General features: G+C 33.1%; 43 protein-coding genes, 3 tRNA genes, 1 pseudogene and 1 riboswitch (1 of these 48 running past the window's edge). Of the genes and pseudogenes, 38 read left to right on the forward strand and 9 right to left on the reverse strand.

The window, feature by feature from the left end; translation table 11 throughout:
* Together ACTHPI_RS03710 and ACTHPI_RS03715 are read right to left on the reverse strand one after the other, a co-directional pair.
* Positions 1-1,109 carry the 5' portion of an ABC transporter ATP-binding protein gene (locus tag ACTHPI_RS03710; RefSeq protein WP_445352835.1) on the reverse strand. It extends 637 nt beyond the left edge of the window, so 1,109 of the gene's 1,746 nt are visible here — the first part of the coding sequence; the start codon lies at positions 1,107-1,109; its stop codon lies beyond the left edge, outside the window.
* Positions 1,110-1,206: 97 nt separating this feature from the next.
* Positions 1,207-1,776, reverse strand: coding sequence for a histidine phosphatase family protein (locus tag ACTHPI_RS03715; protein ID WP_445352836.1), 570 nt, complete (start codon positions 1,774-1,776; stop codon positions 1,207-1,209).
* A 132-nt stretch (positions 1,777-1,908) separates the two neighbouring features.
* Here ACTHPI_RS03715 and ACTHPI_RS03720 point away from each other — a divergent pair, with 132 nt between their 5' ends.
* From ACTHPI_RS03720 to ACTHPI_RS03745, 6 genes are all read left to right on the forward strand, one after another.
* Complete coding sequence (locus ACTHPI_RS03720; RefSeq protein ID WP_445352837.1) at positions 1,909-2,694, forward strand: DUF4097 family beta strand repeat-containing protein; 786 nt, start codon at positions 1,909-1,911, stop codon at positions 2,692-2,694.
* Between the two features lie 53 nt (positions 2,695-2,747).
* On the forward strand, positions 2,748-3,320 hold the full coding sequence (locus tag ACTHPI_RS03725; protein WP_445352838.1) for a hypothetical protein: 573 nt from the start codon (positions 2,748-2,750) through the stop codon (positions 3,318-3,320).
* A 114-nt stretch (positions 3,321-3,434) separates the two neighbouring features.
* Positions 3,435-3,878 carry a MarR family winged helix-turn-helix transcriptional regulator gene (locus ACTHPI_RS03730; protein ID WP_445352839.1) on the forward strand — a complete coding sequence of 148 codons (444 nt, stop codon included), beginning with the start codon at positions 3,435-3,437 and terminating at the stop codon, positions 3,876-3,878.
* Positions 3,875-5,608, forward strand: a complete 1,734-nt coding sequence (locus ACTHPI_RS03735; RefSeq protein WP_445352840.1) for an ABC transporter ATP-binding protein — start codon at positions 3,875-3,877, stop codon at positions 5,606-5,608. Before ACTHPI_RS03730 ends, ACTHPI_RS03735 begins: the two co-directional genes overlap by 4 nt.
* On the forward strand, positions 5,601-7,388 hold the full coding sequence (locus ACTHPI_RS03740) for an ABC transporter ATP-binding protein (RefSeq protein WP_445352841.1): 1,788 nt from the start codon (positions 5,601-5,603) through the stop codon (positions 7,386-7,388). The genes ACTHPI_RS03735 and ACTHPI_RS03740 overlap by 8 nt, the downstream gene beginning before the upstream one ends.
* A gap of 31 nt (positions 7,389-7,419) precedes the next feature.
* Positions 7,420-7,510, forward strand: a riboswitch (TPP riboswitch).
* A 52-nt stretch (positions 7,511-7,562) separates the two neighbouring features.
* On the forward strand, positions 7,563-8,147 hold the full coding sequence (locus tag ACTHPI_RS03745; protein ID WP_445352842.1) for an ECF transporter S component: 585 nt from the start codon (positions 7,563-7,565) through the stop codon (positions 8,145-8,147).
* Positions 8,148-8,199: 52 nt separating this feature from the next.
* Here ACTHPI_RS03745 and udk read toward each other — a convergent pair whose 3' ends face one another.
* A complete protein-coding gene (gene udk / locus ACTHPI_RS03750) occupies positions 8,200-8,829 on the reverse strand; it encodes a uridine kinase (RefSeq protein ID WP_445352843.1) in 630 nt (209 codons plus the stop codon).
* Between the two features lie 310 nt (positions 8,830-9,139).
* Between udk and ACTHPI_RS03755 the strand changes: the two genes are divergently transcribed.
* The 5 genes from ACTHPI_RS03755 (at position 9,140) to ACTHPI_RS03775 (ending at position 13,030) form a co-directional block, all read left to right on the forward strand.
* Positions 9,140-9,877 carry an amino acid ABC transporter ATP-binding protein gene (locus ACTHPI_RS03755; RefSeq protein ID WP_445352844.1) on the forward strand — a complete coding sequence of 246 codons (738 nt, stop codon included), beginning with the start codon at positions 9,140-9,142 and terminating at the stop codon, positions 9,875-9,877.
* A 13-nt stretch (positions 9,878-9,890) separates the two neighbouring features.
* Positions 9,891-10,739, forward strand: a complete 849-nt coding sequence (locus ACTHPI_RS03760; protein ID WP_445352845.1) for a transporter substrate-binding domain-containing protein — start codon at positions 9,891-9,893, stop codon at positions 10,737-10,739.
* The gene (locus ACTHPI_RS03765; protein WP_445352846.1) at positions 10,740-11,372 is read left to right on the forward strand and encodes an amino acid ABC transporter permease; all 633 of its coding nucleotides are present in this window, start codon (positions 10,740-10,742) and stop codon (positions 11,370-11,372) included. It begins immediately after the preceding gene.
* A gap of 13 nt (positions 11,373-11,385) precedes the next feature.
* The gene (locus ACTHPI_RS03770) at positions 11,386-12,042 is read left to right on the forward strand and encodes an amino acid ABC transporter permease (RefSeq protein WP_144355638.1); all 657 of its coding nucleotides are present in this window, start codon (positions 11,386-11,388) and stop codon (positions 12,040-12,042) included.
* A 67-nt stretch (positions 12,043-12,109) separates the two neighbouring features.
* Complete coding sequence (locus ACTHPI_RS03775; protein WP_445352847.1) at positions 12,110-13,030, forward strand: hypothetical protein; 921 nt, start codon at positions 12,110-12,112, stop codon at positions 13,028-13,030.
* 251 nt (positions 13,031-13,281) lie between these two features.
* Here the strand turns inward: ACTHPI_RS03775 and ACTHPI_RS03780 are convergent, their stop codons facing one another.
* Positions 13,282-13,815: a streptococcin A-M57 gene (locus tag ACTHPI_RS03780; RefSeq protein WP_144355636.1), complete on the reverse strand. Its 534-nt coding sequence runs from the start codon at positions 13,813-13,815 to the stop codon at positions 13,282-13,284.
* Positions 13,816-14,074: 259 nt separating this feature from the next.
* Complete coding sequence (locus ACTHPI_RS03785) at positions 14,075-15,370, reverse strand: ABC transporter substrate-binding protein (RefSeq protein WP_445352848.1); 1,296 nt, start codon at positions 15,368-15,370, stop codon at positions 14,075-14,077.
* Positions 15,371-15,541: 171 nt separating this feature from the next.
* On the opposite strand from ACTHPI_RS03785, the gene ACTHPI_RS03790 reads away from it, so the two are divergent.
* The 5 genes from ACTHPI_RS03790 to ACTHPI_RS03810 all read left to right on the forward strand — a co-directional run bounded on the left by ACTHPI_RS03790 (position 15,542) and on the right by ACTHPI_RS03810 (position 19,819).
* Positions 15,542-16,348, forward strand: a complete 807-nt coding sequence (locus ACTHPI_RS03790) for a DUF4931 domain-containing protein (protein ID WP_445352849.1) — start codon at positions 15,542-15,544, stop codon at positions 16,346-16,348.
* A gap of 99 nt (positions 16,349-16,447) precedes the next feature.
* A complete protein-coding gene (rbsK, locus tag ACTHPI_RS03795) occupies positions 16,448-17,368 on the forward strand; it encodes a ribokinase (RefSeq protein WP_445352850.1) in 921 nt (306 codons plus the stop codon).
* 3 nt (positions 17,369-17,371) lie between these two features.
* Entirely contained in the window at positions 17,372-18,067 is a 696-nt protein-coding gene (gene rpiA, locus ACTHPI_RS03800) for a ribose-5-phosphate isomerase RpiA (protein ID WP_445352851.1), read from the forward strand.
* 103 nt (positions 18,068-18,170) lie between these two features.
* Positions 18,171-19,094, forward strand: coding sequence for a nucleoside hydrolase (locus tag ACTHPI_RS03805; protein WP_445352852.1), 924 nt, complete (start codon positions 18,171-18,173; stop codon positions 19,092-19,094).
* Positions 19,094-19,819 (forward strand): GntR family transcriptional regulator, encoded by a 726-nt coding sequence (locus ACTHPI_RS03810; protein WP_445352853.1) that lies wholly within the window; start codon positions 19,094-19,096, stop codon positions 19,817-19,819. The genes ACTHPI_RS03805 and ACTHPI_RS03810 overlap by 1 nt, the downstream gene beginning before the upstream one ends.
* Before the next feature lie 63 nt (positions 19,820-19,882).
* On the opposite strand, the gene ACTHPI_RS03815 is transcribed toward ACTHPI_RS03810, so the two are convergent.
* Both ACTHPI_RS03815 and ACTHPI_RS03820 read right to left on the reverse strand, forming a co-directional pair.
* Positions 19,883-20,245, reverse strand: a complete 363-nt coding sequence (locus tag ACTHPI_RS03815; protein WP_445352854.1) for a bacteriocin immunity protein — start codon at positions 20,243-20,245, stop codon at positions 19,883-19,885.
* Positions 20,242-21,015, reverse strand: a complete 774-nt coding sequence (locus ACTHPI_RS03820; RefSeq protein ID WP_445352855.1) for a DeoR/GlpR family DNA-binding transcription regulator — start codon at positions 21,013-21,015, stop codon at positions 20,242-20,244. Before ACTHPI_RS03820 ends, ACTHPI_RS03815 begins: the two co-directional genes overlap by 4 nt.
* A gap of 303 nt (positions 21,016-21,318) precedes the next feature.
* Here ACTHPI_RS03820 and ACTHPI_RS03825 point away from each other — a divergent pair, with 303 nt between their 5' ends.
* The 13 genes and pseudogenes from ACTHPI_RS03825 (at position 21,319) to ACTHPI_RS03885 (ending at position 32,555) form a co-directional block, all read left to right on the forward strand.
* Positions 21,319-23,718, forward strand: coding sequence for a phosphoketolase family protein (locus tag ACTHPI_RS03825; RefSeq protein ID WP_445352856.1), 2,400 nt, complete (start codon positions 21,319-21,321; stop codon positions 23,716-23,718).
* Between the two features lie 152 nt (positions 23,719-23,870).
* On the forward strand, positions 23,871-24,059 hold the full coding sequence (locus ACTHPI_RS03830) for a hypothetical protein (protein ID WP_445352857.1): 189 nt from the start codon (positions 23,871-23,873) through the stop codon (positions 24,057-24,059).
* Positions 24,060-24,067: 8 nt separating this feature from the next.
* Positions 24,068-25,048 carry a hypothetical protein gene (locus ACTHPI_RS03835; protein ID WP_445352858.1) on the forward strand — a complete coding sequence of 327 codons (981 nt, stop codon included), beginning with the start codon at positions 24,068-24,070 and terminating at the stop codon, positions 25,046-25,048.
* 234 nt (positions 25,049-25,282) lie between these two features.
* A pseudogene (locus ACTHPI_RS03840) lies at positions 25,283-25,693 on the forward strand (ATP-binding protein); the annotation flags it as partial.
* A complete protein-coding gene (locus ACTHPI_RS03845) occupies positions 25,673-26,455 on the forward strand; it encodes an ATP-binding protein (protein ID WP_445352878.1) in 783 nt (260 codons plus the stop codon). The pseudogene ACTHPI_RS03840 and the gene ACTHPI_RS03845, both read left to right, overlap by 21 nt.
* A 343-nt stretch (positions 26,456-26,798) precedes the next feature.
* A complete protein-coding gene (locus ACTHPI_RS03850; protein ID WP_445352859.1) occupies positions 26,799-28,139 on the forward strand; it encodes a family 4 glycosyl hydrolase in 1,341 nt (446 codons plus the stop codon).
* Positions 28,140-28,167: 28 nt separating this feature from the next.
* A complete protein-coding gene (locus tag ACTHPI_RS03855; protein WP_445352860.1) occupies positions 28,168-30,033 on the forward strand; it encodes an alpha-glucoside-specific PTS transporter subunit IIBC in 1,866 nt (621 codons plus the stop codon).
* 55 nt (positions 30,034-30,088) lie between these two features.
* Positions 30,089-30,880: a MurR/RpiR family transcriptional regulator gene (locus tag ACTHPI_RS03860; protein WP_445352861.1), complete on the forward strand. Its 792-nt coding sequence runs from the start codon at positions 30,089-30,091 to the stop codon at positions 30,878-30,880.
* A 1-nt stretch (position 30,881) separates the two neighbouring features.
* Entirely contained in the window at positions 30,882-31,385 is a 504-nt protein-coding gene (locus tag ACTHPI_RS03865; RefSeq protein WP_445352862.1) for a hypothetical protein, read from the forward strand.
* Between the two features lie 8 nt (positions 31,386-31,393).
* Positions 31,394-31,879 (forward strand): PTS sugar transporter subunit IIA, encoded by a 486-nt coding sequence (locus tag ACTHPI_RS03870; protein WP_445352863.1) that lies wholly within the window; start codon positions 31,394-31,396, stop codon positions 31,877-31,879.
* A gap of 155 nt (positions 31,880-32,034) precedes the next feature.
* Positions 32,035-32,106 (forward strand) — tRNA-Glu (locus ACTHPI_RS03875).
* Between the two features lie 5 nt (positions 32,107-32,111).
* Positions 32,112-32,184, forward strand: a tRNA-Val gene (locus ACTHPI_RS03880).
* Between the two features lie 110 nt (positions 32,185-32,294).
* On the forward strand, positions 32,295-32,555 hold the full coding sequence (locus ACTHPI_RS03885) for a hypothetical protein (protein ID WP_445352864.1): 261 nt from the start codon (positions 32,295-32,297) through the stop codon (positions 32,553-32,555).
* A gap of 5 nt (positions 32,556-32,560) precedes the next feature.
* Here the strand turns inward: ACTHPI_RS03885 and ACTHPI_RS03890 are convergent, their stop codons facing one another.
* Together ACTHPI_RS03890 and ACTHPI_RS03895 are read right to left on the reverse strand one after the other, a co-directional pair.
* A complete protein-coding gene (locus ACTHPI_RS03890; protein WP_445352865.1) occupies positions 32,561-33,154 on the reverse strand; it encodes a DUF4811 domain-containing protein in 594 nt (197 codons plus the stop codon).
* Positions 33,154-34,626: an MDR family MFS transporter gene (locus ACTHPI_RS03895; protein ID WP_445352866.1), complete on the reverse strand. Its 1,473-nt coding sequence runs from the start codon at positions 34,624-34,626 to the stop codon at positions 33,154-33,156. Before ACTHPI_RS03895 ends, ACTHPI_RS03890 begins: the two co-directional genes overlap by 1 nt.
* Before the next feature lie 141 nt (positions 34,627-34,767).
* Here ACTHPI_RS03895 and ACTHPI_RS03900 point away from each other — a divergent pair, with 141 nt between their 5' ends.
* From ACTHPI_RS03900 to ACTHPI_RS03940, 9 genes are all read left to right on the forward strand, one after another.
* Positions 34,768-35,208, forward strand: coding sequence for a MerR family transcriptional regulator (locus tag ACTHPI_RS03900; protein WP_445352867.1), 441 nt, complete (start codon positions 34,768-34,770; stop codon positions 35,206-35,208).
* Between the two features lie 87 nt (positions 35,209-35,295).
* On the forward strand, positions 35,296-35,952 hold the full coding sequence (locus ACTHPI_RS03905) for a nitroreductase (protein ID WP_445352868.1): 657 nt from the start codon (positions 35,296-35,298) through the stop codon (positions 35,950-35,952).
* Between the two features lie 87 nt (positions 35,953-36,039).
* Complete coding sequence (locus ACTHPI_RS03910) at positions 36,040-37,386, forward strand: hemolysin family protein (RefSeq protein WP_445352869.1); 1,347 nt, start codon at positions 36,040-36,042, stop codon at positions 37,384-37,386.
* 101 nt (positions 37,387-37,487) lie between these two features.
* On the forward strand, positions 37,488-38,054 hold the full coding sequence (hpt, locus tag ACTHPI_RS03915; protein WP_445352870.1) for a hypoxanthine phosphoribosyltransferase: 567 nt from the start codon (positions 37,488-37,490) through the stop codon (positions 38,052-38,054).
* A gap of 60 nt (positions 38,055-38,114) precedes the next feature.
* Complete coding sequence (locus ACTHPI_RS03920; RefSeq protein WP_445352871.1) at positions 38,115-38,822, forward strand: GH25 family lysozyme; 708 nt, start codon at positions 38,115-38,117, stop codon at positions 38,820-38,822.
* Positions 38,822-40,057: a DEAD/DEAH box helicase gene (locus ACTHPI_RS03925; protein ID WP_445352872.1), complete on the forward strand. Its 1,236-nt coding sequence runs from the start codon at positions 38,822-38,824 to the stop codon at positions 40,055-40,057. Before ACTHPI_RS03920 ends, ACTHPI_RS03925 begins: the two co-directional genes overlap by 1 nt.
* Positions 40,054-41,382 (forward strand): PTS sugar transporter subunit IIC, encoded by a 1,329-nt coding sequence (locus ACTHPI_RS03930; RefSeq protein WP_445352873.1) that lies wholly within the window; start codon positions 40,054-40,056, stop codon positions 41,380-41,382. The genes ACTHPI_RS03925 and ACTHPI_RS03930 overlap by 4 nt, the downstream gene beginning before the upstream one ends.
* 57 nt (positions 41,383-41,439) lie before the next feature.
* Positions 41,440-41,513, forward strand: a tRNA-Arg gene (locus ACTHPI_RS03935).
* 312 nt (positions 41,514-41,825) lie between these two features.
* The coding region (locus ACTHPI_RS03940) for a YSIRK-type signal peptide-containing protein (RefSeq protein ID WP_445352874.1) at positions 41,826-44,934 on the forward strand (3,109 nt) is incomplete at its 3' end.

Genomic DNA, 44,934 nt, shown 5'->3' on the forward strand with positions numbered 1-44,934 from the left:
ACAGTATTTGGTTTTGCTTCTAAATTAATGTCATGCAAAATTTGTTTTCCATCTTCATAAGAGAAGTTAACCTTATGAAATGCTAGGGTTTTATTTGATATTTCATCAATTTTATTATCTTGGGCTACTTCCTCTTTTTCATCTAGCATTTGTTTAATACGCTGAGTTGAGCCGCTAGTTTTTGAAAGTTCATTGAAAAATTGACTGATGATTAAAACAGGAGACATAATTTGAAAAATATACATTAAAAATGAAATTAATGCACCCATTGTAAGAGATCCACTCATTACTCGAATTGCACCATAACCAAGAATTCCTAAAAAAAGAACCGTCATTAACATGTTGGTTAAAGGTTGAGTAATAGCATTGATCCAAGCTTCTTTTTTACCAATATTAAACAAGGATTCAATTCTACTGTTTCCAGTATTTAATTCTTTATTTTCTGCGTTAGAAGATTTAACTAAACGGATTTCACTTAATATACTAGTAGAATCACTTGAAAAATTAGCTAATTCATCTTGACGAACTTTACCAATTTTTCGAGATTGTTTCATTACTGGAAGCATAGCAAGCATTACAATTGGAATTGCGATAAACATAATTAGTGTCATTTGCCAATCCATTGCTAACATAATAACTAAAGCACCAAAAAATTGCAAAATACTAGTCATTGCATTAGGTAATGTGTTAGCTAGTAAGTTTTTGACTTGAGAGGTATCATTGACAAGACGTGAGGAAATTTCTCCAGTTTTAGTATTATCGAAATAACTTACAGGTAAATGAAGAAGTTTATTCCATAAGAGCTTACGTAAATTCGCAACTACATTTTCGCCAAAAATTCCCAGTATTAATCCTGATAATGCACTGATTAAAATCCCACCAATAAAAATAATAATTGTTAATGTAATAATACCAGAGTTTAAATGTTTAAAACCATTAATAAGTTTTTGTGCAAGTTGTGGCACTAAAAGATTAGCTCCAGTTGCAATTAATCCTAATAAAACACCAACAAATAATTGCCAATAGCGAGGATGTGCATGATTAATTAATTTAAAAAAGTCACGAAATTTAAATTTTTCAGTTGTCTTTTCAACTTTTGTATTAGTCATTCTATTTATAAAAATCTCCTTTTTCTATAGTTAGATACCTAATTATAGACTAAAGAAAATTTTGCACAAAATAAAAACGCGATTTTTTCGCGCTTTTTTAGCTAGGATTAATAATTTGTTTTAATTTTAGTTTTTGACTATCAAATTCAAATTCCAAAACAGAACAGTTACTAAATCCTTGATCCTTAACTACTTGTGGATTCATATTAACACTGAGAAGAAAATTAAGAATCGCTCCTGTATGTGAAATAATTAAGATGTTATCTTCCTCATCGCTAGATAATAATATTGAAAGAATAGTTGAATTCATACGCGTTTGAACATCTTTTTCACTTTCGCCACCATATTTTTTAAAGAAGTCACCATATGGATAAGGAGGATTTAGCCGCTCACTACTTCCTTCAAATTTTCCAAAGTTGCATTCCTTTAAACTTTTTAATCTTAAGTATGGTGCATTTTCGCAAATAATATCCATTGTGTCACACGCTCTTTCAGAAGTTGAACTATAGCGTTTATCAAAATGAATATTATTTTTAGAAAAATATTGCTTGATTTCTTTTGCTTGTTTAACTCCAGCAGGAGTTAATGCAGAATCGCACCAGCCTTGAATTCGATGCCATTTATTAAAATAAGTTTCGCCATGACGCATTAAAAATAATTTTGTCATAAATATCACCTCTGTTACTGTCTCTGCCTTCATTATAGTACAGAAGTCGTTAAGATGGGTGTTTGACGCAAAGTGAACTATAATAAAAGTGTTACAGGTGAAATCGATTTCAGAAAAGGAGAGGTTAAAATCATGGTACATGCAAAGACAAGAAGAATTACAGACGAAGATATCATTAAGAAAAGCTTAACGACTGAAAGCTTTGATTCATTAAATATTAGATTGCTTTCAAGTGATATTCGTATCGAAAATGGTGATCGCTTTGAAGTTATTTATAAGGGTATTAAAGAAGAAATGCCAAAAGTCGAACTTGTTGGCGATATTATGAATATTGAACAAAACAATCGTGAGGAAATTAATGTAACTTACGACTTAAATCATCGTTATGATTTAGGAGTTAAAGTTACTATTCCAAGAGAAGCACAAATTGATAAGTTAAACTTTTCATCAATTGAGGGCGACTTTAAGTTAAGAAAGTTAATTGTTGCAAATATGTATATTAAGAGTAGCAGCGGTGATGTTGACTTAGAGGACAGCAATATTAAATCTGGTGAGATCTATGTTCTTGATGGTGACTTCAAAGCTGATAATACTGATCTTGACAATGTAGCAATTCAATTAGATGATGGGGATGCTTATATGAAGCGGATGAACTTAACAGGTGGCTCCATTAACTTGATTGATGGTGATTGCAGAATTTGGGACAGCAAGTTCAATGGCAAATACTTCATTAGAAATAGTGATGGTGATAATAAAGTAGAAGGTGTTATGGGCGATGGCTATGGCTATAGTTTGGATACACTTGATGGAACTAACAAGTTGTTTAAAGAAACTCGTCAAGGACACCTTGAATTAAATACTCAATTTGATAACTTTATTACAATGAAGACAATGAAGGGTGATAATATTGTAAAATAATCAACTTCTTCTTATAATTGTGTAAGACAATTCGCAATTATAAGGACAAAGCTATGAAAAAATTCATTGTATTATTTATTACGTTACTTTCTTTAACTGCTTGTTCTAAACCTAGTTTAAAACAAGATAATACTTCAACAAGAAGCTCTAGTACTAGTACCGTTCATAAAAAATCAATTCAATCCAAGAAAATAGATACTTCTAAAAAATATCCCGGTCTTAGTTTGATGACAATTCCCAGTGAGTTTCGCGGTAGTTGGTATCGAAGTGATGAGTTTTCAAAAAGTGCTCGTAAGTTAGTAATTACAAAGCATTTAGTTAATGATTCTGTAGTATATCAAAAAACTGGAAACATTAAGTTGGATCATAATTCTGAAAAGCAAAATAAGCAATATGCTGGCAATATTTCAATTGGTAAAGTTGATACGATAAATGGTCGCAGTTCTCTTAGAATCCGTGATGTACTAGGTAGTGTAGATATTATTTATATGTTAGGAGAATTTAAAGGACAGCAATGCTTATTTTTAGCGTATGATTTTGGTGATCGTGAAATCCATGGAGCTTTATTTAAAAAAGCCGATTTAGCAGTTAAGTATCGTAAGTATGATTTTTCAAAATTAAAATAGTAAAAATAACTCACTAATTATGAGTTATTTTTTTGTCTTGACAATAGTCCCTGCACATACTAAAATCTTCAAAGTATGTGTATGGACTAAATTAAATGAAGAAGGATGTGAAGTATGAAAGTAAATACTACCGAAAAAATAAATCTTGCAATAGTACGTGCGAATAAGGCTTATAGTGAATGGGATAGTCAAAATAATTTACCAGATTATATGAGTATTATTCTATATGAATTATTAATTCATAAAGGGTTAACTCAAAAAGAACTTGTAAATTTAAGTGATTTGCCTAAGCAATCTATAAATAAGGGTATTCGAAGTTTGCAAGACTTAGGATATGTAAAATTAATCAAAGATAATAATGATAAAAGAAAAAAATATTGTTCTTTTACTGAAGAAGGAAAAAAGTATGCTCAAGAAAAAATGACGCCATTGATTGAGTTAGAGACTAAAGTTGCTACTTCAATGGGAAAGGAAAAAATGGCACAATTAGCCAAGCTTTCTTGTGAATGGAGCGATACTTTTTGGAAATTATTGAAGGAAGAAGGGAAAAATAAGTGAAAATATTAAAACCGCATTTAAAAAATTACAAAAAAGAAATCATTGGAGCTGTAATTGCTATATTAGTTTCAGCTTTCTCAACTCTTTGGCAACCGCGTGTTCTCGAAGATATTCAAAAAGCACTTCTTGCTAATAATCAGTCAAGAGTTTTACGTGATGGAATTTGGTTAGTGATTTTGGGAATAATTGCAATTGTTGCTGGGATTTTTAACGTTTATTATGCTGCCAAGATTGCTCAAGGAGTAACTAGTGATTTACGTGAAGAAACTTATAGTAAAATTCAAAGTTTTTCTCTAGCGAATATTGAAAAATTCTCAACCGGTTCATTAACTACGCGTTTAATCAATGATATGAATCAAATTATGAATATGATGATGACGCTATTTATGCAACTTTTGCGAATTCCAATAATTTTAGTTGGTTCATTTGTTTTAGCAATTATTACAATTCCACGCTACTGGTGGGCGCCAGTTTTAATGTTAGCTTTAATTTTAAGTGTTGGAACTTGGGTTATGAAAAATATGACCAGTCTTTTTAATAAGTTTCAAGAAACAATGGATCAGATTTCTACTCGAGTAAAAGAAAATTTACAGGGAATGAGAGTTGTTAAGTCATTTAATCAGGGAAATAATGAGATTAAAAAATTTAATAAAACATCGGATTATTTAAATGACTTAAACATCAAAATCGGATATTGGTTTTCAGCAATTATGCCAGCATTTATGTTGATTGCATACTTGGTGATTTCATTGGTAATTTTATTAGTAGGAACAAGTATTAAATCTTATCCAAGTGATGTAACTGTTGTAAGTCCATATGTTTCTTACATTTTAACTTTATTATTTGCTATTTTAATTGGTGGAATGGTTTTGATGACTTTTTCACGTGGGAATGTTTCTCTTAAAAGAATTGCAGAAGTACTTGAAACAGAAGCTGATGTTAAATTTGACGAAAATGCACCTAAAGAAGAGTTGAATGGCTCTATTGAATTTGACCATGTCTCATTTACTTATCCAGATGGTAATGATGAAACTTTGCATGATATCTCATTTAAGATTGAACCTCATCAAATGATAGGTGTAGTTGGAGCAACTGGATCTGGTAAATCAACTTTAGCTCAGCTTATTGCCAGACTATATGATCCAACTGATGGTGAAATTAAAATTGGCGGAAAAAACTTAAAATTAGTTAGTGAAAAAACTTTACGTGATACAGTTTCGTTAGTTTTACAAAAAGCGATTCTTTTTTCAGGAACAATTGCATCTAATTTGCGCCAAGGTAAAAGAGATGCAACAGATTATGAATTGAAACGAGCTTCAGAAATTGCTCAAGCTCAAGAATTTATTGGACGCTATCCAGATGAATTTGATCATGAAGTAGAAGAAAGATCAGCTAACTTTTCTGGTGGACAAAAACAACGTCTTTCAATTGCACGTGGAGTTGTAAATCAGCCACCAATTTTAATTTTAGATGATTCAACTTCTGCGCTTGATGCTAAAAGTGAAAAATTAGTTCAAGAAGCATTAGAACATGATTTAAAGAATACAACAACAATGATTATTGCTGAAAAAATTATGTCTGTAAAAAATGCTGATAAGATTCTAGTGCTAGATGAGGGTAAGTTAGTGGCTATGGGAACTCACGATGAACTTCTTAAAACTTCTGATGTTTATCGTGAAATCTATAATAGCCAAAAAGCAAAAGAAACAAGAGGTGAAATGAATGAATAAAGCTCCAGAAAAAAGCAATGTTCAAAAAGCTTTAGCCTATTTTGCTCGTTATCTTAAGCCATATTGGAAGGGCATCACGGTTGTGATTGTCTTGGGGTTGATTTCTACAGCAACACAAGTAATTGCACCAATTTTCTTGGGAAATGCTGTATCAAGTTTGACTAAGTTTGTAGCAGGGGCTTTCAAAGGGCAAAGTCATTTAAATGACTTTTATCAGGCATTAGGCTTAATGATAGGTTTTTATGCGTTAGGTATTACTTCTACTTTTATTGCTTGGATGGTTATGTCTAAGTTCAATGCAGATTCTACTAATGATATGCGTGAAAACTTATTTGGAAAATTTCAAAGAATGCTGATTAAGTACTTTGATACTCATCAGGACGGAAAGCTCCTTTCATTATTTACATCAGACCTTGATAATATCTTTAATGCAATGAATAATGCAGTTTTTGAGATTATTTCTCAAGGTACGCTTTTCATTGGGACAATTATTATCATGTATGTTGTAAACCCATTGATGGCAACTATGACAGTAGCTACTACACCTTTTATTTTGATAATTAGTATTATCATTATGAAAAAAGCTCGCAAATATTTAGATAAGCAACAAGATGAAATTAGTGATCTTAATGGCTATATTAATGAACAAATTAATGGTCAAAAAGTAATTATTGCTAATGGTTTGCGTGAAGAATCAATTGAAGGTTTTAGAAGTTATAATAATAAAGTTCGCAATGCAATGTTTAATGGACAATTTTATTCAGGAATGCTTTTCCCATTGTTACAAGGATTGTCTTTGCTTAATTTAGCTATTGTTATTGCAGGTGGAGCATGGATGATTGTTTCAGGACAGGTTAGTCAAGCAGTAGGATTGGGATTAATTGTAACTTTTGTAGAGTATTCTCAGACTTATTTCCAGCCTTTGACTCAGCTTACTTCAATTTATTCTATGATTCAGCTAGCACTTACTGGAGGTCGCAGACTTAATGCTGTAGAAGAACAAGCTGAAGAAAATCCAGAACTTGATGGTGAAGTTTTAACTGAAATTAAGGACGGAGTAAAACTAGATAATGTTTACTTTGGTTATACTCCAGACAAAGAAATTTTACATGGGGTTAATATTTCAGTGGATAAAGGCCAGTCTGTTGCTTTAGTTGGACCAACTGGTTCAGGGAAAACGACAATTATGAATCTTATCAATCGCTTTTATGATGTTAATAAAGGACATGTATTGTTTGATGGAGTAGATGTCAGAGATATTACATTAAAGTCTCTTCGAGATAATGTTGGGATTGTGTTGCAAGATTCAGTTTTATTTACTGGAACGATTGAAGATAATATTAGATATGGAAAGCCTACTGCTAGCCGTGAGGAAGTAATTCGTGCAGCCAAAGAAGCACAGATTCATGATTTTATTATGACTTTGCCCCAAGATTATGACACCCAAGTTTCTGATGAAAATACGATTTTTTCTACTGGGCAAAAACAGCTCCTTTCAATTGCTAGAACTATTTTAACGGATCCAACTTTTCTTATTTTAGATGAAGCTACTTCTAACGTTGATACAGTGACAGAAGCTAAAATTCAAAAGGCTATGGATGCAGTAATTGCAGGAAGAACAAGCTTTGTTATCGCTCATCGTCTTAAGACGATTTTAAATTCTAATAAGATAGTTGTCTTGAAAGATGGAAAGGTAATTGAAGAAGGGAATCACCAAGAACTTCTAAAAGAACATGGCTTTTACTATGATTTATACACAAACCAGATGTCGTTTGACTAAATTGTGTTATAATGAAAGCGTTACATAATAATTAAGTCACTAGGGGTGCTAATTAGCTGAGACGATACCCTTTGAACCTGAACAAGATAATACTTGCGCAAGGGAAGTGAAAAGAAGCGAATATTATTTAATGCTCCTAGCTGGCTTATTTGATAGTTTAGTTAGGAGCTTTTTATGTTTACTAGATCATCAAAATGGGATGTTAAATCAGTCATATTAGTTGCCTTAATCGGAATTTTAATGGGAATCATCTATACTTATGGCTTTAATAATATTTATAATTTAGCTAAGTTTGTTATGCTTCCAACTGGATATGCTCCAGTGATGGATATGATTTTTTCTGGACTTTGGTATATGGCAGCACCGCTTGCAATGTATTTTGTGCCAACTGTTGGTTCTGGGGTTTTGGGAGAAGTAATAGCGTCGATAGTTGAAATGGCAATAGGTGGTCAATGGGGAGTGTTGACTGTTTTAGAAGGTTTAATTCAAGGAGCAAGCAATGAAATTGGTTTTTTCCCTAAAAAATCACACTATGAAAAATTCACTTGGAAGAGTGTTTTGATTGGAGCGTTTTGTGCGAATTTAGGTGGCTATATTCCGCAGTATTTTATTTATGGTTGGTATAAATATAGCACTAATTTACAAGTTATTATGTTTATTGCTGGGATGATTTCCGCCATTATTTTTGATGGGATTTTAGTAAAATTAATTACTAATTCATTTGATCGTGCTTTAAAACCTAAATTAGATATAGATTAATAACACAAAATTATTTCATAAAAAAAGAGTGGTCTTAAAACCACTCTATTTTTTAACTTAAAATTGATTCAACCTTAGTAGTGAGCATATCGATTGCTACATTATTTGCTCCTCCTTCTGGAACAATAATATCAGCGTAGCGCTTAGTAGGCTCAATAAATTGATGATACATTGGCTTAACTGTATCCATATATTGATTGATTACAGAGTCAAGTGAACGACCACGTTCCTTCATATCACGTTCTAATCGACGAATGAAGCGAATATCATCATCTGTATCAACATAAACTTTAATGTCCATTAAATCACGAATCTCTTCATTAAATAAAACTAAGATTCCTTCCAAAATAATGATATCTGCAGGTTCTACATGAACTGTTTCATCACTTCGAGTGTGTGCAGTAAAGTCATATGTTGGCATTTCAATTGCTTGACGCTTCAAAAGCATTCCCAATTGCTTTTCAAGAAGCGGCATATCAAAAGCGTTAGGATGATCGTAATTAATATTCATTCGCTCTTCCATAGGGATGTTAGTATTATCCTTATAGTAAGAGTCTTGAGTGATAATTGTAATTCGATCATTATCATCAAACTCTTCAGCAATTTTATGGGCGATAGTGGTTTTACCGCTACCGGATCCTCCAGTAATTCCAATAATCACAGGTTTATCAAGATTTGTCATTTTTTACTCCTTAAAATATATCCTTACCAATATTACCTGTAAAATCGCGCTATGACAACATTTCTAATTGATTTTTTAATAAAAAAATTGTGTAATATTTAATTTAACGAATATTTAAGATAGAAATCAACAAATAAGTACCAGAAATATCGAACACTTTTAATTATTTATTTGATATAATTCAGCAATTTACTAACCATTTATGGTATATGATATAAAAATGTGTGGAATTTAATTAAAAAGGCACTTTTCACTTTTGTGAAAAAAAGGTAAAATATAAATTAACGCTATGTATGAAAGGATGTAAAACATGACACCAATTATCGAATTCCATCATGTTGACAAATACTATGGTAAATTTCATGCCTTAAAGGATATCAACTTAACTATCAATGAAGGCGAAGTCGTTTCAATTATTGGACCATCTGGATCTGGTAAGAGTACGCTTATTCGTACAATGAATGGATTAGAACCAATTAATAGTGGTAAGCTGATCGTTAATGGTTATGATCTAGCAGATAAGAAGACTAATATTAATAAAATCCGCAAGGATGTCGGAATGGTATTCCAGCACTTTAATTTGTATGAAAATCATACTGTATTGGGCAATATCGAATTAGCACCGCGTGTCGTATTGAATCGTCCTAAAGATGAAAATGAAGAAATTGCAATGGATCTTCTTAAAAAAGTTGGTCTTGAAAACAAAGCTCATATGTTTCCACGTAATTTATCAGGTGGTCAACAGCAACGTGTAGCCATTGCTAGAAGTTTAGCAATGCATCCAAAAGTAATCTTGTTTGATGAACCTACTAGTGCTCTTGACCCTGAAATGATTCAGGATGTTTTAGATGTTATGCAACTTGTTGCTGAACAAGGCATTACAATGGTAGTAGTTACTCATGAAATGGGCTTTGCAAGAGAAGTCGCAAATCGTTTAATTTTCTTTGATCAAGGTCATGTTTTGGAAGATCGCAAGCCGGAAGAATTCTTTGCTCATCCAAATACTGAACGTGCACAAGAATTTTTAGGTAAAATTATTACAAATTAGCCGAGGTATTCTTATGCGAAAAATACGGAAAAAACTTGGACTTACAATCCTTTTTTTATTAGCAGCAATCTCACTAAGTGCTTGTGAAAGTTACGGTAATAGTGAAGCTGAACCAAAAAAAGATCAAGTTTATAGCCAAGTAAAAGCAAGCAAAAAGATTATCTGGGGCGTTAGAAATGATACTCGTTTATTCGGTATCATGGATATTAAAGAAAATAAGTTAGTTGGATTTGATATTGATTTAGCTAAGGCAATCACTAAGCAAATGCTTGGAAAAAACGCTAAAGCTGAGTTATTCCAGACAACTTCTAAAACTAAGATTCCAGTTTTAAAAAATGGTAATGTAGATGCTTTGATGGCTACTGTAACTATTACACCAGAGCGTAAAAAGCAAGTTACTTTTTCAGAACCTTACTTTAATGCTGGACAATCTCTTTTAGTATCAAAAAAGAGCTCAATTAAATCAGTCAAAGACTTAAATAAGTCTGGCACAGTTGTGGTAGCGGTTAAGGGAACAACAGCAGTAGAAAATATTCATAAGTTTGCTCCAAAAGCTCGTGTTCTTGAATATGATGACTATGGGCAATGTTTTACAGCGCTTAAGGCTGGTCAAGGTCAGGCAATGAGTACTGATAATGGTATTTTAGCAGGTATTGCTGCTGAAAATCCGGGCTACAAAGTAGTCGGAGGTGCCTTTACTCATGAGCCATACGGTATTGCTGTTGATAAAGGACAGACTAAAATGGCTAGTGAAATTAATAAGGCTTTTAATGAACTCAAGAAAAATGGTACCTATAATCGCTTAATGCACAAGTGGTTTGATGGTATCCCAGGATTTAGTATAAAGGAGGCTGAAAGATAAATGTGGTCATTATTGGTTAATAATTGGCAAACCTTTTTGATTGGTTTCTGGAATACTATCTTGTGTAGTGTTTTGGCTTTGATTTTTAGCTTGATTATTGGAACCGTCTTTGCCATTTTAGAAACTATGCCAAATAAATTTTGGCGTGGGGTTGCCCGTGTTTATATCGAAATATTCCGTAATATCCCATTATTAGTTATTGCGATGATCTTTTATTTAGTTATTCCACAATTTTGGATTAAAATGAGTGGTTTTGCGGCAGGTACAATTGGGTTAACTTTATATACTTCTGCCTTTATTTCAGAAACTGTTCGTGCTGGTATTCAATCAGTTGGAATGGGTCAAATGGAAGGTGCTAGAAGTAATGGTATGACTTATTGGCAAGCAATGCGTTACGTTATCTTACCGCAAGCTTTTAAAATTGTCATTCCACCATTAGGTAATCAATTTGTTAACTTGATTAAAAATTCAAGTGTTTTAGCCTTTGTTGCAGGTTTTGACTTAATGTATCAAGGGGATGTTATCGCATCAAGTACTTTCCAAACAATTCCAACTTACATTATTGTAGGATTATTCTACTTGATTTTGACATTGCCATTGTCATATTATATGCAACACTTAGAAAACAAATAAAAGGAGGATTTAGATGGATTTTTCACATGCATATTCATGGATTAACTTCCGCTTCCTCCTGGACGGGTTGTGGGTTACAATCTATGTTTCACTTATTTCAATTGCATTAAGTTTTATTATTGGACTTGTTTTAGGAACAATTAGATATTCTAAAGTTCCAATTTTATCAAAGATTGTTGGCTTTATAGTGGATATTATTAGAAACTTGCCGCTTCTTTTAATAATCTTCTTTACTTATTTTGGATTGCCAGCAATGCAGATTAGGGTCAACGCAGTTGTTGCGTCGATTATAGCTTTGGTTGTATTTGAAAGTGCAATGATTGCTGAAATTGTTCGTTCTGGTATCGGAGCAGTTGATCCTGGTCAAATGGAAGGTGCTAGAAGTAATGGTATGACATACTTACAAGCAATGTTTTATGTAGTTATGCCACAAGCTTTAATGAAGATGATTCCAACGCTTTTATCACAATTTGTTTCCTTAGTTAAGGATACTTCTCTTGCAACGATTATTATCTTGCCGGAACTTCTCTATCACGCACAAATCGTTTATAGTCAAGATACTAATTATATGATTCCAATGTACTTGATTATTGCAGTGATGTACTTTGTAGTTTGTTTCTGTTTATCAATGGTTGCATCTTACTTACAAAAGAAGTTTTCAAACGATTAAATATCAAAAAATACTAACTACGTGTTAAAGTTAAAGTAGTTAGTATTTTTTTGTAAGGAAATTAAATATGGATGCAAATTTGCAATTAACAGACCTAGAACGAATAGAATTAACTAAAAAGTCATATCAAAATTTAAACTTAGGTGACCGAATTGAAATTGGTGGTCACTTTATTGGAATTGTTACAGATTCTATTTATGAAAAAGATGGCTTAAGAGCTTTTGTAATTACGAATCAAAATGAAGTTACGATTTTATATAAAGGCTCATATGGCTTTTTAAAAGGTAATCCGACCACTTGGCGGGATGAGTGGCTTAAGACGAATTTACCAATTTTAGTATCATTGCTTGTTAATAATGAAAAGAAAATTCCTAGCCAATTAAATTCTGCAGCTAAACTTTTAAATAAGACGATTAATAAATATCCTAAAGCACATTTTTATATTTATGGACATTCTTTAGGCTCGATTAATGCGCAATATGCTTTGGCTAATTGTCACCATCCAAGTTCTATTTATGGCGCATATTTATATGAAGGAACCAATATTTGGCTTCTTTTAACTCAAAAACAGCGCCGAGTTGCAGCAAAATTAAGAACAAAAATTTATAACTATGTAGATATTTATGATCCAGTAACCCTTGGCATTACTGCTACTCATCATATGGTAGGAAGATTGATGTATGTAGATTCAACGCCGATGTCACCCATTAAGCAGCATATGTGGGGTGGGTATCGTTTTGATAAAGATGGCAACTTGCTTTTGCGCGACGTTGATGATGAATTTTTAAGAGAAAGTTTGAATGAACGTAAATTTTTAACTAAGACTAATGATTTAGCTAAGGCCTTAGAAAAGAAAGGACAGGCTGGTGAAGTAAGAAAACTTGCCGCAGAAAAGTTAACAGATTTGAAGAAACGTTTCCCAGATAACAGCGCTTTTAATAAATTAGCAAGTTTAATTAATAAGGCTGGATTTTTGAAAGATAAATAATTAATAAAAAGGCTTAATTTTGATTAAATTCAAAACTAAGCCTTTTATACATATACTATATAGTTTAAACTCTATTTTTTCTTACAAAAATATGATATAGATTTTCCTATGAAAATTAAAACAAAGCTCATCAACATAGGTCTTATAAATGTTTGAAGGTTGAGGACTCGCATATCTAGTAAGTAGTATAAAAATAAAAGTAGGTAGGTGATAAAAAAATCTATTAAATTTTTACCCATATCTCTTGTGTACTAATTCCACTCCATACCACATGCTACTGCCCAAACGGCTAACTGACCTGCTACAAGAATAGCGTTTGTTTTTACACCAGCTCCTTTTGCAACTCTAATTACTACTTTTGCTAGCTCTTTCCAAGCCTTTTTCTTTGCGTATTTAACAATAACGCCAACATTTACCATTGCAAAAAGTTCATCTTTAATTTTATTGTACATACACTTGCCCATACTATTCCAACTGAACATTGAAATGAATGGAGAATATGTAGTTGAACTAGTATTTGCTAAATAATTAACATCTAATTCGCGACTAGCTGCTTGTAACTCTTGTTTGCTAAAATTTTCTTTAGCATATTTATTAAGATTTTCTTGACTTACGCCATGAGCAAACATTTTTTGTAATTCTGTCGCTACAGTATCAACATCTTGAGATTGTACTGAATCACTCGCATATACATTACTTGAAAGTGTCGCAAATAATTCTAAAATAATAGTAAAAACCATTAATAATTTAATGATTTTGATTGATTGTGATTTTGTTTTATTCATAAACACATTTCTCTTCTTTTAAAATATTAATTTTTTTAAAATTATAACAAATATATTAAAGTGGTGCAATAAGCTTTATTAAAGAAGTGATATGGGTAACTCTAATGAAATATCTTTTAGATGATTTAAAATAATAAAAAACGTTTCCCAGATAACAGCGCTTTTAATAAATTAGCAAGTTTAATTGATAAGGCTGGGTTTTTGAAAGATAAGTAATTAATAAAAAGCTCGCCAAATGGCGAGCTTTTGCTTAATAAGATTATTGTTTCCAAGCAGCATCAAGCTTAGTTTTTCCAGTTGAAATAGCAGTATTCCAGCTTTGCTTTTTACCAGCTTGAGCTAAAATCGTTTGCATATTTGCATTCACTTGATCATATGCAGTTGTAGCATTCTTAGTAACTGGTAAGAAATAAAGATTCTTGGTTGTATCAGCTAAAATTGCAGGAACTTTACTATTTTTATCAGCTTTATAAGTCTTAGAATTTAAGACCTTAGAGTTAACTGGCATGTAACCTGTTTGCTTGGCCCAATATAGTTGAGATTTTTCACTTGAGAGGAACTTAAGATACTTGAAAGCAGCAGCTTTTTGCATAGCAGATGCCTTATTAAACATATAAATGTCTGTACCTTGTTGAGCGTTCAATTTACTTGGACGAGGCGCAATCCCATATTGATATTTTTTACTCAAAGCTTGTTTAACATAAGCTTCATTAGCAGTAGAACCAATAAACATCGCAACTTGAGCATTATCAAAAGGAGTTGACATGTATTTTTCAGTACCAGCTTGCATGAAATAGCCGTTCTTTACGCCATCTGCATAGTAATTAATGACTTTTTTAGAAGTTGAACTAGCAAAATTTAGTTTATTATTAAAACTAACTCCATCTTCCTTCATTGCAAGCATGTAATAGTTATTAAGTGCATCAAAACCGGCTCCTCGAACTTTATGGTTGCTCTTTTTATAGATAGTTTCAGAAGCTGCTTTTAATTCTTGCATGGTAGTAGGTACTTTTACACCATATTTATCAAGTAAGGTCTTATTATAGAAAAGGACCTCAACTGATTTATTAAATGGTACACCATATTGCTTGCCGTTGATTTTTGCTCCATCCCAAAGACCTGATTGAATGTCGCTATTTTTATAAGAACCCCAACCAATGTTTTTGTTATCAACATAAGGAGTTAAATCAGTTAACATATTATTCTTAGCTGCGTTGTAAAGCCAACCAGGATAAGCTTGGGTAATAGTTGGTAAGTCTTTAGGAGATTGAAAACTTGAAGTTAACTTTGATTGTAAGTCAGCATAGTTTCCGCCTTGGCTTTGCAATTTGATAGTAATGTTCGGGTTTTCTTTTTCAAAATCGCTTGTAAGTTTCTTAAGAGTATTTTGAGAAGTACCAGTTAAGGAATACCAGAAAGTTACGGTTGTTTTTTTAGAAATTTTTTCTGGAATTTTATTACTAGAATTATTAGCTGACTTGTTTGAACATGCGCTAAGTGCAATAAGTGCCACTAAGGCACCCGCAATTGTAGCGACTTTATGTTTGAGTTTCATTTTTTAAGTTTAAAAACCTTTCTTAACTCGAATATTTTTAAAATTACACCGTAATTTTATCATAAAAAGCGGATTATTATAAATAGTTTTTCGAAGATTGTTCTTGATTGACAAAAAATAATTAGAAATCTATTATTGGAATTGAAAATATAATAATTTTTAGGAGGAATCATGGATAAAGACCCACTAGTATATCAATATGCAATTGGTAAGCGTAAGCCTTACGATTATGATTATGGTAATCGTCAAGGTAATCAGAATGCAGGTTGTCCGTTTTGTGATGTAGCACATTTGGAAAATATTTTTGAAAAAGACGAAGATCGTATTTGGCTCAAAAATAAATATCCCACTTTGCAAGATACTGACCAAACAATTTTAATTGAATCAAGTGATCATCAAGGAGATATTTCAACTTATACTCGTGAAGAAAATCAAAAGTTAATGAAATTTGCTTTGAAATGTTTTCATAAGATGTTAGATTCTAAGAAATATAAAAGTGTTTTATGGTATAAAAACTTTGGTCCTAAATCAGATGGTTCATTAACGCACCCTCATATGCAGATTGTAGGATTAGATAAAAAAGATGGTTATCAAGATGTAGGCGAAGATAATTTTAAGGGCTTTGAAGTTGGAAAAAGTGGCGATGTTGAAATGAATTTGTCCTCTCGTCCAGTTCAGGGCTACCAGGAAGTTAATATTATTACTTATCATAATCAAGACCTTGATACTTGGGCAGATTTAATTCAAAAAGGAACTCAGTATGTAAGATCAGTTTTATCTCATGGTGTTGATTCTTATAACTTATTTTTCTATCCAATGAATGATGGGCAAGGAACTTGCTGTAAGATTATTCCTAGATTTTATGCTTCACCATATTTTGTTGGTTACAAAATTTCTCAAGTAGATGATTCCGATACTTTAAAATGGGAAGCTGCACGTCTTAAAGGCTTTGTGACGGGTGGAATAAGTCTTAATTAATATACTTATAGATTTTTTCCTTGGTGGCAGACTGGTTTGCCACCTTTTTGTTATAATGAAAGTAATAAAAATGCGCATTATTAAAGAAGGAATTTATCAATGAAAAAAATCGTAGTTATCGGATCTAGTAATGTTGATACAACATTACATGTAAAAGACTTCCCTAAACCAGGTGAAACTATTAATGCTCAAGATGTTACTATAGCAGGTGGTGGTAAAGGTGCAAACCAAGCTATTGCTGCAGCAAAAAGCGGAGCAGAAACTGAGTTTATTAGTCGTGTAGGTGAAGATAGTTTTGGTGAATTTATCATGACTCAACTTAAGAGTTATGGTGTGTCTCTTGATTATGTTCAAACAACACAAGAAGAAAAAACTGGACATGCTTATATCACTTTAAATGAAAATGGTCAAAATGATATTATTATTGACCATGGTGCTAATTATCAATTGAGTGTATCTGATATTGATGCAGCAAGTGACTTGATTGATGAGATAGATTGTGTGATTGCACAATTTGAAACACCAATTGAAGCAACGATAGAAGCTTTTAAGATGGCTAAAAAGAAAAATGCTGTTACAATTTTGAATCCTGCACCTGCAATTAAGCAAATTCCAGTAGAATTATTGAAATACACTGATTTAATCGCACCTAATGAAACAGAAGCAGCTTTAATTACTGGTATAGTAATCAATAATGAAGAAGATTTAAAGAAGAATGCTGAAAAGTTGCATGAATTAGGTGTAAAAAATGTCGTTATTACCTATGGTGATAAAGGTTCATATATTTCAGCAGGCAATGTAGAAAAGCTTGTTCCAGCTTTTAAAGTAAGTGCTACTGATACAACTGGTGCTGGAGATACTTTTATTGGCTTTTTAGCTGGAAACTTAAATAAAGATCTTTCTAATATTGAAGAAGCGGCTATTATTGCTAGTCGTGCATCTTCTATTGCAGTTCAACGTCTTGGAGCCCAACCTTCAATTCCAACTGCAAAAGAAGTAAAAGATTTAATGGAGAATTAACATATGGATAAGCAAAAACAAGATGAATTAAAAAAAGAAGCAGCCATGCAAGCTGCAATGATGGTTGAACCAAACTCAGTCTTAGGAGTTGGTACTGGTTCAACTGTTGCATTTTTTATTGATGCTTTAGGCAAAAGAAAAAATGAAGAAGGTTTAGAATTAAAACATATTGTTACAACTTCTAATAGAAGTAAGAAGCAACTTGAAGACTTAGGCTTTAAAGTTGATAAATTAAGCGATATAGATCAAGTTGATCTTACTGTTGACGGAGCTGATCGTGTAGATGACCAATTAGATGGTATCAAGGGCGGTGGCGGAGCATTAACTCTTGAAAAAAATGTTGCTGTTAACTCTAAGAAAATTATTTGGATTGTTGATGAATCAAAGCTTGTTCATCATTTAGGTGGATTTGCACTTCCAGTTGAAGTATTACCAATTTCATGTGAACAAAACTTCCGCAAGTTCCAAGAAGAAGGCCTTAAGCCTAGATGGCGTATGACTGATGAGGGTAAGCGTTATGTAACCCACTACGGCAATTATATTATTGATTTAGCAGCCGACCCAGTACCTGCTCCACACGGCTTGGCTGATTATTTAGACCATACTGTAGGAGTTGTAGAACATGGATTGTTCCTTGATATGTGTGATGAAGTAATTATTGCTCATAGCGATGGTACGATTGAAGAAAAAACACGCTAAAATAAATTTCCTTAAAAGTTGGATAATTCCAGCTTTTTTGTTTTGTTCAAGATTGGTAAAATTAACTTAACTACTTTATCGATTTTTAGAAAGGAAATTTATTATGACTAAAAAGCCATTAATTATTAGTACTGATCCAGGCATTGACGATGTTGCAGCAATGACAATCAGTCTATTTAGCAAAGAACTTGATGTAAAAATGATTGTACCAACTTGGGGAAATGTACCACTTAAGTATACTTTGCAAAATACACTTAATTTAGAAAAATTTTTAGGTACTCAAGTTCCAGTAGTTGTTGGAGCTAATCAACCATTAGTTGCCCCAGCTATCAGTGCGGCTAGTGTTCATGGAAAAACCGGTATTGCTGGTTTTGAATTGCCAGAAGCTGATAATTCATTAATAAAACCAGGACTTGCTTCAACAATAATGTATGAAGAAATCATGAATAGTCCTGAAAAAGTAACCTTGATGGGAATTGGTCCTTTAACTGATTATGCACTTTTATTAAAGCAATATCCTGATGTTATCGAAAATATCGAAGAGTTTGTTATTATGGGTGGTAATATTGGTCGAGGCAACCATAGTCCTTTAGCAGAATATAATATTGCAGGTGATCCAGAAGCTGCTAGTGTAGTATTTAATAGTGGAGTTTTAGTAAAAGTGGCTCCTCTTGAAATTGGTAACAAAGCTCATGTTACTCAAGCACAAATGACAGAGATTAAGAAACATGGAAAAGTTGGTGACATGCTCTATTCAATGTTTTCTAATATTCATGAGCCAGATGGTGACACAAGAATTAAGATTTTTGACCCAACTGCTGTAGGAATTATGCTTCATCCTGAATTTTTCACTATGAGAAAAGCTCGTGTAGACATTGAACTTACTGGTCGCTTTACTTATGGTGCAACTAGCATGGACTTTATGAAGGAAGATACTAATGCATTAATCGCCACAGATGTTGATGTTGAAAAATTTGCTAGCTGGTTTATTGATAGTGTGGAAGTTGCTGAACAAGGGCAAAAATAATGACAGACTTTGTTTATCGCAATGTAATGCGCGATATTAAGCAAAATATTTTAAAAGGAAGCTACAAAGGGATGCGTCTTCCTGATGAGCGTAGTCTTGCAGAGTATTATCAAGTTAGTCGTTCTTCAATGAAGCGCGCTTTAGGAGTGCTTGCTGAAGAAGGAATTGTCTTTAAAAAACGAGGTAGCGGCACCTTTATTAATCCCTTATATTTAAAAAATCAAGCACTTTTTCGTTATGAAGGTTCTAATTTAGGTTTAACTGATAGTTTTAAATGGCCTGGTAAAAAGCAAACAATTAAGTTACTTAGCTTTCATGTGGTTAAGGCCACTCCTGAAATTGCACAAGATTTGTTTTTGAATGAACAAGATTTTGTTTATGAGTTTAAAAGACTTCGATTATTAGATAATCAGCCGTTTTTAATAGAAACAGGTTATATACCTATCAAAATTATGCCTGAATTAAAACCAGAAATTTTGCAAAGTTCACTTTTTAATTATTTAGAAGATGAACAAAATAAAACAGTAACCAAAGCATCTTTAAATATCACTGTTGAACCTTCAAATAAAGAAGATCAAAAAGAAATGAAATTAACTCCAACTGAACCTGTGGGAGTAATGGATGGAATTTTCTTTTTAGACGATGGAACACCATTTGAAGTATCAAACATGAGAGTGCACTATCACTATATGAGATTCAATACTTTTGTAAATTTGAATAGATAATAAAAAGCAAATCCTAGTGATTTGCTTTTTTCATGGATTCATTTTTTGAGTTAAAACAAGAAATTATATTTCAAATTGTTCGCTGTTATTTATAGGACTAGTATATACAAAGCACAAGTTAGTATGTTTAGTTTCATCGCGCAAAACTTGCATAATTTTTTGTTGCTCATGAGTTAGATGCAGATGTTTTAAAGCAACTTGTGCATCAATATACATAACTAATTTATTAGTATAGGCTAGTGGATGGTCATTTTTTTCGAATTTGCGCATTACCAACCCTGCAGCATCACGTACATTACGATACTTTTTAATATTCATTTCATTAAAAGTATTATTTTGTTCAAAACTATTATAAAAATTACTCAGTAATGTATAAATCCTATTGTTTTTTTGCTTTTGCTGAGTACGACTAAATAAATTAATCATGGTTTTACCTCCTTAATTACAGAGATAATTTGGGTATGGGGACTGAAATTATCTGCAAACTCTTTAGATAAAGGAATATCAGTAATTAAAACATCTACTTTATCTAAAGGAAGTGACATAAATGGAGAGGAATTTGTATTAGTAAACTTATATTGTTCTGCTATCAATACAACTTGTTTAGCTCGTGACGTTGCAATTGAAATCATTTGCGCATCCACTTGTGTTGAGGTGTAAACTCCATCTTTTCGTACTTTTGAAGTACCAATAAAGGCAGTGTCGAAACGTACTTTGTTTAACTCAGAGAGTGAATTCATGGAGTAGATAAGGCGGTCTTTCTTTTGAATAGTTCCTCCAAGAATTGATACAGTGGGAAGCGGTGCAGTCATTAAAGCTAAAGCATTATCAACTGAATTTGTAACTATTTCTAAATTTTTTCCAGTTATTAAAGTACAAAGCTGTCGTAAAGTGGTTGAAGGACCTATGAAGTCAAGCTGTCCTGGATGAACAAAACGAGCAGCTGCTTTTGCCATTTTAATTTTGATTGGCGATTGAATTTGAGTTCTTGCTAAAAAATCAGGCACATCGCTATCATCAATGACCATTAATCCGCCGTGAACTCTAAGAGCTTGTCCAGTTGAAGTTAAGTGGATTACATCGCGGCGTGCAGTATCAAATGATACGCCAAAATGTTTGGCAAGATTTCGAGTTGATAGTTGCTTTTCTTTTTTTAATAACTTTTTGATTTCAATTAAACGCTTTTCTTGAGACATTTTTCCCTCCACCAATAAGTTAACATTTCATAAAGATTTATTCAGTGTTTAGTAAGTGCTTTACAATTGTTTATCAGTATTTTTATGTATTTAATTATAAAAATACTGATTAGTTTTAGCAAGAATGGCTTAAAATTAAGCTTTTAAGCGTCAGCATTTTGCTAGAATACTTGTTTAAAATTGGGTGGTACCAATTTTTTAAGTAGTTGAACTTTTATAAAAAGATGGTATTATTAAGTTGTAAGAAAAAAGCAAATAAACTACTAAAAACTTATTTAGTATTAACCCAAAAGGAGAAATATTATGGCGGTTGATTACGATTCAAAAGACTATTTAAAGAGTGTCGACGCTTATTGGCGTGCAGCTAACTACTTGTCAGTTGGACAATTATTCTTAATGAAGAATCCACTTTTAAGAACTCCGCTTTTAGCAGAAGATGTTAAACCAAAACCAATTGGTCACTGGGGTACAATTGCTCCACAAAACTTTATTTATGCTCACTTAAACCGTGTGCTTAAGAAGTATGATCTTAATATGTTCTATATCGAAGGTTCAGGCCATGGTGGTCAAGTTATGGTTTCTAATTCATATCTTGATGGTTCATATACTGAACGTTATCCAGAAATTACCCAAGATGTAGCTGGTATGACTAAGCTCTTTAAGCGTTTTAGTTTCCCAGGTGGTGTTGCTTCACACGCTGCTCCTGAAACTCCAGGCTCACTTCATGAAGGTGGTGAACTTGGTTATGCATTATCACATGGTACAGGTGCGATTTTAGATAATCCTGATGTTATTGCTGCTGTAGAAATTGGTGATGGTGAAGCAGAAACTGGTCCACTTGCAGCTAGCTGGTTCTCTAACAAGTTCATTAACCCAATTACTGATGGTGCAGTTTTACCAATTTTACAAATCAATGGTTTTAAGATTTCTAATCCAACTATTGTTTCAAGAATGTCAGATGAAGAGTTAACTGAATACTTCCGTGGCATGGGTTGGGATCCACACTTTGTTTCTGTCTTTAAAGGTGGACGTTTCGATGGTGAAAAATCAACTGAAGAAGTTCACGAAGAAATGGCCAAGACTATGGATAAGGTAATTGAAGAAATTAAATCTATCCAAAAGCATGCTCGTGAAAATAATGATGCTACTTTACCACATTGGCCACTTATTATTTTCCAATGTCCTAAAGGTTGGACTGGTCCAAAAGAAGACCTTGATGGCAATCCTATTGAAAACAGTTTCCGTGCTCACCAAATTCCAATTCCTGTTGCTCAAAGTGATATGGAACACAAAGACCTCTTAGTAGATTGGCTTGAAAGCTATAAGCCAGAAGAATTATTTAATGAAGATGGTTCTCCTAAGGATATTGTTACTCAAAATACTGCTAAGGGCGATAAGCGTATGGCAATGAACCCAATTACCAATGGTGGTATTGATCCTAAGCGCCTTAATTTGCCAGATTACCGCAATTACGCTTTAGAAATTAATAAACCAGGTGAAAAGACCGCTCAAGATATGGTTGAATGGGCTAAGTACTTAGATGATGTAGCAACTTTGAATCCTGAAACTTTCCGTGGTTTTGGTCCAGACGAATCAAAATCAAACCGTTTGTTCCAACTTCTTGACAATAAGAAGCGTCAATGGGAACTTGATGTTCATGAACCAAATGACGAAAACTTGGCACCAGAAGGTCGTGTGATTGACTCACAATTATCAGAACACCAAGATGAAGGCTTCCTTGAAGGTTATGTATTAACTGGTCGTCATGGATTCTTTGCAACTTATGAAGCATTTGGTCGTGTAGTTGACTCAATGCTTACTCAACATATGAAGTGGCTTAGAAAAGCTAAGGAACAATACTGGAGACATGATTATCCATCTCTTAACTTTGTGGCAACTTCTACAGTATTCCAACAAGACCACAATGGATATACTCACCAAGATCCAGGTATTTTGACTCACCTTTATGAAAAGAATCGTCCAGATTTAGTTCATGAATACTTACCAAGTGATACTAATACTTTGCTTGCTGTATCAAACAAGGCTTTCCAAGACCGTGAATGTATTAACGTTTTAGTAACTTCTAAGCAAGAACGCCCACAATGGTTCTCAATTGATGAAGCTACTGAATTAGTTGACAAGGGTCTTGGCTACATTGACTGGGCTTCAACTGATAAAGGTACAAAGCCTGATGTTGTCTTTGCTTCAACTGAAACTGAACCAACTCTTGAAACTTTGGCAGCAATCGACATTTTGCACAAGAAATTCCCTGACCTTAAGATTCGTTACATCAATGTTGTTGATGTTATGAAGCTTATGGCTCCAAAGGATAATAAGAATGCAATTAGTCAAGAAGAATTTGACAGATTATTCCCAACTGATGTGCCAATTATCTTTGCATGGCACGGATACAAGTCAATGATGGAAAGTATCTGGTTTGCTCGCAAGCGTTACAATGTTTCAATTCACTGCTATGAAGAAAATGGTGATATTACTACTCCATTTGACATGCGTGTCTTGAACCACTTGGATCGTTATGACTTAGCAAAGGATGCAGTTGAATCAATTCCAGAATTGCGCGGCAAGAATGCTGACTTCATTGCTGAAATGGATAAGATGCTTGCTAAGCACCACCAATACATTCGTGATAATGGTAAGGATATGCCAGAAGTTACTGAATGGGAATGGGAAGGCTTAGATTAAGATAGAATATAGTTATAAGAAAAAACGTCTGATGAAAAATCAGGCGTTTTTTGTGTATTGGAATATATTGTCATTAATAAGCGCTTTCTTTTGATGAGATGGAATATAAAAACTATAATAAAAGTGTAGATACAGAGGGAGAAGATGGATAAATGAAAGATAAAATAATCTGGTGGATACAATTTATTATTAATGAATTGTTTATGTTAAAAATGTATAGTTACATTTCTCAGTTATATGGCTATGATGGGGGCTGGTCTTTACTTGTAGATGCGATTTTGATAGTAATTGCATTAGCGTTAGGCTATGCCCTAACAGTAAAATTTGAAAATAAGGAGTGAGAGTTACCATGAAAAAATGGAAGAAATATTTGACAACAATAATTGTTTTAATAATAACTATCATGGGAATAGGGTTATCAAGTAATTCTAATGATGCTAATGCTCTTAAATTTCCATGGGGTGGATTATGGAAAATAGCGGCTAGATATAGTGATAGATTTTTCCGTATTTCTCCTCATGTGTATAATGGTCCTTATGGACGAGTCTCTACTCCAGGAACTGTTATATTAAATGGATCTAAGTATGGTTCTAGTGCAATGTATAATATTAAAGCGCGTTCTACTAAAAATTCTTTAGCTTTGTATGCTAAAGGTTCGCCTAGAACACTATTTAACAAATACTCACTGATTGTCATTAATCCTCATGGACATTATACAATAAATGCAGCAATTACGACGGGAGTTTATAGGGGGTTTAAATTTGGATTAAGAGGTACATATAAAGTTATATTTGCTTCAAATACTTATTATGAATTAGCCCCATATGTTTCATATCGCAAAGACTCTGCTAACAGAATTTTTGGAACTAGTGCGGTTGCAATACCAAATACTATTAATAACAGTAATAATCAAAATGATAAATTTGAAAATGTTGGTTATGGAAGCATGTTATATCCATCTTGGGGAACTGGAACTCAAGGTACTCCAGCTAAAACGCTTACCGTTGCTCAATTATATAATCAACTAGATGATAATGGCACGGGAGTATATTCAACGAAGTCATATTTACCGGGCAGTACTATAACAGTTTCAGATACTGTTACAGGTGTTGAATATGAACCTTCTACAAATTCAACTGAACTATTTTTTGGAAGCCCTAATATTTATTTAGAATATCAAGGTAATCTAACAAATGTGATAAAGCCAGGAACACATTTTGAAAAGGCAATGAAAGTTGAACAATTAGGTAATAATGCTGCGTATAGATTACCAGACTACTTCAAATACTTATTAGATAACAATGAATCAAGTTATCCATCATACTATTAAATAGTGTTTAATAACAAAAAACGTCTGATGAAAAATCAGGCGTTTTTTTGCTTCATCAAAATTATAAAATACGTTTTATAATTTTTACTAAAATAGAAAAATACAAAACATATTTTTCAATAATATTAAAAATGCAAAATTATAAAATATGTTTTATAATTTTAATAAAAATTGCAAATTATAAAATATGTTTTTAAAAAAGGAGCGGTTATGATAATTCAAAGACCAAGATACATGGAATTTTTAGAGAAGTTCAAAGACAATGAACAAATAAAAATAATTACAGGAATTCGTCGGTCAGGTAAGACCTACATCATGAAAATGTTTATTGATAAATTAAAGAAAGATGATGGAGTTGATTCGTCAAACATTATTCAAATGAATTTTGAATAATTTGCTTTCCGCAAAATTAAAGATGCAGATTCTCTCTATCAATATGTTATGGATCATAAAGGAAGTGGCAAGCAATATTTGTTCTTTGATGAAATTCAGCATGTCAACGCTTGGCAAGAAGCTATAAATGCCTTTAGAGTTGATTTAGATTGTGATATTTATGTGACTGGATCAAATAGTTCACTTCTTTCGGGTGATTTGGCTACACTTTTAGCGGGTCGATATGTAGAAATGCATGTTTTTCCGTTATCATTTTCTGAATATTATAATTATCATCAAGGAAAATCTGATACAGCTTACCAGTTATTTTTAAATTATGTTCAAGATGGTGGTTTTCCATTAGTTTCAATTGCAACCGATGCTGAAGTTAAAGCTTCTATTAAAGAAGGGATTATCGATTCAGTAATTTTAAATGATGTTTTGTTGAGATCGAGATTGCGTGATGAAACAGCACTTCTTAGATTAGTAGGCTATTTGATGGGTGAAGTTGGTAACAGTATTTCTGTGTCAAAAATAGTTTCTACATTAAAATCTAATCAAATAAATGTTTCTAATCCAACAATTAATACCTATTTGGATCTTCTTAAGAGAGCGTTTGTTTTTTATTCAGCAAAGAATTATGACTTACGTGGAAGAAAATATTTGAGTGCAAACGAAAAATACTATGTAGTAGATACTGGATTACGTAATACCTTCATTAATAAAAGTGGACGTGATAGTTTAGGACATCAATTAGAAGATATTGTTTACATAGAGCTTCTTAGACGTGGTTATCAGGTTGATGTCGGTAAATATGGTAGTAAAGAAATTGATTTTGTTGCAAGAAAAGGAGATGAAACTGTTTATTATCAGGTTACTCAACAATTACCAGAAAATAGTAAACGTGAAACCGATAATTTACGCTATATACCTGATGGTTATAAAAAGAAGGTTCTAACTTTAAATTTGTTAGATCAAGGAACAGTGGATGGAATTGAAGTTGAATATGTAATAGATTGGTTACTAAAAAATTAAATATACTTGACGACGTTTGGCCTAGTGTCAAGCGTTTTTTTGTGAAATAACTTAGCTATTTGTTTCTTATTTGGAAAACATAGCTTTCATCTATAAAATCTATCCTTTGTTATTTATCAATATGTAAAGCCTTAATATAAACATATTCTTTTGTGTAAACGGTTGCGCAAACTTCTTATTTAATTATTTACTAAAAATGAAATATATTTCACAAGTTGAAATATTACATGAAAAAGTAGAAACAATCTTTCATCATTTATGAAAGCGGATACATTTAATTGAAATAATGATATAAATATAACTGTAAGAACTAAAGAAAATCTTGATTGAGGAGGAAGAAACAATGACAGATAATCGTAAGTTTTCAGTTGTAATTGCTGGTGGTGGAAGTACATTTACACCAGGATTTGTACTTGATTTAATTAAAAGTCAGGATATGTTCCCATTAAGACAACTCAAGTTTTATGACAATGATGCAGAGCGTCAAAAGAAAATTGCGGACGCTGTAAAAATTATTATTAAAGAAAGAGCTCCACAAATTAAATTTGAAGCAACAACAGATCCAAAAGAAGCCTTTAGTGATGTTGACTTTGTAATGGGTTCAATTCGTGTTGGTAAGTATCACATGAGAAGCCTTGATGAAAAAATCCCACTAAAATATGGTGTTAACGGTCAAGAAACAACAGGTCCCGGCGGAATGGCATACGGTCTTCGTTCAATTCCTGCAGTTTTACAAATTATTGACTGGATGGAAAAGTATTCTCCAAATGCTTGGATGATTAACTATTCAAACACAATTGCAATTGTTGCTGAAGCTTGTCGTAGACTTCGTCCACACGCAAAAGTTATTAATATTTGTGATATGCCAATTGATATTATGAACAGAATGGCAAAAATTTGTGGTCTTGATAGTTTCCATGACTTAGATTTCACTTATTATGGTTTGAATCACTTTGGTTGGTGGAAGTCAGTTACTAACAAGAAGACTGGCGAAAACTTAATGCCAAAACTTAAAGGTTATGTAAATGAAAATGGTTACTGGGTTGGTGGCGACTATGATAAAGACACTGAGCCAAGCTGGGAAGCAACTTTCAAAAAAGCTGCAGATTGCTACAAGCTTGAACCAGAAACATTGCCAAATACTTATATGCAATATTACTACTATCCAAAGTATGAGGTAGAAAATGCAAATCCAAAGCATACTCGTACTGATGAAATTTTGGAACATCGACAAAAGATTGTTTTTGGAGAATGTAAACGTATTGTAGAAGCTGGAACCGCCAAGGATAATATTTGGGATATTTCAGGTCTTCACTCTGAATACATTGTTGATATTTGTCACGCAATTGCTTATAACACTCATGAAAAGTTTTTAGCAAACTGTCCAAATAATGGCGCAATTTCTAATATGGATCCAGACTCAATTGTAGAAGTTCCTTGTCTTTATGGAGCAGATGGTATTCAGCCAATGGCTACAGGAAAGGCTGGAAGATTCCAAAGAGGGCTTATGATGGAACAACAAACTTGTGAAAAGCTTGTCGTAGATGCCTTTGTAGAACATTCATATAACAAGATGTGGCAAGCATTTGCACTTAATAAGACTGTTCCTGATGCATTAGTTGCTAAGCAAATTTTAGATGACATGATGGTAGTTAATAAGCCTTACTGGCCAGAATTGAAGTAAAGATAACTTAGTTAGAAGGTGTATTATCATGATGCAAAAACTTCAGCGATTCGGAGCGGCGATGTTTGTTCCAGTTATGCTGTTCTCATTTGCAGGTATCGTGGTAGCTCTTGGGAGTTTATTTAATAATCCAACAATTTTTGGGTCAATGGCAAACCCAGGAACTACTTGGAACTCAGTTTGGGATGTTATCTCTGCTGGGGGCTGGACTGTTTTTAATCAAGAAGGAATATTGTTTGCAGTAGGTTTACCGATTGGACTTGCAAATAAGTCTCGTGGTAGAGCTGCGATGGAAGCAGTAATTACTTATTTGACTTTCAACTACTTTGTAGGAGCAATTCTTGCACACTGGGGAGCAAATTTTGGTGTTCCGAACTTTAATAAGATTCAAATTACAGCCAACTCAACTAATGGCGGTTTAACTATGATTGCAGGTATTAAAACTCTTGATACTTCAATTATTGGTTCATTGATTATTGCGGGTATTGTAATTTGGCTCCACAATCGCTATTTTGATAAGAAGTTACCTGACTGGCTTGGAACTTTTCAAGGATCAACTTATGTATATTTCTTAAGTTTCTTTGCAATGATTCCTCTTGCAATTATCACTTGTTGGGGTTGGCCTAAGTTACAATTAGGTATCACTGGAATGCAACACTTTATTGTTAACAGTGGTTTAGTTGGTATTTGGATTTATACTTTCTTAAATCGAGTACTTATTCCAACTGGACTTCACCACTTAGTATATATTCCATTCCAGTTTGGTCCTGCGGTTGTAGCTGGCGGACTTCAGCCATACTGGTTAAAGCACTTATCAGAATATGCTGCTTCAACTCGTCCGTTGAGTCAATTGGCTCCATTTGAAGGTTTCCAAATTTATGGTAATGAAAAAGTCTTCTTAGTACCAGCTATCTGTTTTGCCTTTTATGCAACTGCAAAGGCTAATAAAAAGAAGCAAACCTCAGCACTTCTTATTCCAGCCGGACTTACTTCATTTTTAGCTGGGATTACTGAACCTGTTGACTTTACTTATTTGTTTGCGGCACCTGTACTTTGGATTATATATTCGATTTTAGCAGCTACAATGAATACTATTATGTGGTGCTTTGGTCTTCGTGGCAACATTACTGATGGTGCCATTGGGATTGCTGCTCAAAACTGGATTCCTTTATGGCAGAACCACTGGCATGTATATATGATGGAATTCATTGTTGGTCTTATCTTTGCAGTAATTACATTCTTTATATTTAAGATTATGATTGAAAAGTTTAATTATGTTACTCCTGGTCGTGAAGCTGATGATCAAGATGTTCATCTTTTGAATAAGAAAGAATATAAAGAAAAGAAAGCTGCAGAAAAAACTGGCGAAAGTGATCCATATACAGCTCGTGCAAAAGCCTATCTTGAACTTTTAGGAGGACCTAACAATATTGAAGAACTTAGCTCTTGTGCTACTCGTCTTCGTGTAACGGTAAAAGACCCAAGCAAGATGGGATCAGATGCAGAATTTAAAGCTAATAAAGCAGTTAATGTTGTTCACCACGGAAAAGCTATTCAAGTTATTGTAGGACTTGATGTGCCACAAGTTTTGGAACATATGCAAACTTTAATGGAACAAGCAGGAAATAGTAATGTTAAAACTGAGCAGGATAATCCATATGTTGAACGTGCTACTGGTTATATCGATCTTTTAGGTGGTAATAAAAATATTGAAAAATTGATTAACTGTTCAACTAGAATTCGTGCTACTGTAGTTGATCCTAAAAAAGTAGCTACAGATAATGAATTTAAGAAGTTTGATGCAAAAGAAGTTCAAAGAAAAGGCAATGAAGTTGATATTGTTGTAGGACTTGATGCAGATCAGGTTCTTGATGAAATGAAATCGCTTTTATAGAAAGAGAAAATTGTGTTAATATTAAAGTGTAAATATTTTAATAAAGGACACAATTATGGCAAATTTAAAGACAATGGTTTATAAAAATGGAAATAAATTGAATGATTCTGAAAAACAAATTATTCAATTTGTCCTGAATAATCCTAAACTGTGTAGCAGTTTGAGTTTGTCCAAGCTTTCTAAGAAGCTTTATGTTTCGGAATCTGCAATCTTTCGCTTATGTAAAAAATTAGGCTTAAGTGGCTATAGCGAATTGAAATTTAATTTAGAAGAATTAGCTCGCCAAGAAGAACGAAATTTCACAGCTAAAAATAATTTTCCTGAGGAATTAGCTTCAGGAATCAACGAAGTACAAAAATATTTTAAAAGTCTTGATTTGAATAAGTTGTTCCAAGATATTTCTAAAGCTAATAATATTTATATTTATTCAACCGGTTGGCAGCAAGAATTAATTGCCCAATATTTTTCTCATGAATTATTTATGGTAGGACAACATACTACAGTATTACCGTCAGCTCTTGATGAATTGCGGGCGATTAGCAGTTATGCTAAAGCAGGTGATTTGCTCTTTATTATTTCTTATAGCGGAGATAATACAGTAATTAATGAAGAGTTAGTTAAGTTAGAACTAACTAATGATAAGTTTAAGTATGTTTCTTTTACTAACTTAAAACAAAATAAATTGGCATTATTAGCAGAATATAATTTCTATTATCCAACAATTGTCTTTAGCAAAGATTCCGAATTTAGTGATGGAAAGACTGCCTTTACTCCAGCATATTACTTGATTGATTTATTAGTTAGTGAGTATTGTGTTTGGAAGAAAAATCACGAAGAAGGTGAATGATATGTGGAGTGTTAGTAAGGTTAGATTAACAAATTTCTTAAATAATTTTTTAAAAAGTGCCAATCTATCTGCTAAAAGAATTTTACATTTATATACGTATATTATGTTCTTTGTTCCACTTGCTTTTGCAGCTCTGATTGAATTACAAAGCTTATTAACTAAGACTAACTTTTTAGAATTACTTAAATCTCCATTTATAAGTATTTCAGTAATTGTTGCCTTCAGTGATTTTTTATTTGGATATTATCTTTGGATCAATAAAGATAAGGTATTGTTAAAAGAAAAGTCTTATCGAAGATTCATGATTATTCAGGCAATTAGTCAAATATTAGTTGGAAATTTTGTTTGCGAAGTTTTAGCATTAGCTGGAATTTATCAAGCAAAAGAAATTAATGATCAAAAAACAAATAAAGCGGATAAAATTATTAAAATTACTTCTATTGTAATGTTGGTAGTTTTTGCAATGTGCTTTGTAATGTTAATAATGGCAAGTTTGAGAAAGTAGGGTAAAATATGTTTAATTTTTTCAAGAAAAAGAATAAAAACGTTGAAATGGCAGCTGCAGTTAGCGGTGAGGTAATGCCAATCACAAGTGTAAAAGATGATGTTTTTTCTACTAAAATGTTAGGAGACGGTTATGCAGTTAAGCCTAGCGATGGAGACATTGTCGCACCAATTGATGGTGAAATTACTACATTATTTCCTACAAAACATGCCATTGGAATTACAACTGATAAAGGATTAGAAATTTTGATTCATTTGGGCCTTGATACTGTTGAATTAAAGGGTAAGCCATTCGAAGTTAAGGTCCAAAAGGGAGCCAAAGTTAAAAAAGGCGACTCTCTTGCCCAAATGGATCTAGATGAAATTACAGAAAGCGGCTATGATGATTCTGTAATTGTTGTTTATACAAATATGGACGTCTTAAGTTCAGTTTCTACAATTGAACCAAAAACTGTAACTCGCGGTGAAGATGTTCAAGTTATCGAGTACAAATAAGAATCTCCCCCTCTTTTTAGAAGTCTGATACAAAAATCAGACTTCTTTTTATTTGAAAACATTTACATCAAATTTTTTCAAAAAAATGCTTGCGTTTTTTAAAACATCAGGTATACTAATAAATGTGCTTGAGATATGAAGCATAAATCGAATATGACCCGTTGGTCAAGTGGTTAAGACACGGCCCTTTCACGGCCGTAACATGGGTTCAAATCCCGTACGGGTCACTAATGGAGGATTAGCTCAGCTGGGAGAGCATCTGCCTTACAAGCAGGAGGTCACAGGTTCGAGCCCTGTATCCTCCATATTTTTTTGCCATCGACTAAGGTCGGTGGCTTTTTCATTTAAAAATTATAGGTGAATTGAATATTTTGCACTATAATTAAAGTAAACGCTTTTAGAAATAGGTGCAAAAATGAAAAAATATCGTCCAAATACAACTGCAGTAGTTGTTGGAATTGTTTTAATGGTAATTGGTTTAGTAATGTGGCTCATACGAGCTGCTTTTAACCAAAATTCACTTAATTGGTTACTTACAGTTGGATTGCTGCTAGTATGCTGTGGTGGATTAGAGTTAACTATTACGGCTTTTGTTGCGCTACGTAAAAATGATCTTGAAATTCAAAAGCAGATTCGTGCAAAAGAAGCTCAAGAAAAGAAAGATAAACAAAAATAACCGCCTTAGTTAAGACGGTTATTTTGTTGCATTTTTTTCTGCAATAACATTTGCTTTTTAAGCAGAGCTTGTTTCTTAGCCATTTCTTTTTGTAAGTTTTTAGCTTGTTTTACTGAGAGCACATGCCAAGAATTGGGTACTTTAAAAGTATATTGGCGATTTTTAAGCTCGTTATTATGTTTAAAAATTCCAAACATTAGTCTGCTAAAGGTATTTTTGTAAACATAAGTAGTTGTTTTGATAGTCATTGTAGGGTTTTTAGACTTAACTACTTTAGCAGACATTTTTTCAGTTGAAATTGCTTTAGGCTTTTTTTCGCCATCATAATTTTTATAAAGGTATACTTTTTCGGTGCCATTTCCAAGTGGTTGGTAAAGCAAGATCGGTAATTGTTTGTTAGCACTAGAAGCTAAAGGCTTAGTAACAGTTACTGTTTTTTCTTTCATACCGTAATGATTATAATCATGTGCAACAATTCCCACAATTGAAAGAGTTGTTATTATTAAAGATATCCAAGCAATTGGAGTGTGGAACTTACCAGGAATCACATTAAAGTAAATAAAACTAATCGCGGCAATAATTAAAATTAAGATTATCATTACTTTTTAGCCTCCTCTGTGCGAATTCTTGCACGATTTCCTTTTTTTAAGAAGAAGGATAACACAAGTGCAATCAATGCGAACCCGATACTGATTGCAAATGAAGCATGGAAACCATCAAGAGTAGCATTAATTACGGAATTTTTATATTCAAGAGGAAGTGTATGGAGTAACTGTTTGCCGGGCATGTTGTCTTTAGTCGTTGTAGTTAATACTGAAACTAGAATTGCGGTACCAATTGATGATAAAACCTGTCTAAAAGTATTGTTAACAGCAGTACCATGAGAGATTTTATTTAAAGGCAGAGAGTTCATACCACTAGTAGTAACATTCATCATAACTAAAGCAACCCCAACCATTCTAACAGCATAAAGGATTACAATCATTGTGTAAGAACTTTGTTCAGTTAAAAACATGAATGGGACGGTTCCTAAAGTAAGAAGTGTCATACCAGTAATTGCCATTTTACGAGCGCCATAACGATCAAAAATTCGACCAGTAATTGGTGACATAATTCCGATCATTAAAGCTCCCGGCAAGAGCATAAGTCCAGAATGAAAAGCACTTTCTCCACGTAAGTTCTGAATATAAAGAGGTAAAACCATTTCAATTCCAACCATTGCTAAATTAGTAATACCACTTAAAATTGCAGCAAGTGAAAATTCGAAATGTTTAAAAACAGTAATATCAAGAAATGGATCGGCCATTTTAATTTGACGAATTCCAAATAATATTACAAAAATTATCCCTATAAAGATAAATGCTAAAATTTCAGGATTGGTCCAACCTTTATTGCCCGCTTCTGAAAATCCATAAAGAAGGGAACCAAAACCAATTGTAGAAGTAGCGACTGAAAAGACATCAATTTTTTCTTCTTTAGTTGGAAGTACATCCTTAATTAAGAAAAATGCTAAAGCTACAACTACAAAGGAAATCGGCGCAATCAAAATGAATAAGTATCTCCAAGAAAGGTTATCAACTATCCATCCAGAAAGAGTAGGACCGATTGCAGGAGCTAATCCAATAACGATTCCTACAGTTCCCATAGCTGCTCCACGTTTATCAGCTGGGAAAATCGTTAACATGATTGTTTGAAGAAGTGGCATTGTAACTCCAACTCCAAGGCCTTGAATAATTCGTCCAGCTAAAAGGAAATTAAAGTTTGGTGCTATGGCAGCTACCGTTGTTCCAATAAAGAAAGTTGACATAGCTGTTAAATACATCTTTCTTGAGCCAAAGCGATTGATTAACCAAGCTGAAATAGGAATCATTACCCCATTTACTAATAAAAATGCAGTTGAAAGCCATTCTGCAGTTGCAGTACTAATTTTAAAATCACGCATTATTGATGGAAGAGCTGTTGAAAGCAAAGTTCCATTTAGTACAGTACAAAATGACCCGATAATTAAGACTAAAACTAACAGATTACGATTATACTGTTTACCGTGAATATCAACAGGTTGTTTATCCATTTTATCCCTCTTTCTTTTTTGTTTGCATTAAAAACTATAGAATAAAAAAATATCTTTGTCAAATAATTTTACAAACAAGTAAAATATTTATACATTTATGTTAAAATTGTTCTATAATAAATTTTGAAAGAGAGATTAATTATGACCGACAATAAACAAATAGCTAAATTGTTTAAAGAACTGAAAATTGGAATAGGCGAAGTTAGTAATATTTCTGGTGTCTCACAGCGTCAATTGCGTTACTGGGAACAAAAAGGTTACATTAAACCAATTGATAGTAATAGCGGAGTAAGAGTTTATAGCTTTGAAACAATATGTACCATCTTTTTTATTAAGGGAAAGTTAGATGAAGGTTACACTTTAAGTGCAGCTTATGAAAAATCTAAGTCAGCTTACACTAAAAGTAAAATCATTCGTAAATTCTTTCACAATTTAGTGAATGGTGTTGAAATAACTAATGAAAAAGAGGCTTATGGAAAGATATTACTAGGAGATAATTTGCATATTAATGATGCAGACTATCAAGTAGTTGGAATAGTGGATGATAATGGAAATCACTTTGAAATAAAAAAGAAAAAGTAGCATTAAATTGAAGCATGATGAGTGTTTTTAATTTATAATAAGTAAGTACTATTAAATGTGAAATAATTAATTTTGAAGGGAGAAATTATGGATTTCAAGGAAGTATATAAAAAAGAACGTGTAACTCGTAAGTTTACTAATCGTAAGGTTAATGAAAAATTATTAGAAAAAATTATCAAACAAGCTCAGTTATCTCCATCGCTTCTTAATTCTCAACCTTGGCGAGCATATGTTGTTACAGGGGATGCTTTAGCAAAGTTAAAAGCAGATTCAAAAGCTAAGATTAAAGCAGGAGATAAACCAGATGAAGACTTTGCTTCAATGCTTTCACTTGATTGGGATACTTTTCCAAGTCAAAATATGGCAACTATGGGTGCTTCACAGGCTTACTTTTTCCGTAATAAATTGAATTTATTTGTTGATTCAAATAATGATATGTTCAATGCTCCAGCGATTGTCTTTTTGACTATTCCTAAAAAGTCCCCAGCTTGGTCAGTATTTGATTTGGGAATTTTTGCACAAAGTATTATGTTATTGGCAATTGATAATGGTTTAGCAATTATGCCTGCTCACTCATTGGTATCTTTCCCAGATTTAGTAAGACAACATGCTCAAATTCCAGAAACTGAAATGGTGGGAATGGCAATTGGTTTAGGATATCCAGACCGCAGTGCTGAAGTTAATGATCCTAAGTTTTTCCCAGATAGAGTTCCGTTTGAAAAAATCTACAAATTAATCAAATAATTATCTTATGTCAAAACTCTCCCACCTGACAGCATAAATGGTAGAATAGTATTAGATAATATTTTTAAATAAAAAGGTGATAATGCTTTGAGTGATACTCAAATAATAACTAATATAGTTGCTACCTTGATTATCTTTGTTTTTGCTGCCTTCTTTGTGGCTGCAGAATTTGCACTTGTTCAAACTCGTTCAAGTCAATTAGAAGATATGCTGGCAAATGGTCAAGGTAATCAGAAAAAATTAAAACGTGCTTTGCACATGGTACATAATTTGAATGAATATCTTTCAACCACCCAAGTTGGTACAACTTTAGTTGGAGTTGTTCTTGGTTGGTTCTCAGCTGATACTCTTTCACAAATTTTTGAAAAACTGTTCAATTTAACTTCTTTGAATCATTCACTGGTTAAATCAATCAGTGCTATTTTAGGTGTGATTTTGTTAACTTATTTGGAAGTTGTAGTAACAGAAATCGTACCAAAGAATATTGCAATTGATATGCCTGTGAAAATGATGATGTGGGTGGTTACTCCGCTTCAAGGTTTTCATACACTGGTTTATCCATTTGTATGGCTACTTAATACAAGTTCAAATGGTTTATTAAAGCTTTTAGGTTTTGAACCAGCTGATGAGGAAAATGAAATTTACTCTCAGTCAGAAATTATTAAGCTGTCACGAAATGCGGTTCATGGTGGTTCTCTTGATAAGTATGATTTGACTTATATGGAACGAGCTTTTGAATTAAATGATAAAGTTGCAAAAGATATCATGACTGATAGAACAAGACTTTGCGTCTTGAATTCTACTGATACAATTGCCCATGCTTTAGATATGTATTTAAAAGAAGGCTATAGTCGTTTTCCGGTTGTGCGTGATAATGATAAAGATGATGTAGTTGGTTATGTTTATGCCTATGACATTGTTCAACAAGCGCAAATTGATAAAACTGTCCCAGTTACAAGAATTATTCGTACTATTATTACAGTTCCAGAATCAATGCCAATTCAAGATATTTTACACTTAATGATCAAAAAGCACACACCGATTGTTTTGGTTGTAGATGAATATGGTGGTACAAGTGGAATTGTAACTGATAAAGATATCTATGAAGAATTATTTGGAACTGTTAAAGATGAAATTGATGATGTTTCAGATGATTACATTATCAAAGATAAAGATGGACAGATTCGTGTTTCGGGTAAAACAACCTTGTACGATTTTGAACGTTACTTCCATACTGATCTTAAGAGTTTTCAAGATAGTGACATCATTACTATCGGTGGGTATATGATGGAGCATTATCCTAACCTTAAAAAAGATGAAACAGTTGACTTAGAGGGATATACATTTAAACTAGAAAACATTGAACAAGGATTCATGCGTTGGTTTATTGTTACTCCACCTGAAAAAGAAAAGAAAACTGATTCAGAAAAATGAAAATCTTAGCAAGAAAGCGTGATTTAATGCGCTTTTTTTGTTTGTTGTGTTATAATTTTTCTATTAAGAGTTTTTGTAATAATTGAATGAAGGATGAATAAATGGCAAATAGCGACAATATCAACAGAATTATTGACCACAAGTTATTTACAGAAGAAGATATTCATGAAATGTGTGTCCGTTTAGGTGAAGAATTAACTGAAGATTACGCAGGTAAGAAGCCTTTAGTAGTAGGTGCACTTAAAGGTGCTGTATATTTCTTAACTGATCTTACGCGTCAAATGGATGTAGAACATCAATTGGACTTTATTGATGTTTCAAGCTATGGGGATGGCTTTGAATCAACTGGAAAAGTCAAAGTAGTATCTGACTTATCAGTTGATGTTAAGGATCGCGATGTTTTAATTGTAGAAGATGTTGTTGATTCTGGACTTACTTTAAAGTTTATGAAAGACCTCTTTAAAAAGCGTGGTGCTAAAAGTGTTAAGTGTTGTGTAATGCTTAATAAAGAAGCTCGTAGAACTACAGAGGTAGAAATTGAATATTACGGTTCAAAAGTTGGCGATGAGTTCTTGGTGGGTTATGGATTGGACTTTCTCAACATGTTCCGCAACATTCCTTATGTTGGTGCACTTAAGCCTGAAATCATCGAAAAGTACACTAAGTAGTTTTCTAAAAAGAAGTCGCCTAAATAGGGCGACTTTTTTCTTTGGTAATAGGTGAAAAAAGTGAAACGTTTTCAGCATAAATATACTTTACCAGCAATCTTAATTTTGCTTGTTCTTGCAATTAGCGGAATTTTACTTGGATTTTTTAATTTTCAAAAACAAACTACATTGCCTCCTGATTCAAACCCTAGTGCAATTGGTGTAGAGTTGAATCAGTCACTAGATTATGTTGATTTGCATAAATTGCAAGATAATGGTGTGTCTTTTGTTTATCTTAAGGCGACTCAAGGAAGGTCATATTTTGATGATAATTTTTTGTCTTATCGTGATCAGATATTGGGAACTAAGCTTGCATTTGGTTGCCTTATAAAATATAGTAATGAGTCTACTGCTTTACAACATTATCGCTATTTTAATAGTAAAGTAGGAAGAAACACAGGCAGCTTACCAATTTTAATTGAACCTACAAGTAATCGAATGACACAAAAATATTTAAGGTCAATGAGTAAATTTGCTAAATTATTGCAATTGGAAAACAAGCAAGTAATGGTGCAGGTTGCACATAAATATTATAAAGTTTTTCCAACCAAGACTTTATTTATGGCAACTAGTGACAAATCTCCAAATAAACTTAAGTATTCCTTTTGGAAATACACAAATGACGGACGAGTAAAAGATGTTGATGGATTAAATGATGGTGTCACAATGTTTACATATAATGGCACTGTTCAACAATATAAGCAAAGGTATGGACAATTAACTCAATAATGTATAACGAAAAAATCAAACAAGTTCTTAAAAAAGAACATAAAACTAAACCAACAATTATTCAAAAAGAAACCTATGACGCAATTAAAAATGGTGCAAGTCTAGTAGCTTTAGCAAAAACTGGAACAGGTAAAACACTTGCTTACGCTCTTCCAAGTTTAGAAAATGTTGTAGCAGGTGAAGCTAATAGTTTAGTGATTTTTGCACCAACTACAGAACTGGCTGTTCAGATTCGTCATGCAATTAATCCTTATTTACATGTATTAGGATTAAAAGGTGCTAGTTTAGTAGGAGCTGGTAATCGTAAGCGTCAAGAAGAAAATTTAAAAAAGAAACACCCTGAAGTTATTGTAGCAACTCCCGGAAGATTCTTTGATTTCTTTTCAAGTGGCAGAATCAAAATTAATCAAATAAAAACCTTAATTATAGATGAAGCTGATGATATTTTAGAATTTACTAAAATGGAACTGCTGACTTCTTTAGGACAAAATTTGCGTCCTGATAGTCAAATTTTACTTTTTGGTGCAACAGATTCTGAAATTACTAAAGATGCAGAAGAATTATTTGCTCGTAACTTCCTATTAATTGATGTTCGTAATCAGCAAAATTCAACCAGAAAAGATTATTTCTTGATGGTGGACAATTCTCATAAAATTGAATTCTTGCAAAGAATGACTAAACTTGACCATTTTAAAGGAATTCTTTTCTTTGATTCTAATAAAACAATGATGAGATTTGCTGGGATTTTTGGTCATACTAAAACCAAGTTTGAAATTTTATCTAATGATTGGGGAAAAGAACGCAGAGCGCAAGCCTTGAGAGATTTAGCTAGTGGAAAGACAAAACTTCTTTTAGCAACAGACTTGGCTGCTCGTGGTCTTGACATTCCGGGAGTTAGTTATGTAATTAACTTTGATATTCCAAGTGAAGTTAATACTTATCTTCATCGTGCGGGTCGTACTGGTCGAATGAATGCGGAAGGTTACGTAGTAACTTTAGGAGATGACCATGATTTTCGTGATTTAAAGAAACTTTTGGCAGATGAAGAAGTTGAAGTTAAGCGTGTTTATTTTGCGGGATATCATTTAACTGAAAAATTGCCAAAGAAAAAGAGCAAAAAGAAGAAGGAAAAACAAGAACAGAGTAAGGTTCAGATAGTTAAAAAGAAAAAACACAAGAAACGTAAAAATAAAAATAAGGGATACCATCCTCATTACTTGAAAGGAAAGAAATGAGTCGATTAGTAGCATGGCTTGAAGATTACATTTTACCTTTGGCAAATAAATTGGGCCAAATTAGATGGTTAGTTGCCTTAAGAAATGCTTTTATTTCAATTATGCCAATTACAGTTGCAGGTTCAATTGCAGTATTAGTTAAAAGTCTAGTTGAAGCTTGCCGCGATCATTTAGGCTGGAGTACTTTTGCTTTTGCAATGCAGCCGGTCCTTTCGATTAGTAATATTGTATGGCGAGGAACTTTTTCACTTTATGCGCTTTTTTTAGCAATTGCATTAGGCTATCAATTAGCAAAAACTTTTGAAGCTAATCGTTTAGCAGGTTCAATTGTGTCCCTAGCCTCATTTACAATGAGTGTTGCGAGCTTTATGAAATTAAAGTTAAACGGTGATAACTTAGTTGTACATAATGCTTTTGATATTACGCAATTTTCAACAATGGGAATTTTTACGGCTATTTTGTTTGGTAGTTTAGGGATGCTGATGTATGTAATTTGTTATAAAGCACGCATAACTTTAAAATTATCAACCAATATGCCTCATGCAGAACAGGCTGCATTTGATTCCTTGATTCCAGGAATAATTGCAATTTTTACTGTTGGAGCAATTAATTATGTGTTTCAAGTTGCAACAGGGAGCTATTTTGGTAATTGGTTACTTCATTCTGTCCAAGAACCATTAGTAAAAATGGGTCAAGGCTTTGGAATGGTTCTTCTAGTTACTTTACTGGTTCAAGTGTTTAGCTTTTTTGGCTTAAATGGTTTGGGAGTACTTGCTCCAATTCTTGATTCAATTTGGATGACTGCTCAAAATATAAATATTACTGCTGCAAGAAATGGAAAAGTTCCACAATTTCTTTGGGTAAGAGGTTCTTTTGATGCTTTTGCTTGGTTTGGTGGAACTGGTGGAACTTTAGCATTAATAATTGCGATTTTATTATTTTCAAAAAGAAGTGATTATCGAACTATTGCTAAGGTGGCACTAGCTCCGGGAATTTTTAATATTAATGAACCAATTATTTTTGGGCTTCCTGTGGTGCTTAATCCAGTCTATATAATTCCATTTGTATTAGCTCCTTTGATTAATGTAGCTTTTTCATATTGGATAACTTTAATGGGATTAGTTAATCCAGTTCAAGTAGCAGTTCCTTCAATTGTTCCGCCGATTATTGGACCTTTTTTAGCATGTAATTATGATTGGAGAGCAATTGTCTTAAGCACACTTAATATTGTGATTGCGGTTTTGATTTGGATGCCGTTTGTTTTTGCTGCTGATAAAATTGCTGACACTAATAATCCGCGAACATTTTTCAATACCCAATATTAAAAAATATAAAAAAGAATTAGCTTTTATCGAAGTTTTTTGGTAAAGTTAATTTGTACTGGTCTCGTAGCTCAGCTGGATAGAGCATCGGTTTCCTAAACCGTGTGTCGTGAGTTCGAATCTCACCGGGATCATTAAATTGAATGAGGTCAAGCGTTGATACGCTTGGCTTTTTTATTGTTTAAAAAAATTTAAAATGAAAGTTTTTTAAATGGTTTTTTATATACGAACGTGATAGAATTATACTGCTCAAGAATAAAAGATATTTATTATCTTTAGTGGTATTGCTAATACACATAAATGGTACTTTTTATACATGTGGGGATTATACATGTATAAAAAAGACTATACAAAGTTTTAGTCCATATAACAGAGTTAGTGGTATCATAAAGGTGTTAAGGCAATGATAGTTGTCATGAGGAAAATAGATTTTGGAGGCTGAGACAATGGTTTCAAAAAACAATCGTGCTAAAAGATTGGAAGAAGTCGCTGAACGTCAATCTCACTTTGGGATTCGTAAACTTACAGTCGGCGCTGCTTCTGTTCTTTTAGGTACTACACTGTGGATGGGGTCAAACTCACAAGTTGCCCATGCCAGTGATAATGATAATGGTAATGGTAAGGATGTAACAGATGAAAGCCATAGCCAGCATGTAAATTCAGTGGATACTTCAACTGCTAAGAAGGCAGTTATTGAAGTTGAAGGAAAGCAAAATGACCAAAGTGTAGCTAGTGAAAGTAATTCTGAAAAGCAAGCTGCTCAGAATTCTAACGCACAAAGTCAAGCTCCTGCTCCACAAGAAAATACTGAAAAGACACAGCAAAGTGCAACTAAAGCAAACGCAAAAAGTAATGAGGATAAGTCTGCTGCTAGTGTTGATACTAATGCTGAAGTTCAAAAATCAGAAGCTAAAGCACAAAATTCTGAACAAGCTAATCCTTCAGTTGCAGCTAACTCTTCTGAAAGTACTGAAGTAAAGTCAAACGCTGAAGCTGCACTTAAGATTCAAAAGAAAAAGGCTGAAAAAGTAGCTCAAAGTGCTGAAAAGCAAACTGAAAATATAGCAGATACAAATTCTCAAGTAGCAAAAACCACTGAGAAAGCTGCAGAAAATGCTACAGAAAAAGCTGCAGAAAAGGTCACAGATAACAATGCTAGTGTGCCATCTTCAGCAGCTAATGCTAACTTAACTTCTAATGAAGATACTTTAAACAATACACTTAAAAATAGTGCAATTAATGGGGATAAGAGCATTAATAATGCACAAAAATCTGATAAAAATGCAGAAATTAACGTTGACCTTACTAAGACTGGTCTAGATGGTAAGACTGCTAAGGCACTCTTAACTACAAATGAACTAAACTTGCTTAAATCAACTATTGCAAGTTTAGATAATGGTAATAATAAGGTTGATGCTTCTAAATATAGCGCAAAGAAACTTGAACAATTACTTGGCGCTTCTTTGGTGCAAGATACTTCTGCTTCAAGCACTCCACAAAATATTGAAGATGTAACTCCAAACTTTAATTTGGGTTCTACTTTTAATAGAACAATTTTTAACTATATACCTGAAACTCAAACTGTATATTCTGCAGATAAAGATACTACTAATGGGAATGTTTTTGCATATTCTACAGATATTGCAGATCCTGGTAAGACTCTCTACTTCTGGTTAAATGGTCAACTAGTTGCTCAAATTTCTGGGGATGCTTCTACTGGTGGTGCAACTGGTACAGGTAATGTAAAGAACGTTTTACATGCTGCTTTTAGTCCAGAACAATCATTTAATGATACTTTAGATGGAAAGACATTCTTTATTGATCGTTATTCAACTACAGTTGGAGCTTACCAATATACTAAGTCTATCATTACAAGTAGTGATATGAAGGTTTATGGTATTTCAGGTGATGTAAAGAATACTTCAAGTAACTTTGTTTGGCTTGATCGTCAAACTGGTGAAGTTGATACAAGATTGGACTATTCTTTTAGAACACACTGGGTAGATCCAGCTGCACCTGTAAATAATAAAGTTAAACAAACTGTTTGGTACGTAGATGAAGAAACAGGTCATATTATGGGTAGCAAGAGTGTAGATGCTCTTAGTGGTCAAAGCTATAACATTACTGATGCTACTCCAGAAAAGGTAACTTGGAATGGAGGAACTTACGTATTCGATCACCCAAGTGATGGCGATAAATATGACTTGAATGATGCAGGAGTAAAGAATATCTTAAATACTGTTCTTGAAACTGTAAATGGTATTGATAAAAAAGTTAGCGATATTATCAATACTCCTCTTCAAGGTACTGTTTCTTCAACAAGTATCGGTGATATTGTTGGTATAAGTAATAACTTCCAAGGAGACCTTATCTGGCTTGATCAAGTTATAGATGGTAAAGGTACTGCTAACATTAATGCGTACGTATTAAATAATGAAGCAGGCTTCGTTAATTCACCTGCTGGGATTAGATATCTTGGTCGTCAAGCAGTCTTTCAAAATGTTCCAGGCGCAGTAGCTAAAGCTCATTGGCCAGCTGGAAAGAATTTTGAAGGTAAGTATGGGTCTAACCCTACATATGCTACTGCCGGAGCAATCGGAATTAATGACAATATTCCAGCTAGTCAAGATATTGTTCTTCTATATAAGAAGGCACCAGTTGAAATGCAAAAGGCTGATGTAATCTTTGTTGATGATGACAATAATGAACAACAAATTCCAGGCTCAGTAAAGCAAAATGCTGAAGGTGCTTCAGGCACTCAAATCACATTTAACGGAGCAGCAAACCAAGTTATTAATATTTTAGGTCAAGACTACGAATATGTTAAAACAACTGGTGCTGGTGTAACTGGTGGTAATACTGGCAACTATACTAGTGTAAACTACCCAGATTATGACAATGATGTCAATACTGACCAACACTTCGTTGTTCACTTCCACAAGAAGACTGTTACTCCACCTACTCCAACCACTCCAACTTACAAGGCTACTACTGAAGAAAAATCAGTTACTCGTACTATCAACTACTACGATAAGGTAACTGGACAACGTATCCCTCAAAGTGTAATTGATAAGAGTGATGTTAAGGTTTCTAACCCTGTAACTGAAACTGCTACCTTTACTCGTAGTACTATTACTGATAGCAATGGTAAGTTTATTGGTTATGGTACTGTAACTAATGATGGTAAAGGTTATAACCTTGATAACAACGGTGATATTGGTGAAGGCTGGACTGTTGAAAATGGTAAGACTAGATTTGCAATTCAAAATTCACCAGATTTAACCGCTCAACATTACACTGCTCCAACTGGTGGATTGAATGCGACAGCTGAGACTCCAGATGATGGTTCTGAAGTTGAAAGTTGGAAGATTACTCCAGAAGACCTTGGTACTAGTCGTGTATACAACATTTACTATGGTCATGAAACTCAACCAATCCACAAAACTGAAACAGTAGAACGTAATTTCCACTACATCTTTACTGATTCAGATGTAGAAGGCAAGCCGGGCAATGGTTCTACTCAAACCTACTCTAAAGCTCCTCAAACTGTAACCT

The organism is Lactobacillus sp. PSON, assembly GCF_052615405.1.

Excerpts from the sequence above, each read along its gene's own strand:
- ACTHPI_RS03895 (WP_445352866.1), bottom strand. The coding sequence starts at position 34,626 with ATGGATAAACAACCTGTTGATATTCACGGTAAACAGTATAATCGTAAT.
- ACTHPI_RS03835 (WP_445352858.1), top strand. The coding sequence starts at position 24,068 with ATGAAAAAATGGAAGAAATATTTGACAACAATAATTGTTTTAATAATA.
- ACTHPI_RS03825 (WP_445352856.1), top strand. The coding sequence starts at position 21,319 with ATGGCGGTTGATTACGATTCAAAAGACTATTTAAAGAGTGTCGACGCT.
- ACTHPI_RS03740 (WP_445352841.1), top strand. The coding sequence starts at position 5,601 with ATGAATAAAGCTCCAGAAAAAAGCAATGTTCAAAAAGCTTTAGCCTAT.
- ACTHPI_RS03870 (WP_445352863.1), top strand. The coding sequence starts at position 31,394 with ATGTTTAATTTTTTCAAGAAAAAGAATAAAAACGTTGAAATGGCAGCT.
- ACTHPI_RS03770 (WP_144355638.1), top strand. The coding sequence starts at position 11,386 with ATGGATTTTTCACATGCATATTCATGGATTAACTTCCGCTTCCTCCTG.
- ACTHPI_RS03780 (WP_144355636.1), bottom strand. The coding sequence starts at position 13,815 with ATGAATAAAACAAAATCACAATCAATCAAAATCATTAAATTATTAATG.
- ACTHPI_RS03930 (WP_445352873.1), top strand. The coding sequence starts at position 40,054 with ATGAGTCGATTAGTAGCATGGCTTGAAGATTACATTTTACCTTTGGCA.
- ACTHPI_RS03715 (WP_445352836.1), bottom strand. The coding sequence starts at position 1,776 with ATGACAAAATTATTTTTAATGCGTCATGGCGAAACTTATTTTAATAAA.
- rbsK (WP_445352850.1), top strand. The coding sequence starts at position 16,448 with ATGAAAAAAATCGTAGTTATCGGATCTAGTAATGTTGATACAACATTA.
- ACTHPI_RS03765 (WP_445352846.1), top strand. The coding sequence starts at position 10,740 with ATGTGGTCATTATTGGTTAATAATTGGCAAACCTTTTTGATTGGTTTC.
- ACTHPI_RS03805 (WP_445352852.1), top strand. The coding sequence starts at position 18,171 with ATGACTAAAAAGCCATTAATTATTAGTACTGATCCAGGCATTGACGAT.
- ACTHPI_RS03815 (WP_445352854.1), bottom strand. The coding sequence starts at position 20,245 with ATGATTAATTTATTTAGTCGTACTCAGCAAAAGCAAAAAAACAATAGG.
- ACTHPI_RS03720 (WP_445352837.1), top strand. The coding sequence starts at position 1,909 with ATGGTACATGCAAAGACAAGAAGAATTACAGACGAAGATATCATTAAG.
- ACTHPI_RS03865 (WP_445352862.1), top strand. The coding sequence starts at position 30,882 with ATGTGGAGTGTTAGTAAGGTTAGATTAACAAATTTCTTAAATAATTTT.
- ACTHPI_RS03810 (WP_445352853.1), top strand. The coding sequence starts at position 19,094 with ATGACAGACTTTGTTTATCGCAATGTAATGCGCGATATTAAGCAAAAT.
- ACTHPI_RS03775 (WP_445352847.1), top strand. The coding sequence starts at position 12,110 with ATGGATGCAAATTTGCAATTAACAGACCTAGAACGAATAGAATTAACT.
- ACTHPI_RS03855 (WP_445352860.1), top strand. The coding sequence starts at position 28,168 with ATGATGCAAAAACTTCAGCGATTCGGAGCGGCGATGTTTGTTCCAGTT.
- ACTHPI_RS03725 (WP_445352838.1), top strand. The coding sequence starts at position 2,748 with ATGAAAAAATTCATTGTATTATTTATTACGTTACTTTCTTTAACTGCT.
- ACTHPI_RS03755 (WP_445352844.1), top strand. The coding sequence starts at position 9,140 with ATGACACCAATTATCGAATTCCATCATGTTGACAAATACTATGGTAAA.
- ACTHPI_RS03900 (WP_445352867.1), top strand. The coding sequence starts at position 34,768 with ATGACCGACAATAAACAAATAGCTAAATTGTTTAAAGAACTGAAAATT.
- ACTHPI_RS03785 (WP_445352848.1), bottom strand. The coding sequence starts at position 15,370 with ATGAAACTCAAACATAAAGTCGCTACAATTGCGGGTGCCTTAGTGGCA.
- rpiA (WP_445352851.1), top strand. The coding sequence starts at position 17,372 with ATGGATAAGCAAAAACAAGATGAATTAAAAAAAGAAGCAGCCATGCAA.
- ACTHPI_RS03820 (WP_445352855.1), bottom strand. The coding sequence starts at position 21,015 with ATGTCTCAAGAAAAGCGTTTAATTGAAATCAAAAAGTTATTAAAAAAA.
- ACTHPI_RS03850 (WP_445352859.1), top strand. The coding sequence starts at position 26,799 with ATGACAGATAATCGTAAGTTTTCAGTTGTAATTGCTGGTGGTGGAAGT.
- ACTHPI_RS03760 (WP_445352845.1), top strand. The coding sequence starts at position 9,891 with ATGCGAAAAATACGGAAAAAACTTGGACTTACAATCCTTTTTTTATTA.
- udk (WP_445352843.1), bottom strand. The coding sequence starts at position 8,829 with ATGACAAATCTTGATAAACCTGTGATTATTGGAATTACTGGAGGATCC.
- ACTHPI_RS03790 (WP_445352849.1), top strand. The coding sequence starts at position 15,542 with ATGGATAAAGACCCACTAGTATATCAATATGCAATTGGTAAGCGTAAG.
- ACTHPI_RS03925 (WP_445352872.1), top strand. The coding sequence starts at position 38,822 with ATGTATAACGAAAAAATCAAACAAGTTCTTAAAAAAGAACATAAAACT.
- ACTHPI_RS03745 (WP_445352842.1), top strand. The coding sequence starts at position 7,563 with ATGTTTACTAGATCATCAAAATGGGATGTTAAATCAGTCATATTAGTT.
- ACTHPI_RS03860 (WP_445352861.1), top strand. The coding sequence starts at position 30,089 with ATGGCAAATTTAAAGACAATGGTTTATAAAAATGGAAATAAATTGAAT.
- ACTHPI_RS03730 (WP_445352839.1), top strand. The coding sequence starts at position 3,435 with ATGAAAGTAAATACTACCGAAAAAATAAATCTTGCAATAGTACGTGCG.
- ACTHPI_RS03845 (WP_445352878.1), top strand. The coding sequence starts at position 25,673 with ATGCATGTTTTTCCGTTATCATTTTCTGAATATTATAATTATCATCAA.
- ACTHPI_RS03885 (WP_445352864.1), top strand. The coding sequence starts at position 32,295 with ATGAAAAAATATCGTCCAAATACAACTGCAGTAGTTGTTGGAATTGTT.
- ACTHPI_RS03890 (WP_445352865.1), bottom strand. The coding sequence starts at position 33,154 with ATGATAATCTTAATTTTAATTATTGCCGCGATTAGTTTTATTTACTTT.
- hpt (WP_445352870.1), top strand. The coding sequence starts at position 37,488 with ATGGCAAATAGCGACAATATCAACAGAATTATTGACCACAAGTTATTT.
- ACTHPI_RS03905 (WP_445352868.1), top strand. The coding sequence starts at position 35,296 with ATGGATTTCAAGGAAGTATATAAAAAAGAACGTGTAACTCGTAAGTTT.
- ACTHPI_RS03830 (WP_445352857.1), top strand. The coding sequence starts at position 23,871 with ATGAAAGATAAAATAATCTGGTGGATACAATTTATTATTAATGAATTG.